At 60.5% G+C, this 57671-nt stretch carries 46 protein-coding genes and 2 riboswitches (2 of these 48 running past the window's edge); of the genes, 5 read left to right on the forward strand and 41 right to left on the reverse strand.

Annotated elements, in window-relative coordinates:
- The 3 genes in view from BVH01_RS11225 to BVH01_RS11235 are tightly spaced (each overlapping or abutting the next) and all read right to left on the reverse strand, a layout consistent with a single transcriptional unit that may run on beyond the window.
- Window positions 1-13, reverse strand: partial view of an ABC transporter ATP-binding protein gene (locus BVH01_RS11225; protein ID WP_075930386.1) — the 5' end (the start) only. The gene continues 755 nt to the left of window position 1, outside the view; 13 of the gene's 768 nt are visible here — the first part of the coding sequence; it begins with the start codon at window positions 11-13; the stop codon falls past the left edge of the window.
- The gene (locus tag BVH01_RS11230) at window positions 10-1044 is read right to left on the reverse strand and encodes an iron ABC transporter permease (protein ID WP_075930387.1); all 1035 of its coding nucleotides are present in this window, start codon (window positions 1042-1044) and stop codon (window positions 10-12) included. Before BVH01_RS11230 ends, BVH01_RS11225 begins: the two co-directional genes overlap by 4 nt.
- The gene (locus BVH01_RS11235; protein WP_075930388.1) at window positions 1041-2048 is read right to left on the reverse strand and encodes an ABC transporter substrate-binding protein; all 1008 of its coding nucleotides are present in this window, start codon (window positions 2046-2048) and stop codon (window positions 1041-1043) included. The genes BVH01_RS11230 and BVH01_RS11235 overlap by 4 nt, the downstream gene beginning before the upstream one ends.
- A 167-nt stretch (window positions 2049-2215) precedes the next feature.
- Window positions 2216-2412, reverse strand: a riboswitch (cobalamin riboswitch).
- Window positions 2413-2571: 159 nt separating this feature from the next.
- Here BVH01_RS11235 and BVH01_RS11240 point away from each other — a divergent pair.
- The 3 genes from BVH01_RS11240 to ykgO all read left to right on the forward strand — a co-directional run bounded on the left by BVH01_RS11240 (window position 2572) and on the right by ykgO (window position 5272).
- Window positions 2572-4698 (forward strand): TonB-dependent siderophore receptor, encoded by a 2127-nt coding sequence (locus tag BVH01_RS11240; RefSeq protein WP_075930389.1) that lies wholly within the window; start codon window positions 2572-2574, stop codon window positions 4696-4698.
- Window positions 4699-4859: 161 nt separating this feature from the next.
- Complete coding sequence (locus BVH01_RS11245; RefSeq protein WP_075930390.1) at window positions 4860-5120, forward strand: type B 50S ribosomal protein L31; 261 nt, start codon at window positions 4860-4862, stop codon at window positions 5118-5120.
- Window positions 5117-5272, forward strand: a complete 156-nt coding sequence (ykgO, locus tag BVH01_RS11250; protein ID WP_042552546.1) for a type B 50S ribosomal protein L36 — start codon at window positions 5117-5119, stop codon at window positions 5270-5272. Before BVH01_RS11245 ends, ykgO begins: the two co-directional genes overlap by 4 nt.
- A gap of 216 nt (window positions 5273-5488) precedes the next feature.
- On the opposite strand, the gene BVH01_RS11255 is transcribed toward ykgO, so the two are convergent.
- The 14 genes from BVH01_RS11255 to BVH01_RS11320 form a co-directional block, all read right to left on the reverse strand.
- Window positions 5489-5782, reverse strand: coding sequence for a gamma-butyrobetaine hydroxylase-like domain-containing protein (locus BVH01_RS11255; protein ID WP_075930391.1), 294 nt, complete (start codon window positions 5780-5782; stop codon window positions 5489-5491).
- Entirely contained in the window at window positions 5779-6759 is a 981-nt protein-coding gene (locus BVH01_RS11260; RefSeq protein WP_075930392.1) for a HEAT repeat domain-containing protein, read from the reverse strand. Before BVH01_RS11260 ends, BVH01_RS11255 begins: the two co-directional genes overlap by 4 nt.
- The gene (locus BVH01_RS11265) at window positions 6756-7610 is read right to left on the reverse strand and encodes an ABC transporter ATP-binding protein (protein WP_075930393.1); all 855 of its coding nucleotides are present in this window, start codon (window positions 7608-7610) and stop codon (window positions 6756-6758) included. Before BVH01_RS11265 ends, BVH01_RS11260 begins: the two co-directional genes overlap by 4 nt.
- On the reverse strand, window positions 7610-8392 hold the full coding sequence (locus BVH01_RS11270) for an ABC transporter permease (RefSeq protein WP_075930394.1): 783 nt from the start codon (window positions 8390-8392) through the stop codon (window positions 7610-7612). Before BVH01_RS11270 ends, BVH01_RS11265 begins: the two co-directional genes overlap by 1 nt.
- A gap of 50 nt (window positions 8393-8442) precedes the next feature.
- On the reverse strand, window positions 8443-9849 hold the full coding sequence (locus BVH01_RS11275; protein ID WP_075930395.1) for an ABC transporter substrate-binding protein: 1407 nt from the start codon (window positions 9847-9849) through the stop codon (window positions 8443-8445).
- 176 nt (window positions 9850-10025) lie between these two features.
- Window positions 10026-10271 carry a ferredoxin family protein gene (locus BVH01_RS11280; protein WP_075930396.1) on the reverse strand — a complete coding sequence of 82 codons (246 nt, stop codon included), beginning with the start codon at window positions 10269-10271 and terminating at the stop codon, window positions 10026-10028.
- Window positions 10272-10330: 59 nt separating this feature from the next.
- Complete coding sequence (locus BVH01_RS11285) at window positions 10331-12055, reverse strand: fumarate reductase/succinate dehydrogenase flavoprotein subunit (RefSeq protein WP_168177287.1); 1725 nt, start codon at window positions 12053-12055, stop codon at window positions 10331-10333.
- 2 nt (window positions 12056-12057) lie between these two features.
- Window positions 12058-12807, reverse strand: coding sequence for a GntR family transcriptional regulator (locus BVH01_RS11290; protein WP_075930398.1), 750 nt, complete (start codon window positions 12805-12807; stop codon window positions 12058-12060).
- A 426-nt stretch (window positions 12808-13233) separates the two neighbouring features.
- Window positions 13234-15669, reverse strand: a complete 2436-nt coding sequence (locus BVH01_RS11295; protein WP_075930399.1) for a membrane-bound PQQ-dependent dehydrogenase, glucose/quinate/shikimate family — start codon at window positions 15667-15669, stop codon at window positions 13234-13236.
- A 183-nt stretch (window positions 15670-15852) separates the two neighbouring features.
- Window positions 15853-16419: a manganese efflux pump MntP gene (gene mntP, locus BVH01_RS11300; protein WP_075930400.1), complete on the reverse strand. Its 567-nt coding sequence runs from the start codon at window positions 16417-16419 to the stop codon at window positions 15853-15855.
- Between the two features lie 4 nt (window positions 16420-16423).
- A riboswitch (yybP-ykoY riboswitch) is annotated at window positions 16424-16590 on the reverse strand.
- A 178-nt stretch (window positions 16591-16768) separates the two neighbouring features.
- On the reverse strand, window positions 16769-17725 hold the full coding sequence (locus tag BVH01_RS11305; protein WP_075930401.1) for a 2-hydroxyacid dehydrogenase: 957 nt from the start codon (window positions 17723-17725) through the stop codon (window positions 16769-16771).
- Between the two features lie 48 nt (window positions 17726-17773).
- Window positions 17774-18538, reverse strand: a complete 765-nt coding sequence (locus BVH01_RS11310; RefSeq protein WP_027910692.1) for an SDR family oxidoreductase — start codon at window positions 18536-18538, stop codon at window positions 17774-17776.
- 133 nt (window positions 18539-18671) lie between these two features.
- The gene (locus tag BVH01_RS11315; RefSeq protein ID WP_075930402.1) at window positions 18672-19367 is read right to left on the reverse strand and encodes a fumarylacetoacetate hydrolase family protein; all 696 of its coding nucleotides are present in this window, start codon (window positions 19365-19367) and stop codon (window positions 18672-18674) included.
- Window positions 19368-19468: 101 nt separating this feature from the next.
- Window positions 19469-20815: an MFS transporter gene (locus BVH01_RS11320; protein WP_075930403.1), complete on the reverse strand. Its 1347-nt coding sequence runs from the start codon at window positions 20813-20815 to the stop codon at window positions 19469-19471.
- Window positions 20816-21375: 560 nt separating this feature from the next.
- Between BVH01_RS11320 and BVH01_RS11325 the strand changes: the two genes are divergently transcribed.
- The gene (locus BVH01_RS11325; protein WP_075930404.1) at window positions 21376-22308 is read left to right on the forward strand and encodes an AraC family transcriptional regulator; all 933 of its coding nucleotides are present in this window, start codon (window positions 21376-21378) and stop codon (window positions 22306-22308) included.
- On the opposite strand, the gene nhaA is transcribed toward BVH01_RS11325, so the two are convergent.
- The 17 genes from nhaA to BVH01_RS25180 form a co-directional block, all read right to left on the reverse strand.
- Entirely contained in the window at window positions 22298-23671 is a 1374-nt protein-coding gene (nhaA, locus tag BVH01_RS11330; RefSeq protein WP_075930405.1) for a Na+/H+ antiporter NhaA, read from the reverse strand. The genes BVH01_RS11325 and nhaA overlap by 11 nt on opposite strands.
- A gap of 190 nt (window positions 23672-23861) precedes the next feature.
- Window positions 23862-24947, reverse strand: a complete 1086-nt coding sequence (locus BVH01_RS11335) for a polyamine ABC transporter substrate-binding protein (protein WP_075930406.1) — start codon at window positions 24945-24947, stop codon at window positions 23862-23864.
- Window positions 24948-25204: 257 nt separating this feature from the next.
- A complete protein-coding gene (locus BVH01_RS11340) occupies window positions 25205-25453 on the reverse strand; it encodes a hypothetical protein (protein WP_075930407.1) in 249 nt (82 codons plus the stop codon).
- Window positions 25454-26400: 947 nt separating this feature from the next.
- Complete coding sequence (locus BVH01_RS11345; RefSeq protein WP_075930408.1) at window positions 26401-26919, reverse strand: type II secretion system protein M; 519 nt, start codon at window positions 26917-26919, stop codon at window positions 26401-26403.
- Window positions 26916-28022: a type II secretion system protein GspL gene (gspL, locus tag BVH01_RS11350; protein ID WP_075930409.1), complete on the reverse strand. Its 1107-nt coding sequence runs from the start codon at window positions 28020-28022 to the stop codon at window positions 26916-26918. Before gspL ends, BVH01_RS11345 begins: the two co-directional genes overlap by 4 nt.
- A 2-nt stretch (window positions 28023-28024) precedes the next feature.
- Window positions 28025-28999 (reverse strand): type II secretion system minor pseudopilin GspK, encoded by a 975-nt coding sequence (gspK, locus tag BVH01_RS11355; RefSeq protein WP_075930410.1) that lies wholly within the window; start codon window positions 28997-28999, stop codon window positions 28025-28027.
- The gene (gene gspJ, locus BVH01_RS11360; protein ID WP_075930411.1) at window positions 28996-29754 is read right to left on the reverse strand and encodes a type II secretion system minor pseudopilin GspJ; all 759 of its coding nucleotides are present in this window, start codon (window positions 29752-29754) and stop codon (window positions 28996-28998) included. The genes gspK and gspJ overlap by 4 nt, the downstream gene beginning before the upstream one ends.
- On the reverse strand, window positions 29754-30143 hold the full coding sequence (gene gspI, locus BVH01_RS11365) for a type II secretion system minor pseudopilin GspI (RefSeq protein WP_075930412.1): 390 nt from the start codon (window positions 30141-30143) through the stop codon (window positions 29754-29756). Before gspI ends, gspJ begins: the two co-directional genes overlap by 1 nt.
- Window positions 30140-30691 carry a type II secretion system minor pseudopilin GspH gene (gene gspH / locus BVH01_RS11370; protein WP_075930413.1) on the reverse strand — a complete coding sequence of 184 codons (552 nt, stop codon included), beginning with the start codon at window positions 30689-30691 and terminating at the stop codon, window positions 30140-30142. Before gspH ends, gspI begins: the two co-directional genes overlap by 4 nt.
- Window positions 30692-30697: 6 nt before the next feature.
- Window positions 30698-31084, reverse strand: coding sequence for a type II secretion system major pseudopilin GspG (gene gspG / locus BVH01_RS11375; RefSeq protein WP_070884678.1), 387 nt, complete (start codon window positions 31082-31084; stop codon window positions 30698-30700).
- Between the two features lie 48 nt (window positions 31085-31132).
- Complete coding sequence (gspF, locus tag BVH01_RS11380; RefSeq protein WP_075930414.1) at window positions 31133-32350, reverse strand: type II secretion system inner membrane protein GspF; 1218 nt, start codon at window positions 32348-32350, stop codon at window positions 31133-31135.
- The gene (gene gspE, locus BVH01_RS11385) at window positions 32350-33867 is read right to left on the reverse strand and encodes a type II secretion system ATPase GspE (protein WP_075930415.1); all 1518 of its coding nucleotides are present in this window, start codon (window positions 33865-33867) and stop codon (window positions 32350-32352) included. Before gspE ends, gspF begins: the two co-directional genes overlap by 1 nt.
- A 193-nt stretch (window positions 33868-34060) precedes the next feature.
- A complete protein-coding gene (locus BVH01_RS11390; RefSeq protein ID WP_075930416.1) occupies window positions 34061-34447 on the reverse strand; it encodes an ankyrin repeat domain-containing protein in 387 nt (128 codons plus the stop codon).
- Entirely contained in the window at window positions 34431-37217 is a 2787-nt protein-coding gene (locus BVH01_RS11395) for an RHS repeat-associated core domain-containing protein (protein WP_075930417.1), read from the reverse strand. Before BVH01_RS11395 ends, BVH01_RS11390 begins: the two co-directional genes overlap by 17 nt.
- 18 nt (window positions 37218-37235) lie before the next feature.
- Window positions 37236-38726: a DUF6531 domain-containing protein gene (locus BVH01_RS11400; protein WP_083659460.1), complete on the reverse strand. Its 1491-nt coding sequence runs from the start codon at window positions 38724-38726 to the stop codon at window positions 37236-37238.
- Complete coding sequence (locus BVH01_RS25085) at window positions 38681-39235, reverse strand: hypothetical protein (protein WP_075930419.1); 555 nt, start codon at window positions 39233-39235, stop codon at window positions 38681-38683. The genes BVH01_RS11400 and BVH01_RS25085 overlap by 46 nt, the downstream gene beginning before the upstream one ends.
- A 104-nt stretch (window positions 39236-39339) precedes the next feature.
- Window positions 39340-39441 carry a hypothetical protein gene (locus BVH01_RS25180; RefSeq protein ID WP_371915592.1) on the reverse strand — a complete coding sequence of 34 codons (102 nt, stop codon included), beginning with the start codon at window positions 39439-39441 and terminating at the stop codon, window positions 39340-39342.
- A gap of 297 nt (window positions 39442-39738) precedes the next feature.
- On the opposite strand from BVH01_RS25180, the gene lepB reads away from it, so the two are divergent.
- Window positions 39739-40431 (forward strand): signal peptidase I, encoded by a 693-nt coding sequence (gene lepB / locus BVH01_RS11410; RefSeq protein ID WP_083329715.1) that lies wholly within the window; start codon window positions 39739-39741, stop codon window positions 40429-40431.
- On the opposite strand, the gene BVH01_RS11415 is transcribed toward lepB, so the two are convergent.
- The 7 genes from BVH01_RS11415 to BVH01_RS11445 all read right to left on the reverse strand — a co-directional run.
- A complete protein-coding gene (locus tag BVH01_RS11415) occupies window positions 40428-40862 on the reverse strand; it encodes a hypothetical protein (protein WP_070884415.1) in 435 nt (144 codons plus the stop codon). The genes lepB and BVH01_RS11415 overlap by 4 nt on opposite strands.
- A gap of 15 nt (window positions 40863-40877) precedes the next feature.
- Window positions 40878-41849, reverse strand: coding sequence for a hypothetical protein (locus tag BVH01_RS11420; protein ID WP_139317819.1), 972 nt, complete (start codon window positions 41847-41849; stop codon window positions 40878-40880).
- Window positions 41850-41881: 32 nt separating this feature from the next.
- Entirely contained in the window at window positions 41882-48169 is a 6288-nt protein-coding gene (locus tag BVH01_RS11425) for an Ig-like domain-containing protein (RefSeq protein WP_139317820.1), read from the reverse strand.
- A gap of 24 nt (window positions 48170-48193) precedes the next feature.
- The gene (locus tag BVH01_RS11430; RefSeq protein ID WP_168177267.1) at window positions 48194-55069 is read right to left on the reverse strand and encodes a thrombospondin type 3 repeat-containing protein; all 6876 of its coding nucleotides are present in this window, start codon (window positions 55067-55069) and stop codon (window positions 48194-48196) included.
- A 645-nt stretch (window positions 55070-55714) separates the two neighbouring features.
- Complete coding sequence (locus tag BVH01_RS11435; protein ID WP_139317822.1) at window positions 55715-56581, reverse strand: peptidyl-prolyl cis-trans isomerase; 867 nt, start codon at window positions 56579-56581, stop codon at window positions 55715-55717.
- Window positions 56568-57458: a peptidylprolyl isomerase gene (locus tag BVH01_RS11440; protein WP_075930424.1), complete on the reverse strand. Its 891-nt coding sequence runs from the start codon at window positions 57456-57458 to the stop codon at window positions 56568-56570. The genes BVH01_RS11435 and BVH01_RS11440 overlap by 14 nt, the downstream gene beginning before the upstream one ends.
- A gap of 91 nt (window positions 57459-57549) precedes the next feature.
- A protein-coding gene (locus BVH01_RS11445; protein WP_139317823.1) for an Ig-like domain-containing protein crosses the window boundary here: on the reverse strand, window positions 57550-57671 show its 3' end. The gene runs 40402 nt beyond the window's last position; only the last 122 of its 40524 coding nucleotides appear in the window; its start codon lies beyond the right edge, outside the window — the gene reads right to left on this strand; its stop codon occupies window positions 57550-57552.

The raw sequence follows: 57671 nt of genomic DNA on the forward strand, positions 1-57671 counted from the left end.
ACACGGTGCTCATCGTACCCGCCTCCCGCGCACCAGAATCACCGCGAATGCCGGTGCACCGACCAGCGCGGTGACCACCCCAATGGGCAGCACCTGGCCCTTGATCGCCGTGCGCGACAGCACATCGGCGGCGATCAGGAACACCGCGCCGATCAGCGCCGAAACCGGCACCAGCCGGCCATGCCGCGCGCCCACCAGCAACCGCGCAGCGTGGGGAATCACCAGGCCGACGAAGCCGATGGAGCCGACGATCGACACCATCACCGCGGTAACCAGTGCGGTACAGGCGATCAAGGTGGCCTGCACACGACGCACCGGCACGCCCAGCGAAGCCGCCGACTCGGCACCAAAGGTGAAGGCATCCAGCGCTCGCGTGTGCCAGGCGACCAGCAAGACCCCGGCCAGGGCCATCGGTACAGCCAGCAGCACATCTTGCCAGTCGACTCCGCTCAGGTTGCCGAGCAGCCAGAACATGATGCCGCGAGCCTGCTCGGCGCTGGCCGACTTGGTGATCAGAAACGAGGTCAGTGCGTTGAATAACTGGGAGCCGGCAATACCGGCAAGAATGATCTGCGCACTGCCGCTGATCGCACCACCGCCCGCCGCCCGGGCCAGCAGCGCGACCAGGGCGAACGCGGCGACCGCGCCGAGAAAGGCGCCCATGGACAACGACAGCATGCCGGCGCCCAAGCCGAGCAAAGCCACGGAGACCGCGCCGGTGGAAGCGCCCGCAGAGATTCCCAATAGATAGGGGTCGGCCAGCGGGTTGCGCAGCAGCGCTTGCAGCACCACGCCGGACACCGCCAACCCGGCCCCGCAGCTGGCAGCGACCAGGGCGCGGGTCAGGCGGTAATTCCAGACGATGCCTTCATCGATCGGGTCGAGCACGAAGCCCGCCGCGAACAGTTTGTTGGCCAGCACCTGAAACACCACCGAGGGCGCAATGCGGGTTTCGCCCAGGGCGACTCCGGCGATCACCGCCACACCCAGGAGCAGCAGGCAGGCGATGGTCAGCAGGAACAGGCGAGAACTGCGTGCAATCATTGGAATTCGTCAACGGCCTTGGCGAGGGTTTCGATGCCTGTGATCATACGCAGCGAGGCCTGCATGCCATCGGCGTCGATGATCACGATACGCCCGTTCTTGACGGCATCCATGTGCTTGGCGACCGGGTCGTTGCGCAGGAATTCGAGCTTCTTTTCCACATCGTCGGCGGGAAAGCGACGACGGTCCATACGCGCCAGCACCAGCACCGTGGGGTTGGCCTTGGCCAGGGTTTCCCAGCCGACGCTCGGCCACTCCTCGCTGGACTCGACCACGTTGCGCAGCCCCAAGGACTTCATCATGTAGTCGGCCACGCCCTTCTGGCCGGCCACGTACGGGTCCAGATCCATGTCCGGGCTGGAGAACCAGAACAGCGCGGAAATGTCCTTGGCCTGGCGCTGCTCGGCACCGGCCACCGCCGCGGCCAGGCGCTTCTGCAGGTCGGCGACCAGGGCGTCGCCCTTGTCCTGCACGTCGAAGATCTGCGCCAACTGGTTGATGCTCTTGTACAGGCTGTCGATCTGGAACGGCTGCAGGCGGGTACCGTCGGCGCCGACCAGGTTGTCCTTGCCTTCGCAGTCGGTCGGCATGATGTAGGTGGGGATGTTCAGGTCGTGAAACTGCTTGCGCGTACCCACCACGCCCTGCTCGCCCACCATCCACTCGAACTGCACCGCCACCAGGCCCGGGCGCTTGTTGATCACCGATTCGAAGCTTGGGTCGTTGTCGGCCAGGCGCGGCACCTTGGCATTCTGCGCCTCGAACTCGGGCAGCACGTGGCTGAACCACAGCGAGGTACCGGCCAGGCGTTCGCCCAGGCCCAGGGAATAAAGGATTTCGGTACCCGCCTGGCCGATGGTCACGGCGTTGCCGGGGCTTTTCGCGAACGTCAGCGACTGGCCGCAGTTTTCCAGGGTGAGCGGGTATTGGGTCGGGCCGGCGGCATGAGCCATGGAGGACAGCGTCAGAGCAGCGCCGATGACGGCGAGGCGTGATACGAACATGCGGGTGATCTCCTAATCAACAAATACGCATAACGGCAGTGCGTAGGCTGGAGAACACATCACGCTGCGCGGCCATGGCCGCACCTGTCCCTTGCGGGAAGTGATCACGGATGCCCCCTCCCGGACACCCCGCCGGCGGTTCGATTACTGGCGCCTGCCCGCCAGAAGCGGATCAGACCCATGCCGGCAGGTCTCCTGACTGGTACGTCGATGCAACGCGGCGGCCTTCCCGGAAGCGATTCCAGTGACACGAATGCAGCGCTGCTCGGTACCTACAGTTGCGGGGGCAGTTCCGTTTGGCCACCAGAAGCGGCGACGGATTCCCTATTAATTCCTCGCGGAAACCGGCGGCGGCATCTTAAACGATTAAGTGATGCGCCTGCAGTGCTTTGCCACAGTTTGTTCAGGCCATGGCGAGCACGCTCGGGCCTGAACTTGCTGGCGCACTCAAATATCTTGCCAATACAATTGTTACGTTATAACAATTCACAAGGCACGTCCATCATATTAGGATCCTCTCACAATGCGGTTCACCGACATATCCTGCCGCCCCACGCACTATGTTTTCACCGGTTTCATCGCCCTGCTGGCTCCCATGGCCGACGCACAGACACGCCGCACGGAACCGTTGGAGCTGGAACGGACCGAAATCCTCGGCACACGGGAACAAGCTTATCGATCGACCATCGCGCCCACGGCTAACAAGAGCGACACGTCAGTCAAGGAAACACCTTTTTCGATCCAGACGGTAACCCGCGAGCTGATCGAGGATCGTGGCGTCACCACCTTCGGCGAAGCCATCCGTACTGTGCCCGGCGTTACCAATCAGGTGGGCTGGGGTGGCATGAATGATCGTTTTCGACTGCGCGGCTTCGCCACTGAAAGCAACTTGAAGAACGGCATCCGTCGCAGTAGCTTCGCCGCCCTCGACGAGCTGGCCAATATCGAGCAGATAGAAGTACTCAAAGGTCCAGCCTCCGCGCTGTATGGCCGCTTCGAACCCGGCGGCGTCGTCAATCTGGTCACCCGCAAGCCCCAGGCCGAGCAGCGCACTCGAATCGATGTGAGTGCCGGGCGGTATGACTTCTATCGCAGCACCCTGGACAGCACCGGCGCGCTCACTGACGACCTCGACTATCGCCTGACCAGCGCCTGGCAGGACAACGGCAGCTTCCGCGATTTTGTCGACAACTCGAGCCAGTTCATTTCACCTGTGCTCGGTTGGAAACTGGCGCCGCTGACCACCCTGACCATCGAGTTCGAGTACGCCCGCAAGGTTGCCGACATGGATCGTGGCTTCGGCAACAACCCGCTCTACCTGCAGGCGCCGCGCTCACGCAATTTCGCAGAACCCGATACGCGGGTCAGTGCCATCAGCAAACTCGCCTCGGTCACTCTGGATCATGCACTGGATGACGACTGGGACCTGCACGCCGCCTTGCAGGCATCTGATGCCCGGCAGTCGAGCCACTGGTATGCCTATGGTTTCCTCAACGGTGGTATCGGTGGTACGCCGAGCGCCCCTACCGTCAGCCGTCGACCGCAGTGGAATCAGGACCGACAGATCGACGCGACCGCCCTGGCCGAGATCAGTCGCCGCCTGACGACCGGCTCAATAGGCCATCGCGTCCTGCTGGGCGCCGAGTACAGCCGAGACTGGTGGGACTACGATGCCGCTGCAGGTGCCAGCTCCTCCATCGACTTCAATGCCCCGATCTACGGTAGCCCGCCTGGGCCACTAAGCCCGGCAGGTTCGGGCCGCTTCATCAATGACTCCTGGGCCCTCTATGCCCAGGATGAACTGAGCTTCGGCGCCGAAGAGCGCTGGCGCCTGCTACTGGGTGGGCGTTTCGACCAAATGAGAGCCTCCACCTTCGATCAATGGTACGGCTTAGACGAGGCATCGCAGAAAAGCTTCAACGCGTTCTCGCCGCGCGTGGGCCTGACCTGGACGCCGGTCGATGCAGTTTCCCTCTATGCCAGCTGGTCGCGGTCGATGCGTACCGAGCTGAACAACGGCATTCTGCGCGATGGCCAGGTACCCAAACCGGTGTCGGGCGAACAGTTCGAGATCGGCAGCAAACTCAGCCTGCTGGAGGGTCGCTTCGCGCCGACGCTGGCCATTTTTGACATCCGCCGCCGCGATGGCCTCGTCTCGGACCCCAATGACCCGACCTTCACCTACAGCATTCAGGTTGGCGAGCAACGCAGCAAGGGTTGGGAAATCGACCTGCCCTTCATGATCACTCCGCGCTGGCGCCTGCTGGCGAGCTACACACGCCTCGACACGACCATCAGCAAGGACACCGACAGCGGCATGCAAGGTAATCGTCTGGCCAATGCACCGCGTAGCAATGCCAGCCTGTGGAGCACCTATGACCTGGCGACCCTTCCCGGCCTGAGCATCGGCATAGGCGCCAACCGGGTGGGTGAACGCGAGGCCAACAACGCCAACAGTTTCAGCCTGCCCGCTTACACGCGGTGGGACGCCAACCTCACGTACCGTTTCGGCCAGGCCCAACGCTACCGCACCCAACTCAACGTTCAGAACCTGTTCGACAAGCGCTACTACGACTCCGGCGGCAGCTTCGTACCCACGTACCCCGGCGCACCGCGCATGGCGATAGTGAGTATGGGCGTGACGTTCTGAGCAGCGGCTGACTCCGGTAGGCGCACCGCTCCTACCGAACAGATCTCACTGATTATGCAGCGTTACAGACGGCTCAAGAATTTCAAAGACAGGCTTGTAATGAGAATCAAAATCGATAAAATCAATTTAGATACATTATAACCTACCAATACGGAGTTCCCATGAAACCTGGTATCCACCCTGACTACCGCCTCGTGCTGTTCCACGACGTGGCCGCTGACGCCTACTGGCTGATCGGCTCGACGGTCGACACCGACAAGACTCGCCAGCACAGCGATGGCAACACCTATCCCTACGTCACCCTGGACGTGTCCAGCGCCTCGCATCCCATCTATACCGGCCAGCAGCGCCAGGTCACCAGCGAAGGCCGTGTGGCTGGCTTCAACAAGCGCTTTGCAGGCTTCGCAGGAGCCAAGGCATGAAAGTAGTCGCCTCGCTTAAACAGGCCAAGTTGCGTCATCGCGACTGCCAGATCGTCAAACGTCGCGGCCGCATCTACGTGATCTGCAAGACCGAACCGCGCTTCAAGTGCGTGCAGGGCCGGCCCAAGCCACAACGCAAGAACAAGGGATAAGTGGCTGCATCGCCATCGCGGCGCAATTGCAGCCATCTTTCCAAGGCCGCGTCGCGACAACCACTCGCCGCAGGGCACGGCTACAGTATCGAGGCGTGTGCAAAATCGACGTTTCGACACGATGCCAGTAGGAGCATCGCCCTCGGCGCGAAGCGATTTTCGGTCATCCCGCAGATGGCACCGCGACGACCAGGCCATGCGACAAGCATGGCCAACTCAACCTGCCACCTCCCCCAGCTCACGCAAATAACGCCAGGGATAGATGCCGCGGTCGTGACCATCGTCGAACACCAGTTGCACACCATAGCCCTGGGCATGGATCGCCGTGATGCGTATGCCATCCGGCACCACATCGATACGCTGCGCCAACCAGGCCGCCCGGCATTTCGAGCATGGGCACGCAGCACGCAGGCGGCCATGGCCGAGCACCTGAACCTGCCCTGCTCCCCAATCGACGCTTAGCGTCCCCTGCGCGGCGCTGTTGCGTACTGCGACGGGCGCCTGGTTCATGGGGTGAGCGAACGCAACTGGCCGATGGCGATCCGCACGGCCTTGCGCACTTCCGGGTCGGCATCGTTCTCGGCGGCTTGCAGGGCTGACAGCGCGGCGCCATCGCCCAGCTCGCCCAGTGCCAGCGCCGATTCCTTGCGCAGGTTGCTGATGGCGTGCCCGAGCAATTCCACAAGCCCGTCATGCGCCGCTGCGAAGCGCAAGCGACCGAGCGAGCGCACCGCGCGCAGGCGCACCTGCCAGTAGCTGTCGCTCAGCGCCTCCAGCAGCGCGGGGCCGGCCGCCGCCTGGCCGACCTTACCCAGCGTGGTGGCTGCTTCTTCGCGCACCTGCCATTCACGATCCTTGAGCGCCGCCTTTAGGGCCGGCAGCACGCTGTCGTCGCTGGCCAGGCCCAAAGCGCCGGTTGCCGCACGGCGTACTTCGGTATCGCTATCGTCACTGGCCAGGCGCGCCAACAAGGGCAAGGCATCGCTTTGCTTGAGCCAGCCAAGAATGCCCACCGCCTCGCGACGCACGAAGGCATCGCTATCCTGCAGCGCCGCAACAGCGGTGGGTACGCTGTCGATCAGGCGCAACTCACGCAAGGCACGCAACGCGCTGGCGCGTACGAAGGCGTCGGCATGAACGGCCCAGGGCAATACCACACGGCCCGCCTCGGCGCTCTTCAGTTCGCTGAGGCTCTGCGCCGCCGCGCCGCGTACCCGGGCGTCGGCATCGGTCAGCGCCGCACAGAGCGCGTCGACCACCTCGGGCTCCTCCCAGGCTTCCAGCAGCCGCGCCGCTTCGGCCCGCACATCGGCAGAGCTGTCCCGGGTCAGCGCCTGGGTCAACCAGGGCAACGCCTCTGGTTCTTCCAGGTCGGCCAGTTCGATCAGAGCGATGCACCGCACCCCGGCGTCGCCATCCTGCAGGCGCGGCAGCAGGTCGAGAATGTCGGGGTTGTCGGTGCTTATATCGTTGTTCGGGTTGGTCATAGCGCTACTCGCAATGGCGGGTGTTCGGTAGGCAGGCCGAGCGGCGTCAGGCGCGGCAGCTCGCGGCCTTCTTCATGGCGCAGCAGTTCCAGGCAGTGGCGCTTGAGCTGCACGAAGTCGGGACTGGTCAACAGGCCGGCGTGGCGTGGGCGACGGAAGTCCAGGCGCAAGTCTTCGATAAAGCGGCCCGGTCGCGGGCTCATCACCAGAATGCGATCGGCCAGGAACAGGGCTTCGTCGATGTCATGGGTGACGAACACCACCGTGGTGCGAACCCGGCCCCAGATATCCAACAACAACTCCTGCATCTTGCTGCGCGTCTGGGCGTCCAGGGCACCGAAGGGCTCGTCCATCAACAGCAGGCGTGGCCGGTTGATTAGCACCCGGGCGATCTCGGCGCGCTGCTGCATGCCGCCGGAGAGCTGATTGGGCCAGCGCGAGGCGAAATCCTGCAGGCCAACCAGGCCAAGGAATTCCCGCGCCCGCTGGCGCCGTTCCACTTTGCCGATGCCCTGCATCTTCAGGCCGAAGGCAACGTTGTCGAGCACGCTGCGCCAGGGCAACAGGGTGTGGTGCTGGAACACCATACCGCGCTGCGGCGACGGGCCACCCACCGCCTGGCCATCGACCCGCAAGGTGCCAGCGCTGGGCGTCAGGTGCCCGGCCAGGGCGCCAAGCAAGGTTGATTTGCCACAACCGGACGGGCCGAGGATGCACACGAACTCGCCCGCGGCGATGGAGAAATCCAGCGCCTGCACGGCTTCGAATGCCTGGGCGCCTTCGCCGAGGCGGATGGTCAGTTTTTCGATGTCGATCCGTCCGGCCGACAGCGCCGTTTCATGGATGCTCATCAGTGACGCCCTCCCGCGCGGTACCAGGGCGTCAGCAGACTGCCGAGGCGCTTGACCAACAGGCTGCTGCCCATGCCGAGCAGGCCGATCAGCAGCATGCCGACGATGATGTCCGGGTAGTTCTGGATGGTGTAGGACTCCCAGGTGTAATAGCCGATACCGAACTGCCCGGAGATCATTTCCGCAGTGACCAGGCAGAACCACGAAGTACCCATGCCGATCGCCAGGCCGGTGACGATGCTCGGCGCAGCGCCCGGCAGGATCACCTCACGGAGGACCGCCAGGCGCCCTGCCCCGAGGCTGCGCGCCGAGGCGACCAGGCGGGCATCGACGCCTTCCACGCCATGGATGGTGTTGAGCAGCACCGGGAACAGCGCGCCGGTGAAGGTGATGAAGATCATCGACAATTCAGAGGAAGGAAACATCAGGATCGCCAGAGGAATCCAGGCCACCGCGGGAATCGGCCGCAGCACTTCAAGCGGCGGTAGCAGGCTGTCTTCGGCCCAGCGAGAACGGCCAATGGCGATGCCCAAAGCGACGCCCAGCACGGCGGCGATCAGGTAACCGGAAAACACCCGGCCCAGGCTGGCGCCAACGTGATCCCAGAGCCTGCTGGACTCGACCAGCGCGACAGCAGCGTCTACCACCGAGCGTGGTGTGGGCACATAGGTAAAGGTCAGCAAACCGAAATCCAGGCGCGATTGCGTCGCCACCTGCCAGAAAAGCAGGCACAGGGCGAGCGAAGCCAGACGCAAGGGCCAGCGGTGTAGAGAAGTCATCATCAGGCTCCAGTGAAATGCTGCGCCACATGGTGCATGGCGCAGCAGGCCGATCAGCGGGCGGCTATCTGGCGCTGGTTGGCGCTGCCGAAGTCCAGCGCTTCACCGCCGTGAGCCTTGGCATAGGCCTGGGCCTGATCCTTGAGCAGGAAGGCGCTGAGTTCACCTTTGCCGTTACGCACGAACCAGGCCTGGTTGGCCAGCAGCTTGATGCCGCTATCAGCGGCCTGGGCGTAGATGGCGCGGATGTCCTTGCCCTCTTCCTCAAGTTGCGCCAGGGCTTTGAAGGCAGCCTCCGGCGAGGCGTAGTGGCGCACTTTGCTCTCGCCACGCACCCAGATCTGCGCCACACGCTTGAAGTCGGTGATCGGCTGGCCGGTCACTGCATCGTTGGCCTCTAACGGCAGTTGCGCGTAGTTGGCCAGCGCCTGGCCATAATCCCGCCCCTCGGCCTCGAAGGCGGCCTTGATGTACTGGTCATCGATGAATTGCTCGACGTTCAGGCCGCGGTCGGTCTTCTTTAGCAACTTGAGGGTGTCGATGGAGGTGGCCACCGCCTGACGGTATTCAGGCTTCCAGGTGAAATCGCGGGTCTGCAAACCCAGCGGACCGTGAAACAGGTAGTTCACCTCTGCCTCGATGCCGGTGACCTTTTCGATCAGCTCACTGTACTTCTCCGGCTCGGCAGCGAACAGGCGATCGGCCTCCAGGCCGGCGCGCAGATAGGCCGTGACGATCTCCGGGTACTTCTTGGCATAGTCGGCGTCCACCAGCGCGCCGTGCAGGGTCGGCGCGTCGGCCTGGGAGCCGTCGTAGATCTTGCGAGCGAAGCCACGGTTGGGGAACAGTTCGGCGAACGGCACGAAGTCCGCATGGGCCTCGATACGGTTGCTGCGCAGCGCCGAGCCTGCGATTTCCGGAGCCTGGGCGATGATGCGCACGTCCTTCTGCGGGTCCCAGCCCTGGGCAGCGACAGCGCGCAGCAGCATGCCGTGGGCAGTAGACGCGAACGGCACGGAAATGGTCTTGCCCTTCAGCTCGGCCAGCGATTGCACGCTGGAGGATGCCGGCACCACGATGCCGTTGCCACTGCCCTTGGTGCTGCCCGACAACACGGTGATGAACAGGCTCTGCTTGCCGGCATCGCGGTGGGCCACGCCATTGAACGAACCGGGGAAGTCAGCCATGGCGCCAAAGTCGAGCTTGCCGGCGACCATTTCGTTGGTCAGCGGCGCGCCGCTGGTGAAGTTCTTCCATTCGATCTCGTACTTGGCATCCTTGTACTTGCCATCGCGCGGCAGGTACTTGTCGAGCAGGCCGAGCTCGCGGATCAGCAAACCGCCGGTGGCGCAGTTGATGGTGGTGTCCTGGGTGCCGATGGCGATACGGATGGTCTCGGCCTGAGCAGTGATGCTGCCGATGGCCAGCGCAAGGCCGACCAGAGTGGTACGCAAGTGCATGGGTGTCTCCCCTCGAATCAATGGTATTCGTCTCCGCCAGCCGGTCGGTGGTGGGAAACGAGGGGTGTGTCGATCAGGCGTCCGGTGGTTTGCCGGATGGCGTGTTGCTTTTTCTTATGTTTGGTTGTGCATCCGTAGCCTGGGTTGAACGCAGCGATACCCAGGTGAATGGCAACTCAGCGCAACAAATACGGAATCTCGACGCGCACCGCGTCGGTCGGGCAATCCTTCTCGCACGGCATGCAGTACCAACACTCGTCGAACACCATGTAGGCCTTCTGGGTCGCCGGATTGATCGCCAGCAGGTCCATCGGGCAGACGTCGACGCACACGGTGCAGCCCTTGTGGGCGATGCACTTGTCTTCGTCGATGGTCACGGGGGCATTGCTGCGGAACAGGATTTCCTGGGGCTGGAAGCTCATATCACGGTGTCCTCGGAGCCTGCGGCTCTCGTATTTTTCTGCGTCTGATCAGCGACTCATCATGCCGCTTCGATCTTCACCCGCAGGCGGTTGTAGGCCTGCTGTTCTTCGTTATCCAGCGGGATCAGGTAAGGCTCGACCGGCTTCTTGAAGCTGACCATCTGGCCGTGCTCGTCCTTTTTCAGGTGGCAGTGCACGAACCACTCGGCGTCGTTGCGCTGCGGGTGATCGACCCGGTGGTGGTACAAACCCCAGCGGCTTTCCTTGCGAAACAGCGAAGCACGGGCGGCCATCTCGGCGCAGTCGCGGATCACGCTGACTTCCATGGCGCGCATCAGCTCGTGGGCGTTGTTGGCCTTCAGCTCGCTCAGATCCGCTTCGATGGCGGCAAAGCGCTGCAGACCGATCTCCATCTTCCTGGTCACCTTGGGCGGCTGCAGGTAGTCATTCACGAAACGGCGCAGCTTGTACTCCACCTGGGCCGGCGGCAGGCCGTACTCGCGGTTCAGCGGCGCGTAGACCCGCGCCCGCTCGGCGTCGATCTGCGCCTGATCCAGTGCGCTATAGTCGCGCTCGGCGACGAAGTCGGCAGCGTTGTTGCCGGCGAACCAGCCGTAGGTGAAGGCGCCGAGCATGTAGTTGTGCGGCACCGCCGCCATGTCTCCGGCCGAATACAGGCCCTTGACCGAGGTTTCCGCCCGCTCGTTGACCCATACGCCGGAAGCGCTGTGGCCACTGCAAAAGCCGATCTCGGAGATGTGCATCTCGACCATGCTGGAGCGGTAGTCGGTGCCCCGCCCGGCATGGAACTGGCCGCGGCTGGGGCGCTCGTTGCTGTGTAGAATTTCCTCGATGTTCTGGATGGTTTCCTCGGCCAGGTGATCGAGTTTGAGGAACACCGGACCGTTACCACCTTCGAGTTCCTGATGGAACTCCCACATCATCTGGCCGCTCCAGTAATCGCACTCGATGAAGCGCTCGCCCTTGTTGTTGGCGGTATAGCCCCCCAGCGGACCGGTCACGTAGGCGCAGGCCGGGCCGTTGTAATCTTTGATCAGCGGGTTGATCTGGAAGCACTCCAGATTGGCCAGCTCGGCACCGGCGTGATACGCCATGGCATAGCCGTCGCCGGCATTGGTCGGGTTCTCGTAGGTGCCCATCAGGTACCCAGAAGACGGCAGCCCGAGACGTCCGGCCGCGCCGCAGCAGAGAATCACCGCCTTGGCCTTGATCACGTGGAAATCGGCGGTGCGGCAGTCGAAACCAATCAGGCCGTTGACCGAGCCGTCGGCAGCGGTCAGCAGGCGTGTGGCCACCAGGCGATTGGTGATGTCCACCCGGGCGCGCTTGAGCTGGCGATACAGCACCTTCTTGATGTCGTGCCCTTCAGGCATCGGCAGCACGTAGGCGCCCATGTGGTGAACCTTCTTCACCGCATAGTCGCCGGTTTCATCTTTCTCGAACTTCACGCCCCAGCGGTCGAGTTGCTCGATGGTTTCGAAGCTATGAGTGGCATAGGCGTACACGGCGGCCTGGTTGACGATGCCGTCGTTGGCTACGGTGATTTCCTTGGTGTACTGCTCCGGCGTGGCGTGGCCGGGGATCACCGCGTTATTGAGGCCGTCCATGCCCATACTGATGGCACCACTGCGCTTGACGTTGGCCTTGTCGACCAGCAGCACGCGCAGGTTCTTGTTGCGCTCTTTGGCTTTGATCGCCGCCATCGGGCCAGCCGTGCCGCCGCCGATGACGACGATGTCGTATTCCTGCTCCCGGGTCTCGATGCTCATGATTGGGCGCTCTTCTGTCGGTCGATGCGCAGGCGATACTGGAAGGCATCGCCGCGGTAATAGAGGTGTTCGAAGTCCAGCGGTGTGCCGTCAGCAGTGTGAGTCAGGCGCTCGATACGCATGATCGGCGAGCCTTCTTCCACGTTCAGCGCCTGGGTCAGGTCGCTGTCGGAGAGCACGGCGTCGATGGCCAGGTCGGCATGGCCGAGGGCGATGCCGCAATCGTTTTCCAGGATGAGGAAAATGTCGCGGGTCACCAGATCGGTCTTTTCCAGCTTCTCGCCAATGGCATGGGGTAACCAGGTGATCTCCAGGGAGATAGGTTCGCGGTTGATCAACCGCACCCGGCGGATTTCCGTGACAGTGCTGCCCTCTGCCACCTGCAGGCGCTCGGCAACCAATGCCGGCGCCGGAACGTGGCGCAGGCTGCGCAGTTTGTTGAGCACTTCGTAGCCCATCTGCTTCATCGATTCGCCCAGGCCCTGCAGGGTGCTGACGTTTTGGAACGCCTTGGGCTTGGCCACGAAGGTGCCCTTGCCGTGGATCTTGAAGATCAGCCCTTCCTTCTGCAGGTCACCCAATGCCTGGCGTACGGTGATGCGGCTGACGCCGTAGGTCTGGCCCAATTCGTTCTCCGAGGGCATGCGGCTGTGCGGCGCATAGGTGCCATCGAGAATGCGCGAGCGCAGCAGCTCCTTGAGCTGGCTGTACAGGGGAACGGGCGACAAGGGAATGAGCTGAGGCATCTGTATCCTTTTCGATCAGCTTGTCATAACAAGTAGTGACGAGAAAATAACGAAGAAGATCAGACGCGGGAAATATTGATATCGAATAAGCATATGACGACCACGATGGCCCTCAGAGCCTTTTCACGATCTTTCTGCGCATGGAGCGGCAACGAGGCAGAAGCGGCCGTTCGCTGACCCACTGTGGGAGCGCGCCATGCGCGCGAAAAATCGCGGGCATGACCCGCTCCCACAGGTACTGCGCCGATGACCGCTCCCGCCACCTAGCTGCCAAAATCGACGAACCTGTACTTAAAGATTATGAACGGGTTCTCAGAGGCGGATACAGGACCGCGCTACTTCGGAGCGCGTCTGCAGATCAGGCCGTCGCGCGACGCCTGGAAAGAAAAAGCCCCTGCAGCACGGTCGCGGCAGGGGCTTGCGGACTCAGTCCGGCAATGCGTAAGCGATGACGTAATCGCCACGATCTGGAGAGTTACGGGCTCCACCAGCCGAGATCACGATGTACTGCTTGCCAGTGGCCGGATCCTTGTAGCTGATCGGCGTACCCTGGCTGCCGACCGGCAAGCGGCCCTTCCAGACTTCCTGCCCGGTGCTGCTGTCGTAAGCGCGCAGGTAGTAATCCTGTGTAGCGGCAATGAACAGCAGGCCGCTCTGGGTGGACAACGTGCCACCGATGGTCGGCATGCCGACCGGAATCGGCAGATGCATCTTGATACCCATCGGGCCGGTGTCCTGCACAGTGCCGACCGGCACTTGCCAGGCGATCTGCCGGGTGTTCAGGTCGACGGCGGTCAGGGTGCCGAACGGCGGCTTCTGGCATGGGATATCCAGCGGCGAGGTGAAGCGCAGCTTGGCGTTGATCGCGTACGGCGTGCCTTCCAGCGGCACCGCGGCGTTGGCGATATTGGCTGCCTCGCCGCCGTCGTTCTTCGGCGCACTGCCCTCGGCAGGCTGGGGAATCAGCTGTACTTCCAGGCCCACGCGCATGTCGTTGACGAACAGGTAGTTGCGCGTCGGGTCGACCGACAGGCCACCCCAGTTCATGCCGCCCAGCGAGCCTGGCAGGTTCAGCGACGGGTCGGTGCCGGGCGCGGTGAACAGGCCGTCATAACGCATCGATTTGAACTTGATGCGGCACATCAGCTGGTCGAATGGTGTCGCGCCCCACATGTCGGACTCGGTCAGCGTATCGGCCCCGATCTGCGGCATGCCGACGGAAACCGGCTGGGTTGGCGAGTAGCTCTCGCCCTTGATCTGCCCCGGCTGCACCGGACGCTCCTGCACCTCGGTCAGCGGCTTGCCAGTCAGGCGGTCGAGCACGAACAGCTGGCCGGCCTTGGTACCGAATACCAGCGCTGGTACCTTGCTGCCATCGGCCTGGGTAAAGTCGATCAGGCTGGGCTGCATCGGCACGTCGAAGTCCCAGAGGTCGTTGTGCACGACTTGGTAGACCCATTTCTCGTTGCCGGTGGTGGCGTCCAGCGCCAGCATCGAAGCGCCGTACTTGCGATCCAGCGCGGTGTGCTTGACGCCCCACAGGTCGATGGCAGCGCTGCCGACCGGCATGAACACCGTGTTGGAGTCCGGGTCGTAGGACATCGGCGCCCACACGTTCGGCGTGGAACGAGTGTAGGTGTCACCCGCCGCAGGCGCTTCGCGCTCGTCCGGGTTGCCCGGGTCGAAGGCCCAGCGCAGTTCGCCGGTGATCACGTCAAAGCCGCGCATCACCCCGCCCGGCATGTCGGTGCTGACGTTATCGGCCACCCGCCCACCCACTACTACTGTGGTGCCGGCCAGGGTCGGCGCAGAAGTCAACGAGTACTGCCCCGCGTCGGCGCCCTTGCCGATACCGGCCTTGAGGTCGACACGACCCTGCACGCCGAAATCCGCGCAGAATTCACCGGTATTGGCGTCCAGAGCGATCAGTTCGGACTCGATGCTGTTCATCAGGATGCGCTGCTGGCAAGCAGCACCCGCTGGCACGCTGGGCACCTTGATAGGCGTGGAGTTCGGCTGAGTGGGCTGGGCGATGGGCCGCGTGGCATCGAAATACGCCAGGCCGCGGCAACGCATCCACTTCTTCTGCTGAGCGTTGATCTGCCGGTTCCAGATTTCCTTGCCGGTGGCCGCTTCCAGGGCGATCACGTTGTTGTGCGGGGTGCACAGGAATACCCGGTCGCCGACCTGCAGCGGTGTCTGCTGGTCTTCGGCGCCATTGCCGGTCGGGCTCTCCGGCACGTCACCGGTGCGATAGGTCCAGGCGACCTGCAACTCCTTGACGTTCTTGGGCGTGATCTGGTCCAGCGCGACGAACCGCGAGCCGCCAGGCGTGTTGCCGTAGTGCTCCCAGTTCTGCTGCGCCTCGCTCGCCGGTGTTGCCACCGGCGCCTTACCAGTGGCGGCCACTACCGGATGGGGCTGGAACATGCCCCACACCGCGGCACCGAAGCCCAGCGTCAATACACCAGCTGCGATGAAGGCCGGTGCCGGCGTTGCGGCACGGCGATTACCGCGTTGCAACAGCGGAAAGGACAGCGCCACGCAGATCATGAAGCCGGTAGGCACCATCAGACGCGAGATCAGTGGCCAGAAATCCAGCCCAGCGTCCCATAATGACCAGGCCAGCGAGCCGACGAACACCAGTGCGAACAGCACACCACCGGAAATCCGCGCGCGCATGATCTGCACGGCAGCCGCCAGCATCATCACCCCAGCGATCAGGAAATACACGCTGCCGCCGAGCGCGACCAGGCGGTAACCATGGACGCCGAAGAACAGCCCAGTCGCCAGGATGACCAAGCCGAGCGCAGCGAGCCAGAGCCGCGCGACAGCCGAAGGTGGTGATGAATCGTTTGCCATCGAAGAATCCACGAAGTCGTTGCAAAAGAGCCCAACGGGCGGTTAACCAGAAATTATACAAGCGCAGCGGCTGCAGAAACATTCGGAAACACGAAGTGATTCATCTATATGTATCGTGTTTGCCGATATAGATCGGGTTTGATTTTCAACGCTGGAATGGCGTCTTGAACTCAGCAGCCTTCCTTACAGGGTGTGCTCGTAGAGAATTGCAGCGCCCACGCCGATCAATACCAGGCCGCCGAGAATCTCCGCCTTGCGGCCGATGGCGGTGCCAATCAGGCGGCCGAGCATCACGCCGATGGTGACCATGGTCATGGTCGCCAGGCCGATGGCCAGTGCGGCAAACCAGATATTCACGTCGACGAACGCCAGGCCGACGCCAACGGCCAGTGCGTCGATGCTGGTGGCGAACGCCGTGGCGGCCAGCAGCCAGAAGGAATGGGACTTGGGTTTGTCTTCTTCGCCATCGTCGCTTTCAGGCTGCAGACCGGCGTAGATCATGTGGCCGCCGAGCAGCAGTAACAGCGTAAAGGCGATCCAGTGATCCCACTCCTCCACGTACCCCGCCGCCGCCTGGCCAATGAACCAGCCGACCACCGGGGTGATGGCTTCGATCACGCCAAAGATCAGGCCGGTGCGCAGTGCATCGAGAAACCTGGGTTTATGCAGCGAGGCACCCTTGCCGACAGCGGCAGCAAAGGCATCGGTGGACATGGCGAAGGCCAGGAAGACAAGAGAAAGGAGGCTCACGGTTACGTCTCGGTCGGGCTATGAGTCAATGACGGATACACGCGCCCGACCTTAGGCACGTATCTGTCATTGGTCTCACCAACCGAAAGGTGTTCGTACCACGGCTGCTGCCGAGAATGTTGATACGAACGCTGCCGAGCGAACCCGGAAGCAGGCTACTCCCCAAAGAGGCCCGCACTTTACTCAAAAGCGCCGCGCGAAAAAACCATTTTTTCTGCCGGGAAATCGCTTGCCAGGACGGACAAGGCTTGGCCGGGACAGGCGTGCACGCTGTCGACGGGCCAGCGCAGGATAAAACAGGGGCCGCACGGCCCCAAAGGGCGGCTCGGCGAGCCGCCATCCGCAAGAGTCAGCCGGTGACGCTGCCGTTCGGCTTGCGCCCGGCGAACACGTCGACCAGGCTGGCGACGACCATCTGCCCCATGCGCGTGCGGGTCTGCACCGTGGCGCTGGCGCGGTGCGGCTGCAGCACCACTTGCTCGAGCTCGAACAGCTCGCCTGGCACCCGAGGCTCGTCGGCGAACACGTCCAACCCGGCACCGGCGATCTGCCCGCTCTGCAACGCGGCGACCAGGGCGGGCTCGTCGACCAGCTTGCCGCGGGCGATATTGATCAGGTAGCTGTCGCGCCCCAGGGCATGCAGCACCTCGGCATTGACGATGGCCTCGCCCTTGTCCGCGGCCGCCGCCAGGATCAGCGCATCGCTGCCATCGGCCAGGCTCAGCAGATCGGCCACGAAGGTGTGCGGCACGTCGTTCATCGGCTGCAGATCGGTGTAGCTGATCGGGCAACCGAAGGCCGCGGCACGGGCGGCTACCGCACGCCCTACCCGGCCCATGCCGACGATGCCGATGCGCATGCCGGAGAACTGCCGGGCCAGCGGTAACGGCACCAGTGGCGTGGCGCTTTTCGCCCATTGGCCGCTGCGCACGTAACGATCACCGGTGCTGATGCCTCGGCACAGGTCGATCAGCAGGCCAATGGCCAGGTCGGCGACGTCTTCGGTCAGCGCGCCGATGGTGGCGGTGACCTGGATGCCGCGGTCACGCGCATAGGCCAGATCGATCGCATCGGTACCCACGCCGTTGACCGCCACCACTTCGAGATTCGGCAACTGCGCCATCACCGCCTGGCTGATGCCGGTGTGCCCGCCGGTGATGACACCGCGGATGTTGGCGCCGTGCTGCGCCAGATAGGCGGCCTTGTCGGCCTGCTCGTAGTAACGGCGAATGGTGAACAGCTCGCCGAGCTGGTCGCGGATCTCTGGAATCAGGATGGGGCTGAGCTGCAGGACTTCTGGTTTCATGGGTACCTCGATTGTTGTCTTGGGCAGGTCGCGTCGACGAACTGCCGATCAGCCACGCCCGACGAAGGGCATGTTGGTGGCCATCACGGTCATGTTCAGCACGTTGGCCGACAACGGCAGCGCGGCGATGTAGCGCACTGCGTCGGCAACGTGGCTGACGTCGACCATCGGCTCGACGGCGATCTCGCCATTGGCCTGGCGCACGCCCTTGGTCATGCGCACCGACAGCTCGGTCAGGGCGTTGCCGATGTCGATCTGGCTGCAGGCGATGCCGAACTCGCGGCCGTCGAGCGCCAGGGACTTGGTCAGCCCCAGCACCGCGTGCTTGCTGGTGGTGTAGGCGCTGCTGTAGGGCCGCGGCGTGTGCGCCGAGATCGAGCCGTTGTTGATGATCCGCCCGCCCTGGGGCGACTGCTTGCGCATCAGCCGGAACGCGCCACGCGCGCAGAGGAAAACGCCGTTGAGGTTGGTGTCGATGACGTTGCGCCACTGCTCGACATCCAGCTCGTCCAGCGTCACGGCTGGCGTGTTGACGCCGGCGTTGTTGAAGATCACGTCGAGCCGCCCATAGACCTCCTCGACGCTGGCGAACAGGGCATCGACGCTGGCCGGATCGCGGACATCGGTCGGTACCGCGATGGCGTCCTGACCACGGCTGCGGGCAGCCTCGACCATCGCCAGCAGCGGCTCGGGCCGGCGCCCGGCCAGCACCAGAGAAAAGCCGTCGGCCATCAGCGCTTCAGCCACGGCCTTGCCGATGCCGCTGCCGGCGCCAGTGACCAGGGCCACCTTGTTCAGGGATTGTTGGGACATACGTGGGTCTCCTCAGTGAGCGGTTCACGGCCTGTCGTCATGCCGATACGAAATGATGAGAACTCATGTGGGACCGGGCCACGCCGGTGATTTCGCGCATGGCGCGCTCCCACAGGTAACGGTTGAGCGAACTCTAGGGGCGGCTGCCGACGCGCATTTCCAGCTCGGCCACGCCGTCGATGCCGGCGTTGATCACATCGCCCGGGTTCAAGGCGGCGACGCCGTGGGGCGTGCCGGTCATGATCAGGTCGCCGGGGCGCAGCGGCACCAGGTGCGACAGCAGGCTGACCACCTCGCTGACCGCGAAGATCTGCTCGTCGAGCGCGCTGCGCTGGCGTTCCTGGCCATTCACCCTCAGCCACACCGCGCCCCGCTCCGGGTGCCCGGCCTCTGCGACCGGCACCACCGCCGTGATCGGTGCGGCGCCGTCGAACACCTTGGCCATTTCCCAGGCCATGCCGGCGCTCTTTACGCGCATCTGAATATCGCGGCGGGTCAGGTCGAGGCCGGCGGCGTAGCCCCACACGTGCTGCAAGGCATCGGCCTGGTCGATAGCGGCACCGACCTTGCCGATCGCCACCACGAATTCGATCTCATGGCAGAACTCGTCCGTCATCGGTGGGTAGATCACTTCGCCCACCGCCTCGACCACGGCGCTGGCCGGCTTCATGAAGAACACCGGTGCATCGGGCTTTACGTCGCTGGCGCCCGGCCACGGGTAGTTGCGCCCCACGCAGAACACGCGGCCCACCGGAAAGCGCTCGTCGCTGCCGGCGACCGGCAGGCTCACCTGGGGTTCGGGGGTAAACACATAGGAAGTGGAAGTCATTGTTGTTGGACTCCTGTCTGGAGCGCTCAGCCTAAAGCCGGCTGAGCGCAAAAAGTTGGACGAAAGACGCTTGCTCTTGGAGAAAACCGGCCAATTACCGCTCAGCGCGCCTGCAACTGGATGCGATACAGCCGCCCCAGCAGCAGCGAGTACGACAGGGTGCCCATCAGCGCCACGCCGCCGATGAACCAGAAGGCCATGGCGAACGAGCCGGTAGCCTGCACGATGGCGCCGATCACGATGGGCGTGACGATGCCGCCGATGTTGGCCGCCAGGCTGGTGACGCCGCCGGTCAGGCCGATCAGCTCCTTGGGTGCGACTTCCGAGACCGCCGCCCAGGACGACGACGCGATGCCCTGGGCAAAGAACGCCAGGGTGAGGATGGCGATGCACAGCACGTTGGAGTCGGTGAAGTTGACCAGCACGATCGACATGCCGAGCATCGAGCCCACCACCAACGGCAGCTTGCGTGCAAAGGACAGCGAGTAGCCGCGGCGGATCAGCAGGTCGGAGACGATCCCCGCCAGCAGGATGCCCACCGTGGCGCCTATGAATGGCATCACCGCGAAGATGCCGACCTTGATGATGGTCAGGTTGCGCTCTTCGATCAGGTAGGTCGGGAACCATGTCAGGAAGAAATACAGCGCCGAGGTGCTGGCGAACTTGCCGATGCAGATCGCCCACACCTGGCGGTAGCGGAACAGCTCGGCGACCTGGCGCCAGTTGAACCTGGTGCGCTGCTGGCTGCTCTTGGCCAGTGCCCCGCCCTCCTCGATGTACTGCAATTCTTCCTTGCTGACCTTCTTGCAATTCATCGGGTCGCGGTACAGGTACAGCCAGATCACCCCGAACACGATCCCCGCCGCACCCGTGGTATAGAAGATGTGCCGCCAGTCGTAAGTCGTCGCCAACCACAGCAGCGCGCCGGTGAACAGTGCCGTCCCCAGGTACTGGCCGCACACGTAGATGCTGCTGGCCATGCCGCGCTCGCGGGCCGGAAACCACACCGTTACCGCCCGGCTGTTGGCGGGAAAGGCCGGCGCTTCCATGGCGCCGACTGCCAGGCGCAAGCCGAACAACGCACCGAAGCTGCTGACCAGGCCCTGGCATACGGTGACCGCCGACCAGCTGATCAGTGATACGCCATAGGTGAGTCGCGAGCCGAAGCGGTCGGCCACGAACCCCGCCGGCACCAGGGCCAGGGCGTAGGTCCAGGCGAACGCCGAGAAGATCAGGCCCATCTGGATCTTGTCCAGGCCGAGATCCTCGGCCATGAACGGCGCGGCGATGGAGATGTTCACCCGATCGACGTAGTTGATGATGGTCGCGATCAGCAGCAGCGACAGCATGAACCAGCGCCGACGGGTCGGCAGGCTGCGCGGTACGGCGGCCTCGGTGGCACCGGGGTGCTCGGCAGCAGCGGCCTGGGAAGTGGGAATGCTCGACATGGGTGACCTCTTATAATTGGAATATCGAGTTTTTTCGGGCGAACGCGCCCTGCACCCGCGGTAATCGGGGTGAGCGTGTTCATGGGCGTTGGGGCTAGAAAATGGCGGCGCGCAACATCAGCTCGCGCGGCCGGGGCACGACGTTGGATGTGGGGGCGAATGGGCGGAGGGCCGTGAAACGGGGCGAAAAACCATCGAGCTGCACCTGTGATTGTTTTTGGATGAGATGTCGCTGTGCATGGCCCTTAAGGTGATCGTACAACCTTTGTAAATCAATATTTCCGTTAGATCGTTTTCTCCGGTGCCTTTCAGGTCGATTGAACCAGTCCAAAAAATCCTGCTGCACCGGGCTCCCCAGAGAATCTGTAAAAATCGGCTGAAAGTACTGCCCTAGAGCAGCCGAAGGCAAAAATACGCCCCGCCCATATTTTGGACAGACCCTCATGAGCAGCACGAAGAATTATCGTCGTGGCCAAGGCAGATCATCGTACAACCCGCTTGCCAGAGCGCTTCGTGAGCAGCCAATATGTTGCGAAACATTCTTGATAGAGAGCGGGTGGATGTCGTCACTGAGTCAGATTCCTACCTATTTCATGCAACAGCGTAGCGAGCTGACGGACTTCTATATCCGCGACAAGAGAGGCCGTCGCGCCGAAACCGCGCCCCACCGCCATGAATACTTCCAGGTGCAGATCAACCTGGGCGGCGACACCGTGCAGCATATCGGCAACGTCGAGCGCCCCTTCCCGCGCAATACCCTGGCGTTCATCCTGCCCCACCGGGTGCACGTGATTCCCCATCCGCCGGAAAGCAATTTCATCGTCATCAATTTCTCCCAGACCTTTCTGTTGCCGCACCTGCAGTGCGACCCGATGGATCTCGAAGACGTGTCCATTCTGCTGGCCCCGGAGCTGTCGCCCTTCCGCTTCCAGCAGTACCTGGACTTCACCCTGGACGATACCCATTTCGCCCAGGTGTGCGCATTGATCGAGCAGATGCGCGAGCTGGATGTCAGCCGTCAGTTCGGCGTACGGGAAATCCTCAAGGGCCTGATGCTGCAGCTGATCGGCCTGGTGTGCATGCTCTACGCCGAGCCGCTCAAGCAACTGGCGGAAAGCAACGCCGCCCAGGCGAGCCGGCGCGATGCGCTGGGGCGGATGTCCGAGTATCTGCGGCGCAATATCGCCGACCCGGACCTGAACCTGAAGAAGGTAGCGGCGGCCACTTACCTGTCGCCGAGCTACCTGACCCACTGGCTGCGTAAGGAGGTCGGCAAGACCTTCAGTGACATGGTGCTGGAACGGCGCATGCACGCCGCCCGCAACCATCTGCTCAACGGCAGCAAGCCGGTGGGCGAAGTGGCGCGGTTATGCGGCTTCGCCGACGAAGCTTACTTTTCCCGGCGCTTCCGGCAAATCCACGGCCTGCCGCCTGGTCAGTTTCGCCGCCAGCAGTTGAACCCGGACACACCGCAAATTCCCTTTACCGATTAGCTGCGCTGGCAACTTGAGCCGCACGCAGGCGACGTACGTAAAGCACGCCCCAGGTCAGCCCCACCAACGCCGAAGCCAGCGAGCCCAGCAGCACGCCGAGCTTGGCAGCAGCCAGCAGGTTGGCATCGGTGAAGGCCAGATTGGCGATGAAGATCGACATGGTGAAGCCGATACCGGCCAGCAGACCGATCAAGGCGACGCCGCGCCAGGACACGTCGGCCGGCAGGCGGCACAGGCCGAGCCTGACCATCAGCCAACTGACGCTGATCACACCGACCGGCTTGCCGACCAGCAGCGCGACGGCCACGCCGATCATCACCCAGTGCGAGGTGGCCGACGACAGATCGGTACCACCCAGGCTCACGCCGGCGTTGGCCAGGGCGAACAGCGGCATCAGGCCAAAGGTCACCCAGGGGTGCAGCGCCAGCTGTACGCGCACCACCGGCGGCAGCAGCTCGCGCTGGGCCAGGCGCAACTGACGCAACGTCTGGGCGGCCTCGTTGGACGCCACGGCAGTGCCGCTGTCGTCCTCCAGCTCACGGGCGATACGGCCCACGGCGTCACGCGGCACCTCACGGGTCGGCAGGCACATCACCGGCGTCATCAGGCCGAGGATCACCCCGGCCAGGGTCGGGTGCGCGCCGGTCATCAGCAAACCACCCCACATCAGCGCGCCCGGCAGTACATAGGCGAAAGCCGAGCCAATGCCGATACGCTGCAAACCGAGTACCGCCAGCGCACCGACTCCGGCCAGGGCAAAGCCGCTGTAGTTGAGCCCGTCCGAATAGAACAGCGCGATGAGGATCACCGCGATCACGTCGTCGATCACCGCCAGGGTCAGCACAAAGATGCGCACGCCCGAGGGAATGCCCTTGCCCAGCAGCGCCAGCAGGCCGACGGCGAAGGCGATGTCGGTCGCCGCGGGGATCGCCCAACCGTGCAAACCGGCCCCCTGTAGATTGAGGCTGGCGTAGATCAGCGCCGGCATGATCACGCCACCGCAAGCGGCCGCGATCGGCAACGACGCCTGGCGCAGGTCGGCCAGGGCGCCATCGTGCATTTCCCGGCGGATCTCCATGCCGACCACCAGGAAGAACAGAGTCATCAGGCCATCGTTGATCCAGAAATGCAGGGACTGGGAAAAGCCGAAGCTGCCGAAACCGAACGACACGGGCGCATGCCAGAGCGCGTGGTAGCTGTCGGCGTAAGGCGAATTGGCCCAGATCAGCGCCGCGGCGGTGGCCAGGAGCAGCACCACGCCACTGAAGGCTTCGCGATGCAAAAGGCTGCGGATGAAGTCGAAAGTGCGCTCGGCAAGATGCTGGGCACGGGGAAGATTCTGATGGGACGGGCGCGTTTTCATGGACGAACGGACTCCGCGCGGCGGCCCGACCAACGCAACAGACCTGTCTCACCGCACCATGCGGCTAACACCCGGCCGCCATCCTACACAGATGGTCGGCCCAGGCACCAGCCCTGCTGGCCACGGAACGGTGGGTCAGCAAGCGCTATGGCAGCGCCTGGCGATAAGCACCAGGCACCGTGAGCCTCAATCAGCGCCCGGTTTTGATCCGCGTCCACTCACGGGTGATGATCCGCTGGATCGGCGCGGGAAGGTCAGCGGACACGTAGAGCTTGGCGATCACCTCGTCTGCCGGGTAGATGCCCGGGTTGTCGCGCACGCTCGGCTCCAGCAACGCCGTGGCGTCCTTGTTGGGGTTGGCATAGCCCACATAATCGCTGACCGGGGCGATGACCTCCGGGCGCAGCAGGTAATCGATCAGCGCATGAGCGCCATCGGCATTACGTGCATCGCGTGGAATGGCGAGCATATCGAACCAGAGGTTGGCGCCCTCCTTGGGGATCACGTAGCGAATGTCCATCGATTTGCCGGCATCCTTGGCGCGACTCTGGGCCTGCATCACGTCACCGGAATAGCCGACCGCCACGCAGATGTCGCCGTTGGCCAGGTCGGCGATATAGCGCGACGAGTGAAAATAGGTCACCGATGGCGCCAGCTTCTGCAGCAGTGCCGAGGCCTTGGCATAGTCATCCGGCTCGTGGCTGTTGGGGTCCAGACCCAGGTAATGCAGCGCCTGGGGGATGATTTTCACCGGCGCATCGAGAAAGGCCACACCGCAGCCCTTGAGCTTGGCGAGGTTGGCTGGGCTGAACACCAGTTCCCAGGAATCCACCGGCGCGCCATCGCCCAGCACCGCCTTGACCTTCTCGGCGTTGTAGCCAATGCCCACGGTGCCCCACATGTACGGCACCGCGTACTTGTTGCCGGGGTCGGCTGCCTCCAGGCGCTGCATCAGGCGGGGATCGAGGTGCGACCAGTTGGGCAGCTTGCTGCGCTCGAGGGGCTGATAGACCTGGGCGCGAATCTGCTTGGACAGAAACTGGCTGGACGGCACCACCAGGTCATAACCCGAGTGCCCGGACAGCAGCTTGGCTTCGAGCATCTCGTTGGTCTCAAAGACGTCGTAGGCCACGGCGATCCCCGTTTCCTTCTCGAAGTTCTTCAAGGTGTCCGGCCCCATGTAGTCGGACCAGTTGTAGAAGTGCACCTGTTTGTCGTTGGCTTGGGCGTAGGAGCAGGCGACGAGGCTGAGACTGACGAACAGCAGCTTGTTCATGGTCGATCCTTGTTCAATGGGAGACGCTGACGTGCAACACGCCAGGCGTTTACGCGTTCTGCACGGCGACAGAGCGCGGCCCACCTGGCCAAGCAGAAGCTGTGCCAGGAGACTCAAGGTATGGGTCTAGCTAAAGAAATGAAAAATACAACGCGTGCCAAGCGGATCAGCTGCACCCAATCGTGAACGAACCACCCAGCGCTGCTGCGCGATGAGTCATCCGTAACACCGCAGTGTTGGCGACAAACCGGAAGCGCTCAGTCGCCGCCCCCGCCTCCTCCATCACCACCACCGTCCCCGCCGCCGACACCGTAATCGTCGGAGTAGCGGTTGTTATCGACGATGGTGCTGGTCGAGCCGCCGGAGTCGGAAGCCTGGCTTTTTCTGACTCGCTTGCGCCGCTTGGCGGTGAAGAACTGGTAGAGCACGCGCAGCGCGAGCGCTCCCAACACGAGCGCGTAGATCCACACGGTTATACCGTCATTCCAGTAGCTCTGAATGATCATCGTCGCCTCCTGCCAAGCATGCCGCCCGATCCTACGCCATGTCCCGCTCCCACGCGCAACGGTAACGTCGCTAGCTACGACCCGGCGTCACGGCGGTCGTTCCACGCCGCTCGCCAGGCTGGCTTGCTGATAAACTGCGAGGCCTACACGCAGGACTCCAACTGCGTACTCCAACCCGTACTGCCACACCTGGCGGCCACGCTCCGACACCTCTGCCCTGAGCCCGGCATCACAGATACCATGAGCCGACTGGAGCCGCTATGACGAGCGCAATCAGAAAGCCCGAAATACCCCTGAAAACTGCCGCGCCCCTAGCATCACGCCTTTTGCCCTATCCCGCCGCTTCTCCGTAACGCCGATGATGGATTGGACCGCTTTTTATTAGAAGGCCCGCAAGAATAAGGCTAGAGACAAAGCCCGAACATCTGTACCACTTTTGTACCGCCGAAGACCCTAGAATCAAGTTGAAGGATACCTGTGGTCACTAGGCTTGGCTGGTCAACCATCCATGGGGACCAAAGGTGCCGCCTACGGAACTAACGAAAGATACGCACCAACTGCGGATCGTCGCTAATTGGCCCGCCTGATCTGTGTGAAGAAACTGCGCTCGCGAACCGCCGGCGGGCCCCAGGTGTTAAGGGCCCAGCCGACATTAGCCTCACAACTAGCTCATTCGGCGGCGAAGGTCACCGAAGGATATTCAGTAGGTCTCGGATCAAGAAACCATGCTGTTGCATAAACAGTAACCAATGCAGCTAGTAAACAGGTAAAAACGATCTTGCCAGATCTCATGATGAATCCTTTCAAAGCAGGGCCGTCCTGGCCGTTTGATATCAGTTGCAATCGATACTTCAGCTAATACCGCCTCTCGCTCTAACTGGAGACACGCTGTTAACACCTCGGTATGTGCGCATCCCGACTTGCTGAAAGACTTGCTGCCCTAGAGCTTACTGTGCTGCCTGCAAAGTGACCCTGGCATCCACCCTGCCAGTATCTGCACGATCCAGATTAACGTCGCTCAGACGTACTCCCTTGCTTTGCAATTCGCTAAGCCATAGCAAAAGCGGCTCGAACGGCACCTTGGCCATGGATATCAATAGCCCGCTGCCGTCATTGTCCAGGCGCTCCAGGGGCAATCCCCGCTGTTGCGCAGTGGCGGTCACCAGTCCCTGCAACTGCTCCGGTTCGAGCGTCACTTTGGCACTGCCACGCTCTTGAACACGGGAGGCGTTTTCTTGGATGTAGGTGTATAGCACCTGCTGACTCTGGTAATACTCGCGGGCGCGGTCCAGACGTTTGATGACCGGTTGCCACACCATCACGTAGAGCAGCACCACAGCCAGAAACCCAGCCAGAACCGTCAGTGCCAGTCTTTCGCGCCTGGGCAAATGCAGCCACCGCTGAGCAAGGGGCGATTGCCGCAGTTGTGCCAAAGCTTGCTCTTTCCAGAGAGCTAATCCCTTCATGCACCACCTCCCAGCACTACACGCGCAGTGATGCCCTGCTCTTCACGGCTGGCCGAACCCAACTGGACCTTCAGCCCTCCTTCCACCAGGCGCTGGCGCAATTGCTCCAGCGCGGCGAAATCCTTGGCGCGCACCTGCAAGGCCAGATCACCACGCACCTGGCTGTAATCCACCTGCACCACCGACAATGGCGACTTGGCCTCGGCAATGGCACCGGAAGCCTGCTCCAGCATGTTGATGAACCCACCTTCGCTGCGCTGGCCCTGATTCAGGTGCTCGGCGAACTGAGCCCGGAGGTTGACGATGCGTTGATCCTCAGGAAATAGCTCCTTGTACAGCGCCACACTGGCGGCATTGTAAGCATCGCCCTGGCGTTCCAGCTGCCAGGCCTGAACCACGCAGAAGCCAACGTAGCAGACCGCCCACAACCCCAGCACACCAACGAACGGCCGCCAGATTCCCCAACCTTTGCTATCGCTACGCGGTGCGAATTCCCCCTGCGCGAGATCGACTGCGTGTACGCGCCCCTGAGCAAGCAACTGATAGGGCGCATCGCTAACGCGGGGCTGCAACAGAGTGCCGCAGAAATTGCGAAACTGTGGCCAGCGCTCTGCTGCGACGGCCAGTCGCGGCTCCAACTCACCACCGAGCAATATGCGCTCACCGAGTTGCAGAGCCTGTTCACCGTCGCGGGGTAACAGATCCGCGTCCAGATAGATGGCGGCAATATTCAGTTGCAGTGCCTGCAGCTCGTCCACCCAACTACCGAGCAAGGCACGGCGTATCGCAAATACCCGGTAGCGGCCATCGCCCGTCATTTCGCCAAGGGCCAGGTGAAACAGCTCGACCTCTTCGGCCAACAACTCTTCCACCGCGTATGGCAGTGCCTGGCGCATCCAGCGCGCCTTTTGCGTAGGCAAGCCGATCAGAAACGAGCTGGCCACTTCCATCGGCAGTACCAGCGCTACAGGTCGCCCTTCCAGACTCTGCGCGCACTCCACTACGGACAGCCATTGGCCGTCGCCATCTTCGCGCTGCCAATACATCAGGCTCTGCTCGCCCACTTCGTGGCCAACGGCTGTGGGCAAGAAAAGGCAGTCCATGGTCACTCTCCAGAAGGCTCGGCCGCCGGGCTCAAGTAGCCCGGCTGACCCATGTCTCGGCGCAGCACCCGCACCACGCCCTTGGGGTCGCGTTGCAAGGTACTGAGCAATACCAGGCGGCGGTCGCCCAGACGTACTTCGCTGCGCACCTGGTAATAGGCGCTGCCCAATCCCAGGCCGGCAGCCGTCACCCCGGTGCCGGCAAGGGCCGGCTGATCGAGGAAACTGCGTAAATCTTTGTAGCCCTCACGACCACGCCCGGCGAGAAGGCTCTGGGCCGAAGCAGGGTCCAGGCTGTCGCCGAGGCTGGATAGCACCACGGCACTGGCGGTGTTGACGTTGAGCGGCACCTTGCCTGGCAGCACCGCGACGTAGGGCAGCAAGCGGCGGTAATTCTGCTCGGTCATGCCCAGCAGCAGGCGTAGTTCGGAGATGTCCTGCATCTCATGGCCGGCGGTGCGATAGGGTGGCTGCATGAGCAGGTACTGATTGTCTTCCGCACCATATTCACCCGTGGGTTCCTGATCTTTGTCGAGCCAGTCCAACAGCCGCTCGGCATAGGGCTCGTCGATCTTCAAGCGCAGCAGCAGACGCTGGAAGCGTTTTACCGCCAGCTCATTGCGGCGCTCGTCCTGCACCAGGCTGTTGAGGTTGAAGCGCCCGGCAAGATCCTCGATGGAGACACCTATTTCACCACCGTCGATGGGGAAAACCGGGAGTGGTTTGGCCCAACTTTCCAGAGGGTGATCGATAGTGGCGCGAGGATCGACGCCCGGCGCCTTCAGGTCGCGCAGCAGCACCGCCTGCCCAAGCGCCTCGCCGCCCAGAGCGTACTGCCAGGCCTGGCTGATCGCCAACTGATTGCCGGCATTGCGGATCGACAATTGCTGACGGGCAATCAAGCCGGCGCACACCAGGGTGACGATGGTCACCACCAGCAATACGGTGATCAGGGCTACACCTCGCTGCCGTTTCACTGCGTGGCTCCGTTGCCGCCGATGGCACTATCGCCATCGCTCGGCTTCTCGGCCGGCACGGTACCGCCCTGCTCCTTCTCGCCCGGCTGTTCGCCAATGGGCGGCTGCACATTACTCTCTTCTTCCGCCATGGCCGGCTCCGGCAGGCGATACAGGCGGCTTAGCTCACCGTAATGGCGGTGCTCGATCTTCACTTCCAGGGCCAGGGGCATGCGCTTTTTCGCATCTTGTGCGTTGAGATTGCTCTGACTCGGCGGCCACTGCTCCTGCCACTGGCCCTGATCATCGAGAAACCGCAGGTTCATCGACTGCACACCGGTGAGCACCTTCTGCACCCGTGGCTGGCTATCGACCGCCTGGTCGAGCACGTTCCAATACAGGCGTTCCAGGGTTTCCCCAGCCAGGCGCCAGCGCACTCGCTGTACCTGGGCTCGCGCACCACCCAGCGGGTTGCGCCAGCCGTTGCGGCTGAACTCCAGCGCGGCATTGCCATCGCTGGCACCCAACTCGCCCAGCAGCGTGGCGCGCTCGTCACCATAGGCATCGCGCACGTTGCGGTTGAGAGTCTGGTTGATGTCGCGGTCCAGCGAGGCGAAGGCACGGCTCAGTTCACGCAGGTCGCGCTCGTGCTGACGGGTCGCCTCATCGGTCTTCAGCACGGTGGAAAGCATGCGGTAAGTACCCATGGCCAGCAGGGAAAAGATCGCCACGGCGATCATCATCTCCAGCAGGGTGAAGCCGCGCTGACGGCGCATCAGCTACGCACCACGAGAAAACCGACCAGGCTGTGCACCGAGCGCTCTTTCACCGGACCGCTGCTGCCGCGCTCGGCTTTGGGTGCCACCCATACAGTGACACGGCGCATGCCCTTGTCACTGGTGTTCTCCACTTCACTGTGGGTTTCCCATTCGCGGCCGCCGTACTCCAGGCTCTTGTCTTCACGGCCCTCGCCGGGCGTGGGGAACTTCAACTGCAGCTCGGTCACGCGGTTCTCGGCGATCCAGCCAGCCAGGGTCTTGGCCTCCAGTTGCTGGGCCACGATCAGGCTACGGCTGCTGGCGGTCAGCACCGAGGCGGCGACGGTAGCGAAAATCGCCAGGGCAACCAACACCTCGAGCAGGGTAAAACCGCGCTGACGGCTCATGGCCGATCATCCATATCGGCACTGGGCAACTGGTAGCCGTCACTCGCCAAGGCATAGGCATTGCCGCCAGCGCGACGCTCCTCGAGGCGCAGGCGGAACGGCGATAGCTCGCCGCTGGAGAGAATCAGCAGTTGCGGCACAAGGGGTTCTTTCTTTTCCTCGCGGTTGCTGGCCAAGCCGGACTGATCGTCCTGCACGTCAGGCTCGGGCAACTTGAGTGCCTCGCCGTCCAGCTCCAGAGTCAGGCGCAGGCTGGCCGGAGCACGGTGTTCCTTCTGGTTGTCGGCCTCACTCCAGGTACCGGAAAGGCTGTCATAGATCAGCACCTGATAACTTTCGGGCGTGACCCGCAGGCCGTATTCCTGACCATCGAGCACGGCCTCGTCGGCCAGCACACCGATCAGGGCGGCCAGACGTTCGGCTTCGTTACGCAACTCGCGGCTACCACTGCTGCTGCCGATGGACAGCACCGCCATGCTGACCATGGTGCCGATGATGACCAGCACCACCAGCAACTCGATCAGGGTAAAGCCGCGGACCTGGCGCATTTATGCTCAGTTTTCCCAGTTACCGATATCGGCGTCGCTGTCGGTGCCACCCTCTTTACCGTCAGCGCCCAGCGAATACAGGTCGAACGGACCTTTGGTGCCTGGGGCCAGGTACTGGTAGGGGTTACCCCACGGATCGACCGGCAGGCGTGCGAGGTAGCCGTCCTTGTTCCAGTTCTTCGGTGCCGGATTGCCGCTGGGCTTTTTCACCAATGCTTCGAGCCCCTGCTGGGTGCTGGGGTAGGCGAAGTTGTCGAGCTTGTACATGTTCAACGCGGCTGAAATCGCTTTGACATCACCGCTGGCGACGGTGATCTTGGCCTGATCCGGGCGGCTCATCACCTGCGGGACGATCAGCGCGGCAAGGATGCCGAGGATGACCACCACCACCATGATCTCGATCAGCGTAAAGCCCGCTTGCTTGAATCCTTTGTTCACGTGTCACCCCACGAGTTGGTTAAGAGAAAGAATCGGCAGGAGGATGGCCAGCACGATCACCAGCACCACCGCGCCCATGAATACCAGCATCAACGGCTCGAACAGCCCGACCAACATGGCGATGCGCGCGGCCAGGTCATTTTCCTGGTTACGCGCGGTGCGCGAGAGCATCTGGTCGAGCTCGCCGGACTTCTCGCCGCTGGCGATCATGTGACGCATCATCGGCGGGAATTCGTTGGTCTGCTCCAGGCTACGGGTCAAGCTGCCGCCCTCGCGTACCTTCTGCGCCGCCACCTGCACCTTGGCGCGAATGGAACGGTTGCTGATCACTTGGGAGGAAATACCCAGTGCATCCACCAGCGGCACACCGCTACGGGTGAGAATCGCCAGGGTCGAGGCGAACCGCGCGGTATCGGTGGCACGAGCCAGGCGACCAACCACCGGCAGGCGCAGCAACACGATGTGCCAGCGCAGGCGCGTAGCGTCCCGCCGCAACGCAGCGCGGGCCATCGCAGTGCCGGCCACGGCGCCGACCAGAAACAGCCAGCCCCAGTTCTTCACCAGGTCGCTGGCAGCGATCAAGCCACGGGTCAATGCCGGCAGCCGCTGGCCGGAGTCAAGGAACACCTTGACCACGTCCGGCACCACATAACCGAGCAGAAAGCCCACGATGATCAGCGAGGTGGCCATCAAGATCAGCGGATACAACAGCGCCAGCTGTACCCGTTGCCGCGACTGCTGACGCTGCTCGGTGTAATCGGCCAACTGCTCCAGAACCAGTGACAGATGCCCGGCATGTTCGCCCGCAGCCACCGTTGCTCGATACAGCTCGGGAAATGCGGATGGGTATTCCTTGAGGCTGTTGGCCAGGCTGTTGCCCTCCAGCACCCGGGAGCGTACAGCCAGCATCATCGCCTTAACCCGAGGCGTTTCACTCTGCTCGGCGACAGCCAACAGTGCTTCCTCGATGGGCATGGCCGCTTGTACCAGGGTCGCCAACTGCCGTGTCAGCAAGGCCAGATCGGACGCCGACAGGCTGCGCTGAAAGCTCCAGCCGGCGCCGCTGTTGCGCTCCTTGTGGCTGCGGGTAGGCTTCACATCCAGCGGCGCCAGTTGTTTATCGCGCAGCAGCTGACGCACCTGGCGGGCGCTGTCTCCTTCCATCACACCCTTGCGCTGCTGGCCCCGGCTGTCGAGGGCGATGTACTCGAAGGCGGCCATTACTCGTCGCGGCTCACACGCAGTACTTCTTCCACCGTGGTCACCCCGGCCAACACGTTGCGCCGGCCATCATCGCGGATGCTGGGGCCGCTGATGCGGGCATGACGGGTCATTTCCTGCTCGGAAGCGGCGTTATGGACCAGGGTGCGCATATGGTCATCGAAGACCACCAGCTCATAGATGCCGGTACGACCGCGGTAGCCGATCTGATTGCAGTGGCTACAGCCCTTGGCGTGGTAGAGGGTGGGCGTGGTAGCCGGGTCGATACCGAGCAATGCGCACTCTGCGGCGTCGGCTTGGTACGGCACCTTGCACACCGGGCACAGCGTGCGCACCAAGCGTTGAGCCAGCACGCCGAGCAGCGAGGATGACAGTAGGAACGGCTCGATGCCCATATCCACCAAGCGGGTAATGGCGCCGATGGCCGAGTTGGTATGCAGGGTAGAAAGCACCAAGTGGCCAGTAAGCGAAGCCTGTACCGCGATCTCGGCAGTTTCCCGGTCGCGGATCTCCCCCACCATCACCACGTCCGGATCCTGACGCAGGATCGCCCGCAGGCCACGGGCGAAGGTCATGTCCACCTTTGAATTCACCTGGGTTTGGCCGATGCCTTCCAGGTGGTATTCGATAGGGTCTTCCACGGTGAGGATGTTACGTGTGCCGTTGTTGAGGCTCACCAGGCTGGCATACAGGGTGGTGGTCTTACCGGAACCAGTGGGGCCAGTCACTAGAATGATGCCGTGGGGCTTGCGCACCACCTCTTCCATCAAATGCTGATCGCGCGGGCTCATGCCCAGATGAGTAAGGGTCAAACGCCCTGCCTGTTTATCCAGCAGGCGCAACACCACCCGTTCGCCATTGGCCGACGGCAGGGTCGACACCCGCACATCCACCTCACGCCCGCCAACCCGCAGTGAAATACGGCCATCCTGCGGCACGCGCTTCTCGGCGATATCCAGCTTGGCCATCACTTTGATCCGCGATACCAGCAAGCCGGCCAACTCGCGACGCGGCTGCACCATCTCGCGCAGAATGCCGTCGATCCGGAAGCGCACCACCAAGCGTTTCTCGAAGGTCTCTACATGGATGTCCGAGGCGTTTTCCTTCACCGCTTCGGAGAGGATGGCGTTGATCAGACGGATGATCGGCGCGTCGTCTTCCTGCTCCATCAGGTCTTCGGTTTCCGGCAAACGCTCCGCTAGGCTGGCCAGATCCATATCATCGCCCAGGCCCTCCACCATCTGCATGGCAGCGGACGAGTCCTGCTGATAGGCCTCACTCAACGCCTGGTCGAAGGTAGCGATATCCACTTCCGCTACATCCAACGGCAATCCTGCAAAACGTAACGCCTCCCCCACTGCAGGCAGCGACGCCCCCGGGCGATAAACCATGCGCGCCCCATCTGCCCCGAGATGCAACAACACCCCGTGACGCTTGGCAAAGGCGAACGGCAGGCGACGCAGCGCGACCGGTTCAACGGAAGCATCAGGCGCATCGAAGGAAGGAGAAACCGACATCGCACAATCCATGTGTAAACAGCGACGGGATCGCAGGCCCAAAAGCCCGGCAGGCAGCGCCAGTGGGGTACTGGCTATAGGATGGCAATTAAATCACAGGTTGGGGGGAGAATAGGTCGATCAATGCACATTGCCAATCGTCGCTAACGAGCCACTACGACCTAAAGACAGCTCGTAGCGGCTCGCATAGCCCTTAGCTAGCTCTTTGCTCAAGCAAATGAAGGATTTCCCTTTCGTCGAGCAGCTTGGCAAGTTGAGCAGCCGATACGCCATCATCGTTTACTGAATCAGGATCCGCCCCGTTAGTTAAAAGGTATTCGACAGCCGCTCTATGCCCCTGCTCGACAGCATTATGTAGGGCTGTATATCCATGCTCCCCTCTGCAATTGATGTCAGCTCCAGCACCCAGTATCAGGCGAATTTCGTTAATGTCACCCCGGCTTGCAGCAATGTGGACCGGTCTATCCCCGAACAAACTAAGGCTGTCGGCACTTGCACACTCCAGTCCACTAAACTCGGGAAGGCTCGAATACTCTTCCAGCAATCTAGAAACTTCCTCTTGATTAGCTACATTGCTCACCGCAAACCCTCCTAAGGAAATCCTTTAGATTTTCAATTGCCTGTCTAGTGTTATTGATCTCTATCACGTGGCCGACATCGTTATCGTTAAACCATTTCCTACTGAAGTTCTCACGTAAGGCCAAACACTGTTGAAGCCTTTGTAAATTAGCCTTAGCGTCTTCACATTGGTCCCCTGTTGGCGGTATCGGAGTCTTGCAAATTCGGCTGTATTCCTTACGTTCCCTAGCCTTTTCAGCAGCACTCCCTGGGCTCGCACTAGCTGACGGACTGCCATCCTCACCGGCCTCGTTTTGATAAGCGTTCCAAGCAGCATTTGCCCCCCAGGCCCCGACCCCAAGACCAATCAGTCCCCCGACCAGTGCGCCTGGAGGTCCGCCCACAGCCAAGCCAGCCCCCGCGCCTGCTGCAGCTGTAGGGCTTAGCCCTTTGGGATCAGTCAACCCCAATGGATTTGATGCAACATAGGCGTAAGTGTTTATGCCACCACCCAATCCAATTGGATCACTTTCGACGTAGCGCCCCGTCTCGGGGTCGTAATCGCGGAAGTAGTTGTAGTGCAGCCCGCTTTCACCGTCGTAATACTGCCCCGCGAAGCGCAGGTTGATGGCCTGCAGGCCGCTGTTCGGCGCGCTAACCGCATCGCCCTCACCAAAAGCATCCGAGGCCCAACGCCAGATTTCTTCACCCGCCTGGTTGGTGGCCAGACGCGGGGTGTTGAGATGGTCCGCGTGCAGGTAGAAGCGCGTGCTGCTCGCCACTGCCCCACTGGCGTTATACGTCAGCGCCAGGCCGCCGATCGGTAGGCTGTCGAGCCACAGATAGTACTGGCTACTGAGCTTGACGCCAGTCGAGCCGTAGCGGGTCTCGCCCAGCAACTGACCATCCGGGCCATAGAGGAAGGTGGTCACGCCGTCGCTGGTGAGCTTGTGGGTCCGTTGCCCGAGGGCGTTATAGCGGTACTCCGCTACTTGGCTGCCATTGACCTTGACCTTGGCCAGGCGGCCTTGAGGATCGTATTCCAGCTCGCGGGTTGCGCGATCCTTGGTCAGATTTCCCGCTGCATCGCTGCTGACAGCCTGGCCGTCGATCAGGGTCAGGCGGTTGCTGTTAGTGGCGTAGCTCAAGGTGGTGGACGTACTGTTCTGAGCCTGGCCATTGGTCAGCGGGGTTACGGTCTTGCTGACTCGGTTTCCGACGGCATCGTAGGCGTATGCCTGGCGACGCGTGGCCTGCTCTTCCTGGGTCAGGCGATCGAGCTCGTCGTAACCATAGAGCAGGTCACCAAAGATGCCGCCCTGCAGGCTTTCGATATTGCTGTTGGCATCGTAGCCATAGCTGGCTTGCCAGGGGCCGACGCTTTGTTGAGTGAGACGGTAGTCCTGATCATGGCTGCGCAGGAGTGTCAGGCCATTGGCCCAGCTCAGGCTCTTGAGCGGGCCGAACGGCAGGTAGCTGATATCGCTGGCGAATGGGCTGGGCGGCTGCGGGTTCTGCGCCGTGGTGACACCTGTAACTTGGCCTGCGCTATTGCGCGAATACGCGACGCTGATACCGCCGGGGTAATCGATACGGACCAACTGATTGGCCGTGTCGTAGGCATAGGTCAGGTTGTCGTAAACGTCATTGCCGGCCACGTCGACGGAGCGAACCTGTTCGATCAGGTTGCCGCGGGCGTCGTAGACATAACCGGTAATGCCGCTGGCATCCTGGATGGCTGTCAGCCTGCCGATACCGTAATTGCCTTCGGCGGTGATGTCGTAGTGGTACTGGACATTCAGTGCAGGACTGGCCGGATACTGGCGGCCGGTCAGTCGATTGAGCGCATCGTAGGTGTAGGTGGTCTTTACACCCCGGGCATCGGTCTTGCTGATGACGTTACCAGCCGCATCATGGGTGTAGGTGGTGGTTCCACTGTCCGGGCTGATCAGTTTGGTCAGGTTGCCGAGGCCGTCATATTCATAACGGGTGGTTACGCCACGCGGATCAACAACCTGAGTCAGGTTGTCCTGCGCATCGTAGGTCATGCCGGTGACACCCTCGAGCGGATCCGTGCTGGATACCAGGCGATTCAAGGCATCGTAGGCGCTGTTGGTGTCGTGCTGTTTGGGTGTACGGCTCAGCGTCGGATTATCGTTGAGGTCGTAGCCATAGCGGTGTGTCTGCCCTTCCGCACCGACCGCACGCAGCAAACGCCCCAGTTCGTCATAGGCCCAGGTCTGTTGTTGCGCCAAGGTGCCAGAGGCATCCTTAATACGCTGCGAGGTGCGGTTACCCATGGCGTCATAGCTGTAGTCGACAACCTCACCGAGGTTGTTGCTTATCTGGGTCAACCGGCGGGCGGCACTCCAGGTGTAGGCCAACCAACTGCCGTCCCCTCGGGTTACCTTGGTGATCTGGCCAATCGCATCGTGCTCGAAACGGGTACTGGCGCCGGAAACACTGGTCGATGTCAGCCAGCCCTGAGGGGCGTAGGTCAGGATGGTGGTCACACCATTGGCATCCACCAGTGTTTGAGGATTGCCGTAATTGTCGAAGTTCGACAGCTGGGTGGTGTGGCCAAGCGCGTTGCTGACTTGGGTTAGCCGACCCTGGCTGTCGTAGCTGTAGGTGGTGATGTCATTGACATCGGTCCGCGGCCCATTGGCCGTTTCGATCAGACCAAGGTCGTTGTAGGTGTAACTCCAACTGCGCTCAGCAGCATGCCCAGCTGTAGCCAAGCAGGAAGCCAACGCAACAGCCAGCAGGCTTGCGCGATGCAAGGTTTTCATTGATCAGGTCCTTCTGAATTAACGGTTTTCGAAGGTTCGACTGAGCTGTCTTCCCTGGTCGTCATATTGGTAACGCGTAATGCGGTCTGAGTCGGTAACTGCCAGCGGCAAATACAGTGATGGATGCCACTCGGTTGTCACTGTGCGCGCTTGCGCCGTGCCACTCGCCTCGGTTCGAGTGACCTCTAGGCCGCGCTCGTTGTAGTCGTAGGTGGTGACGACACCCTTGTTATCGGTCTTGGTTTTTAGTAGACCGCGATCATCGTAGGTAAAGGTGGAATTGCTACTCGGGCAATTCGGCGAAGGTTCTCCCTCGATCGCCACTACTTTTTTAATCCCATTGACTATCTGATACTGATAGTTTGTGACTTTACCTAAGGAATTAGTAACGCTGGTGGAACCATCAGCGTTATACGCAACACTTGTGTGATCAGCTCCATCCGCATGACCACTGGAAATTGCCCGCCCTGAAGCGTCATAAGTCCAGGTTGCATACCGCTCACCGTCCTCGTCAATGATGCCGGTTAAAAATCTAGAGTACATTTCATTTTCGTACAAAAAACTCCGTTTAGTAATTGAGCCAGCCTGATTCTTTTGAACACCTAGAAGCCGCCAATCACCGTCGTAAGAATACTCAACCTCCAGACCTTGAGCACTTAGAGTAAGCGGCTGGTATTTTATATCTTGTGTAAATGTTAACTGCTCCCCAACATCACTCGTCACCGTCACATTATTGGCTGAATAAACGAGCGAAACTGAACGCGCATTAGGAGAGCGCATCTCTACCAACCTGCCTTGCGAGTCGAACTGATAAATTTCCTGTAGCTCATTCGAGTAGATCCAACGGTCGCCGATCAACTCAAGCTTCCCACGTTCATCTGCCTCCGGCGTTGTGGTGGTACCCGACAACGAGAACAACCTCTCCCGACCATCGGCTTGTATCAGGCGTATGGAATTAGCCGTCAGAACCAATCGATGAGAATAAGTATGCCGCCAGTAGCCGTTGAAACTGTTATAGAAGCGGGCAAAACTCAGATTAGGAGATACGGCACTGACATAATCAACTTCAGCCTGGTACTTATTGCCAACAGCCACATTGATCGGATTACCCTGGCAGGATTCTGGGGGAGGTGCACCATTATTTTTTGACTGAATGAGCTCTGGTTCATAGGAGATAGTCACGGTATCGCTTGCCGAGCAGCCGCCCACGCTTCCTCTAACAAAAAGAAAGTTCAGTCCCGGCCGCAGAGTAACCCCAACACCTCGGCCCTCTAAGAACGAAACAGCCGCGGTAAATGAACCTGAATAATTGAAAAAGCTGGAGCCATTAAGGGTCGCCGTTACAGTGCCAAAGTCGCCCTCGGTTGCGCTTGCGCCGCCCTGACCATAGACAGTAATGCCCGGGCTGCGGACAGTCGCCCCATCACCAGGCGAGGTGAAACTTAATGTGCAAGCTTCAGAGGCTATTGGGGTGAAGCCAATGGCCAGTGCCAGTGGTAGATAACGCATGCATCCATTCTCCTTGCGTAGAGGTCTCTCACTCCCATGAGAGACGGCAAGGCACTCAATAGCAAAGCTGGAAGAGAATCCCTACTCACCCGAAACAATAAGAAAAGAAACGGTCTACTCTTCCGAATAAATTTGAAATAGCTCACGTTTTCTGATGTCGCCGACAACCCCTGCCACATAGCTGTAACGACAGCCTGACAACGCTTCTCGGCAGATTCTAGCTTGGCAACGACCTTGATCCACGACGCCAGCAAGCGGGCCAACTCGCACCGCGGCTGGACCATCTCGCGCAGCATGCCGTCGATGCAGAAGCGCGCCACCAAACGTTTTATCGAAAGTCGCCACATGGATGTCCGAGGCGTTTTCCCTCCCGCTTCGGAGAGGAGCGCCTTGATCAGGCAAATGATCGGCGCATCGTCCTCCTGCTCCAGCAGGTCTTCGGTTTCCGGCAAACGCTCCGCGAGGCTGGCAAGACCCATGTCATCACCCAGGCCCTCCACCATCTGCATGGCAGCGGAAGAGTCCTGTTGCTAGGCCTCGCTCAACGCCTGAGCGAAGGTAGCGATATCCACTTCTGCTACATCCAGCGGCAACCCTGCAAAACGTAGCGCCTCTACACCGCAGGCAATGACGTCCCCGGGCGATAAACCACACGCGCCCCATCTGCCCCTAGGTGCAACAAGACCCCGCGGCGCTTGGCAAAGGCGAACAGCACGCAACCGGCTCAACGGAGGCATCAGGCGCATCGAAAGAAGGGGAAACCGACATCGCACAATCCATGTGTAAACAGCGACGGGATCGAGGGCCAAGAGCCCAGCAGGCAGCGCCAGACGGGTGCTGGCTATTGGATAGCAATTAAATAGCAGGTTGGGGGGGGAGAATTCGTGCGGGGGTGCGCAGAGAGGAACGCAGTTTGGCGGGAGTACCAGTGCTAAGATGGATCGCACACGCAGCGGGATAGAAATCCAGTAGATTGCTCCAGCCCCCAAGACTCAGATGTTCTGTCACAACCATGCTGCAGCGATCACTCACCTTTGTGCTCAACGTATTTCTTCCCGGTGCAGGTTTTGCCTACTGCGGCCGTCCTGCGCTGGCGCTGATGTTTCAACTGGCGTTTTACCTTGGACTGACTGGGCTCGTGCTGAGCCGCCTGCTACTGTGCCCCATCGGCTGGCACCTGCTCGCAGGCTTGGTTGCAGTGCTGGTCACTATCGGTGCCGCTTGCAGCCTTGGATATCTAACAACCCTGGGATCGCTGAAAAAGCGTCTGCTGACATTGTTCACTTTTGTCCTACTCAGTGCCGCTGGCCTAACCTTAACTTTTTTCTACAAAGTAACTTTACTGGGCATCCAGGTGTACTTTGTGCCCTCACCCTCCATGACTCCCACCCTGGAGCCTGGCGATTTCATTCTGGTAGACACTTGGGCCTACCACACCAAGCCGCCTCTGACCGGCGACATAGTGGTGTTTCAGTATGGAGAAGACTTCGCCGTGGTCAAACGCAGCGCCGATTGGCCGGGTAGCGAAAATGCGGTGAAAGACGGGCAGCTATACGTGCTGGGGGACAATCCAGCTCTCAGCACGGACAGTCGCAAGCTGGGAGGTATCGACCTCAACAAAGTCAATGGGCGGGTCTGTTTGAAGCTAGTGAGTTGGTCAGCTAGCGATGAAAGCTGGCATTGGCGCCTGAAGACGGTTAACTAAATTAGCTGAGGATCTATTTCTTCGATCAACTGCCGGATGCTGAAACCGTCGGCACCTTTGACCAAGGCGTAAAGACGGCAATGTAAAACCCCACCCTCGACACTGGCGCGCATTACCCCGGGCCTGCTATTGCCTTGAAGGTCCAGCACATAATCACCAGGACGTTGCTCGAAATAACTACCTTCTTGAACGAAAGGCACCAGTTGCACGAAACTATCCCAATTCATTGGCTCGTCGGGATCGTGCGTAAAAGCCAAAAAATCGGCTGATTGCCCAACGCACCCCCAATTGTTCAACAGCATGCATTCGATCAGATTCTCTGCAGGCCCAAGATCATCATCGCCTGAATAATCGAGGGCAACTAGTAGGGCTGAAATTTGGGAACAGTCGATGGTGATCATCGAATTACCGTTACGCACGTCATCGCCCATCAGGCAGCCCTCTATTCACTCAGATAAACGAACCTTGCTCAGAAATGACGAGCCGTTCAGTACATAATCATTTGACCACGGATTCTGGATATCCAGGCCTCCCGCTTTGATATGAGCCCATGCCTCTTTAAAGGCCGGAGTGAAATCTCGGGAGTCAAACATATAGATCATTTCCTGTACAAAATGAGTACGTGGTGTTTCACCTTCAGCGGCCTGATCGAAATGGTATATCCGGTAGAGCGCCACCAGAAATAGACTGGTAAACCGCTCGGATGGAATCGACGCAGTAGCGGCTTGAGCGTACCAGCTTTCGCGCGGCTGCGGGTACTGAAACAGCATATCCATAGAACCAGCATTTAGAGGAAGCGGTAAGGTGAGCCAACGACTCAGTGTCCACAGTAGATCATGGTCAAGCACGGGCAACATCATTTCCTTGCGCTCGCCAGGCAGCTTAAGCGTGCGCTGAGAAGCCTCAGGCCAAAGTAGCGAAAAAAACTTTTCGTTATTGCCTTCGGTTTGTAGCACCAACTTTTTATATATGATGAAAGGAGGCTTATTGCCCACCGGTGGCAACGACTCCAACTTATCAACAAGGTGCGGTAGCTCTTTGGCGATGACTTCCTCTCGAGCGACCACAAAGCCACCCGTCGAACTGATCAAGGAGCCAATCGTCAACAAATCACCCATACCTTGAAGTACGTCGCGGGCTCGGATACAGGGCGCATTCAGATACAACTCACGCTGCGCACGCAAAACCTGCTCATCACGGCTTGGGTGCAAATAGAGAAACAACAGCAGATTGAGCGGACTGTCCTCATCGTCCAGGTGCTTTTGCCAATCCGGCAGCATGCCTTTCATGAAATAGCGCTTGCTGATCGCTTTGCACTTTTTCGGTTGAGACAGGCCCTGCAGCAATATTTCAACCTGTTGCCAGGCCTGCTCGCGCTCTGCCACCCAGGTTTTGTCCTTGGTTTTCCAGTAGCTCAAGTCAAATCCAGCGAACGAATTCCCGCTCATCGTTACTCCCCGATGTTTTTAACAATATTGATGAAGTCTTTGATGTCCAACTGGTCTGCGTAGGTAACCAGGTACTCTTCAAAATAACTTTTGGTATCACGCAAAGATACCGAGAGTTTCACTATTGCCTGACATTCCCTCGCCGTAACCTTGGCCGACTGCGCGAAGTTCTGTTTGTAAAAGCCTGTTGCATCTCCCAAGCCTCTGGGCAAGGCACAGAACGCCTTCTGCGCAATAGCCTCATCGGCTTTGGTCGGGGATTTAGAAGACGTAGGCGTCTGCTTAAAGTCCTGGAAATACCAGAAAAACGCACTATTACCCTGGTGTTTCAGAACCTGACCATCCTGGCCGACGATGAGGCCGAGATTATTAGTATTAACCAATTTCTGGTTCAAGCGCAGGTCATGGAAAAACTGCCGGTAATAGCCACGCGCCTCATCATTGGTATCGTCAGCATTACCGGACTTGTTGACGTCACTATCGAACCAGCTCGCGCTGAACGGCCCTGCCAGAGACTTAAGCTCCACCCACTGCTCCTTGGTTTTATCCCCATCGGGGGCCAGCACAATATCAATCCGACGCTTATAGGATTGGTCCGAATCCCTTGCCGGCCCCACCCCCGGAAGATCTGCCAATCGGTATGCCTGACGCACCTCATCAATACCCACGATCTGCATTTTTGGAGCTGGACCATAGTTAGCCTTAATCTGGTAGCCCATCATCTGCACCAGCTGGAATATCGCACCGTGCTGCTTATACGCGAACCCAGAAATAAGATCGGCCAGCAAGCTCGCGAACTTGGATTTATCGATATTTAGTCTGCCTGCCGCTTGCTCCTCGGACAGATAGAGCACGGCAAACAACACCACCTCCCGGCGAACCCGCCAGTTCTTACTGCTGGTAAAGAAGTGGCGAATCTTCGCCGCGCCCAATGCCATCGCACCATTGAGGAAGGTGCCATCGGTCATCAGTTTTTTGACCGCGGCGCCTTCATTCTTCATTTCCTTCAGCACTTCCTTGAGAGCGGGGGTGAACTCTTTTGGATTTTTGATCGACTTGCTCAGGCGCCGCAGCGCCTTAGTCAGGTCAGCCGCCACTTTCTGCCGAGGCGTCAGCGCATAGGCATAAGGCACCAGACCGCTGTTATTGACCAGCCAGGAAGCATTCTTCGGCACCATGATCGAGGCGGTCTCTTCGCCAAAACCACCGGCATCCTGCGCCAGCTGAGAGAGGTAATCCACCCACACCCAGAGGTCGTCCTCACTCTGGATGGCGTTCATCATGAAACTGAATGACTCTTCGTCCTGATACAGCTCGACCCCTAACAGAATAAATGGCAATAGCTGTTCTAGGCGCTTGGTATTGCCGGACAGCCCGCCCTTTACCGAACTGCCGATAGCGCCGGCGAAATGCTTGATACCGGGAAATTTCTTCAGCGCTGCAACCATTTTTTTCGCTGGAGCAAGGAATGGTTTGATCGGTTTTGCTACGGGAATGACAGTAGCTGCACCGATTGCGGCAAAGGCCAGGGTTCCAGCGTCAAAACGGGGATCGTCATTGCTCCAATAGATCAGTTGCTCACCAATAGTGATGAAGTCCTCATACGGAATAAGCAGCCCGACGCCTTCCTTGGCCGTCTCCCACACCGTGTCCCATGTCCAGGCATAGGCACTCGGAATTAGACGGGAAACGGGGTTACTCAGTTGATACTGACTGATTGGCATATCAGCTGGTGGCGAAGCATCCATCATCTGCCCCGCCAGTTCAGCAAAACCGTTGCGGGTTAGCAGGCTGATGAAGTTGCGCTCCTGGCCACTGACTACAGCAACACGCAGTTGCTTGAGCTGACTACCCACCACTCGTTTGCCCAGATTACCCAGGCTGCTGACCTCCAGCTTGTTAGCACCTGCCTGCAAGCTGGCGGTGCTACTGCCATTGGCGAAGCTGATCAGCGGTGCACTGTTCCAGTCGAACATCTTTACGCTACGAATATGGGCAGCCAGGCCGCCGACGACAAGACCGGAGCCTACGCTGTCAGGAGCGCCGGTATAAGCCGTTCGGGCCGTACGGCCGTCTACATATAGCTCGATCTGCCCCTGCCACATACGCACCGCCACACGGTGCCAGGCATCAACCGCGACACCATCGAGCGCCACCGAGAACTCGCCCTCGGTGGTTCGAGCTGTGTACACCATCCGGTCGCCTTGATAGGCCAAATGGTGTGTACCATTCACGTCAAGGACATCGCCGGAAGCACTGGGTTTGATGTCCAAACGCACGCCTAAACCATCGCCCAGCTCCAGCAGTGCCGAATTGGCCACGGTGGCTCGACCGCCGGCGGTGAACGCTGAACTGCGGCCCCCGCCTAGCGGATGGTCCCGCACGATTTCGGCACTACTGACTACCGCGCTAGCGCCTCCGACTTCGTCGGTAAAGATATTTTTGCCATCAGTGCCCATATCAAGGCTGCTCATCTGCAATGACAGCAGCGGTTCCAGGTTAGGGTCGGACATATCGCCGATCTGCACGCGGCCGCCATCTTGCGAAGCAACCTGCAGGCTGCCACTGACCTCATAGGCCGCCTGCACCGACACGCCGTAATTGTCATAGGTCACCACGCCAGGCTCCGCGACATCCGCTACCAGCATGGCGTCCTGCGCCTCGATGGAGCGATTACTGCCGGAAACCACCTTGAAATTGAGCTCCGCACTGGCGATGTAGCCAACTTGGGCGCGCCAAATATCATCACTGGCGTTCAGACCCGCTACGAAAGTGGATTTGGCTACCCCGGCCGAGTCGGTAAGTTGATAAGGCGTCTGCATTACCCCGTGACCGGCATCGAACACCACCGGGACACCCACCGCCGGCTGACCGTTGGCACGCTTGACCTTGGCAGTCAGCGTAACGCTCTCACCTTTCTCCGGCTGAGACTTGCTGGCGATCAGCTCAATGGTGGCGCCTTTGATCGACATATCCATTTCGGTGCTAGCGACCCCGGATGTAATCACGGCCTTGGTGCTTGAGGTATCCAGTTCGCCGCCGGTCACCACAATAAAGGCTTTACCATCCACGGTTTCCAACTGGCGCTCGACGATTCGCGTGCTATCGGCCATTTCGAAAGCAACAGGAGTGCCGTCCTCCACCAAGTTGTTGTACTTGTCGTAAACCTTGACATCAATGCGCGCTTGCCCCTGTTCCAGCGCTTCAACCTGCCCAGTCAGCGAAGCGACAATACGATTGGGTTCGCCCGCAGTGACCTGGACGGTTTTCCAACTGGTTTTGCTACCGGGATTGTCGAGCATCTCGACGAATATCTTGGTTGAGGCGCCCTTCTGGGTCGGCATGCTCAGGGTGTTATCAAACACCCCGAAATCTGTGCTGGTTTGCGACGCGTTGGCAAGTGTCCCCGCCCCTTGCAGTGACCACCTGATGGTTACCGGTTTTTTCCTGTCCGGATCGCGACTTGAATACCCCAGCAAGGTGGCCTTTAAGTTCAGTTGGGGATCGTCGGCGCTGAGCAGATATGAGCTGGCGGTCTCTTCCTTGAAACCGATATTGGTCGACTCCAGCGCCAAGGTTTCAAAAGCGAACTCCCACAACACATTGCCCACATCGTTGTTGGTATACAGCCGCAGCGATAGGAAATCATCGGCGTCAAGCTTGCCCAGTTGACCAATGTCTTCGAACTTAATGGTTTGGCCTTTACCAATCGTAGCCTTTACCTCCTCCTGCCCAAACGCCAGCACTATCTCACGCTCACCCCTATCGCTCCAGGTTTCCAGAGTTTCGAAGGACGACTTGATAAAGTCGTAGATGAAACTGACATAGCGATCACTACTAACGATCGTCGGAGTTTTGTTGCTGTAGATATCCGTATTAACGCCCTCGGCATCCTCGCGGCGGATTTCCTTGACGTTGAGGTCGTAGAGGCTGAACTGCATCTCCGGCCGGTACTGCCAGCTATACCTTGGTTCCGGTTTCTTCAGGTTCAGTTCGGGGTGTTCCTTGTCTGCCTTGCGGTAGGCCTGGCGGGAGATCTCACTGGTCTCTTCATCATGCAAAGGCACCAGCACTGGCACATAGTGTGTAGGACGGTACTTAAGGATTCCTTTGCCCGCCCCTTCAGATGAGAAATCTGGGTTTCGATTTTCCGGCTGCCCCGCTACCTGCAGGTACAAATGCTGCTTGGCCAGTACCTTCTCTGGCAGTTGGATAACCTGCACCTGCTGGCCCGGCTTGATCTTGAACTGTGAGAGGCTGTTGGCTCCTACAGGGGCCAGCTGATTGGCTGCAACGATCTTTGCAAGGCGCCCGGTATAGCCGTAGTCCGCCAGCTCTTCCGGCAGAGGGCTACCATCGGCGTCGCGCCAATCGCTGTAGATGGCGATGCTGATATCGCTGCCGAGCCCTGCCCCTTCATTACCGATGAGCTGTTTCTTCTCATCGCCCTTGGTCATGCCGGATTCGATCTTGCTTTTCCGCTCGGCCCAGATTTTCAGATTCGGTGGCCCCATCTGAATCTGTTGGCTGTTGAGGTTGATCAGGTTGCCGCTGAGGCTGGATTGCAGCTGAAAGGTTTTGCTGCCGATGTAACCGGTCGGCCGGTTGATGGCGATGATGCGAACTTGCTCGCCGGCTTTCAGGTGGTTGGCGGTACGCTTCTGGAATTCTTCCTTGAAGCCGCCGGCGCTCTGCCATTTGGTGAAGTTGGCTTCGCCAGTGCGGCCTGCAACGGAATAGAAGTTTTCCGCGGAGCCACGTAGCTGAATGGTGAAGCGAAACGCGCCCTGCCCGTCATCGACGCCCGAATAGGTCTTGTACAATTCGTTCTCGTGCAGCCCTCGGCGCTCTGCTACCAGTTGGCCGTTGGACTCGCGAAACACGTAGATATCGGTGTCAGTGAGATCTTTAGTGGTCATGCTTTCCAGGAGGCCGCGATCCTTGAAGTCCGCAGCGGTATCGATCAGCCGCGTGAAGTCCGGCGCCGTTTCTTCGCTGTTGGTGGGCGCGCTGTCATAGCGGCTGGACAGGTAGATGCCTTGTAGCTCTGCCTCTTCCACGCTGGTGATGACGAAAACCTCTTTGGGCTTGCCTTCGACCTGCTTGGTGACTTTCTTGCCCGGCACCACGAATTCCGGCTTCTCATCCCCGTCGAAGTCATACTTCTCTTGCAGGGTGCGCGCCCTGTCGGATGTCTCGGCGCTGTAGGCGGTTGAGTCGCCAACCTTGGCACCTTTTACAGTCGCTGCGCCGTCGATCACCATCAGGTCAACCGGAAAGTCCATGGGCCGCTTGATCGGCGTGGCTGCAGTTGCGATGACCATCGCCGCACTCAGGCTGTAGACGCCAAGGCCGTTACAGACGTCGTAGTCCTGGCGGATCATGTAATACGGCATGTACGAGCCGCCACGCGGATTGAAACGCTTGTATTGCAGCTCCAGAAAAGCCGGCGTGGTGTATTCGAAGACAAAGCCTGGGCACGATGGCAGGAAGTAATTCATGCTGTACTTGCCGTTGCTGTCGGTAACCCCGTAGCCTCCGGGGATGTAACCACCCAGCGTGACCCCCACTCCTGCCATTGGCCCATATATCTGGGCATCTCGGTCGCGGGACATGGTGTCGGAAACCTGACCATCCTTGCCAAAGAAGCCGACACGAAAGCCGATGGCGTTGGCGGTCTGCGCGAGGATGTCGCCTTCCTTCGAAAGCAGCAGGGACTTGCTCGCGGAATCGGGGGTAACGCCGTCTTTCACCGGTAACTGCAGCAGGACGAGGTCCTTGCCGTCGATAGTAAACAGCTCCTTTTCCGCACGCACGATTACGGTGAGCATGCCTTCATCGAGGCTGGGCTTGATGATTGTTTCGCCAGTGACGGTCTTGAAGGTTTTGCCTCGGTAGGCCGCAGCAGTCAGCACTTCACCGTTCGGGTAGCGCTCGAGGGTGTCGCTCTTGCGCTTGAGTAATGCGCGATAGGTGTCGCCAGACATGACCTGGGCACGTTCGTACGCCCCCACCGCTTCGCCAATTTCGCGAGCTTCTTTGCCGCTACTGTCGTACTCCACATACACCGGGCGTCCCGACGGTCCAGGCACGAGGGTTCGGGTATAAACAGCTCCGTGCTTGTAATACGTCTGCGGCACATATAGCCCAGGAATCATGCCCAGGCTAAAAAACGCCTGTGCCGTAACTGCCCACCCGCCGAGCACCACCCCGAATAACAGGCCCAGCAACGATACCTTGCGCACTGCGCAACGCGAACGCGGGGAAGTCGACATACGCAACATATCCATCTGTCAGTGATTCCTTGAGCCGCCTCAGCGGCTCTTACTCAAACGGTAGAGCTCAGCTTGCAGCTGACGCAGGTTCATCTTTCCTTCGGCGTAAGCCTGGAGCACGGGCTGGGCCTCGATACCGGCCAGCGCGAAGCCGAACAGATCGAGGTTGCCGGGCTCCAGCAGCCCTTTACTGCGGATGCGCAGGTTGTCGATCTGTCCGGCGCCCACCGGCACTACGCGCCCAGCAGTCCGGTCGAGACCGACCATGACAACGTAGGCGCCGTTCTCCGGCAGGTAGTCATGACTGTCGGCCAGTTTCAGGGCGGCAATGTCGACGTTGATCGGGCCTCGCACGTTGACGCCTGCCGGTTGCAGGGCGTACATCCAGAACGGCATCGCCATGGGGTCAACTGGGTATGGCAGCTCACTGAACTGCAGCATCTGCGCATGCAGGTCGCCGTCCTGGCGGCCGTCAGCGAACTCCAGCGTGGCGCTGCCGAGATCAAGCTTCAGCTCACCGCCGAGCAAGCTCAACTGGCTCCCGCCCTTCACGGGAACGTAGGGCAAGGTGGTGTTGAGTTGAGCCAGCGGCAATTGGCCAATCTCGTTAAGCACGCCGCCTTGAACGGTGATATTACGGCTGTCGCTGCCGTAACCTCTTGTCCCCTGGCCCGGATTCAGCGACAGGCGATAGCGGCCGGTAGGAATGTTCTGCTCAGCGCTGTCACCGAAGCCGAAGTTGAAAGCACCGTCCTGGTTTGTCTGCGTACTGCGACTGAGTTCATCGATACGTACCTGGACGCCCGCGACCGGCTGCTGCAGCTGATCCATCACTACACCGCTGATGAACGTCGGCAGCGGCCGGACGCGGTAGCGGATGCGTGCCAGATCCTGACCATCGTATGTCACGTCTACCGACACTTCGGCGTTGTAGGCCAGGTCTTTCTCTGGGTAGAAGGCCACGACCTGACTGCCGGGCAGCTCAGCCAGATTGCCAACTACTGGCTGGTGATCGAAGTTGACGTCAACCAGCTGGTAACCCTGCGCCTGCAGCTCGCTGGTGCCGAGACCGTCGCGGTCCTCGTAGGTTTTGCCATGGGCGCTCTGGTGGACTTCGAGCTTCAGCTTGCTGATATCGATGGCCTGGTTGAAGTACAGGCTGATGAAGTCGTTGGGGTTGGCCGCACGCTCGCCACTGGCCGGTTCGATACGCTCGATGGCCACCGGCACCTGCTCGGGAGTGACCACAGTGATGCTGCGGCTGCTCTGCGCCACTACTTGCCCACTGCTGTTTTGCAGCACGGCCAGCAGGCGGTATTGGCCGGCTTGCGCGGGCACCAGCAGGTTGGTGCTCTTGAGTGTGGTGTCGCCAGTCAAAGCGGCATCGGCCAGGGTGTCGCCGTTGGTGGAGAGCAGCAACGCACGCGGGTAGAGCTGGCCGCTAAGGTCTTCGATACGGGCGGCCACTTGCAGGCTGATGAGCTCACCGAGATTCAGCAACTCAGTGCCTTCCGTGGGAATTACCCAATTGATGGCCGCCTGGCTGCTCAACTCCAGGCTGTAGGCTTGGCGGGTCTGGTTGCCAGCCTGGTCACGGGCTTCGAGACTCAGCTCGACGCTTTTGCCCAGCGGTAGACTGAGGCTCGTGGCGAAGCGGAATTCGCCAGCCGTAGCGCCCGGTTGCAGGGTTACATCGCTGCCGTTGATCTGGAAGCTGCCTGGGTTGGCTTCACGGAGCGTACCTCTGACCGGATATGGCTGCTCGCTCACCCGGTTCTCAGCTGGCAGTTCGACCAGCGGTGCATCCAGCTGAATCACAGGTGCGGTCTGATCGAGATTCCAACTCAAACGCTGGCGGGTTTCCTGGCCGCTGCGATCGCGGGCCAACAGCTCAACGCTGTATGCAGATTGGCCGACTGGAACGCCAAGCGTCTCCTTGAGATCCAGTAGCTGGGTGCCGGATTCACGCAGTACCAGGTTGCGGCCATTGAGGCTGACGCTTTCCAGCCCGGCCTCGGCGTACACCTGGCCACGCAGGACGAAGCCATTGCCAGGCAGCAGGCTGCCATTGGCCGGCGTGAGGCTGTCGAAACGTGGCGGCTTGAAGGTGGTTTGTTCCGGCTGATAGATGACCTGTACGGTGCGCTGCGTGCTGCGCTGGTCGATCCAGCCCTGGACAGTGAGGGCGTTGGGGCCAACCTGCAGGTTTACCGGTGCCGATTGAAAGGCAAACTCGGTCACCTGGCTAGTCGCGCTCAATGTCGTCGTCTGCCCGTTGACCAGTACCTCCATGCGTTGCGCGGGCTTGTCACTGCGCAGCATGCCGCGTACGACCACGGCAGCGTCTTTGACGGTGGCGCCGGCCACTGGGTAGGCGATGGTCAGACCGATATCGCTGGCTGCGGTAACGCGCTCGACATTGCGCATCAGGCTGGCCTGATTGCCTACCTTGTCGTAGGCGGTCAGGGTCAGTTTGTTGAGGCCTTCGAGTAGCGGCACGCTGGCACTCCAGCTGGTGCCTTGCAGGGTGACGGCAAAGCGGCTGCTGGCGAAGCGGTCGGAGGCTACCTCCAGACGAGCCACTCCCACGCCGGCATCGCTGACGCTACCGCGAAGGGTAATGCTGTCTTCGCTAACGCTGACGTTGTCGGCGCCTTCGATGGTCAGCTCCGGCGGTACACGATCCGGGAAACTGGTCGCGTCGTCGGGGTTGGTGCCAGCAGCGATTTCATCATCGTTACTAACACCATCGCCATCGCGGTCAGTGTCTTTGTTATCGCCGATGCCATCACCGTCCAGATCCTTCCACTCAGTCGGGTCGAGTGGGAAGGCATCCTGCTCGTTGGCAACGCCGTCGCCATCGATATCGTTATCCAGACTGTCCGGGATGCCGTCCTTGTCCAAGTCCGGCGGTACGCTGTTCTTGTCGTCCGGATTGGTACCGACCTGGGTTTCGTAGTCGTTGGAAATACCATCACCGTCGCGGTCCGGATCGGCGTTATCGCCGATGCCATCACCGTCGAGGTCTTTCCATTCTTTTGGGTCGCGCGGAAAGGCGTCGACATCGTTGGCTACGCCATCACCGTCGATATCGTTATCCAGGCTGTCCGGGATGCCGTCGTTGTCCAAATCCGGCGGCACGCTACTGGCGTCATCCGGGTTAGTGCCGACCTGCACTTCGTAGTCGTTGGAAATGCCGTCGCCATCCCGATCAGCGTCCTTGTTGTCACCGATGCCGTCTCCATCCAGATCCTTCCATTCAGTAGAATCATCAGGGAACGCATCTGCGTCGTTGGCAATACCATCGCCATCACGGTCGCTATCCAGGCTATCGGGGATGCCGTCCTTGTCGAGGTCTGCCGGCACACTGTCTTTGTCGTCTGGATCGGTGCCGACCTGAATCTCGTAATCGTTGGAGATGCCATCGCCGTCGCGGTCGGTGTCCTTGTTGTCACCGACCCCGTCGCCATCGAGGTCTTTCCACTCGGTCGCGTCATCCGGGAACGCATCGACGTCATTGGCTACGCCGTCCCCATCACGATCGTCATCAAGGCTATCGGGAATACCGTCCTTATCGAGGTCTGCCGGCACGCTGCTCTTGTCGTCCGGGTCGGTGCCGACCTGAATCTCGTAGTCGTTGGAGATTCCATCACCGTCTCGGTCGGTGTCCTTGTTATCACCAATGCCGTCGCCATCAAGATCCTTCCATTCGGTCGGGTCATCCGGCAACGCGTCCTGGGCGTTAGGCACTCCGTCGCCATCTCGGTCATCGTCCAGGGCATCAGGAATACCGTCTTTATCCAAGTCCGCGGGCACGCTGTTCTTGTCGTCCGGGTTGGTCCCCAACTGGACTTCGTAGTCGTTGGAAATGCCGTCGCCGTCACGATCGGTGTCCTTGTTGTCACCAATGCCGTCGCCATCGAGGTCGCGCCATTCGCTCGGGTCATCCGGAAACGCGTCGTCGACATTGAGCACGCCATCGCCATCACGATCGTTATCCAGGCTGTCTGGAATACCATCGTGATCCATATCCGGCGGCACACTTGCTTTGTCATTCGGGTCGGTGCCGACCTGAATCTCATAATCGTTGGAAATGCCGTCGCCATCGCGATCTGGGTCGGCGTTGTCTCCGATACCGTCGCCGTCGAGGTCCTTCGATTCGCTCGGGTCATTCGGGAAGGCATCGATCTCGTTAGGCACGCCGTCGCCATCGATATCACTATCGAGGCTGTCGGGGATACCGTCCTTGTCGAGGTCTGCCGGTACGCTGTTCTTGTCATCCGGATCAGTACCGACCTGGATTTCATAATCGTTAGAGATGCCATCGCCATCGCGATCGGTATCGGCGTTGTCGCCAATACCGTCACCGTCTAGGTCCTTGCTTTCAGCCGGATCATCCGGGAAGGCATCCTGCTCATTAAGCACACCATCGCCGTCGCGATCATCGTCCAGGGTGTCGGGAATGCCGTCCTTGTCCAGATCCGCAGGCACACTGTTCTTGTCGTCCGGGTCGGTGCCGACCTGAATTTCGTACTCATTCGAGATGCCGTCGCCATCGCGATCGGTATCGGCGTTGTCGCCTATACCGTCACCGTCCAGATCCTTGCTCTCGGCTGGATCATCCGGGAAGGCATCCTGCTCGTTAGGTACACCGTCGCCGTCGCGGTCATCGTCCAAGGTGTCGGGAATGCCGTCCTTGTCCAGATCCGCAGGCACGCTGTTCTTGTCGTCAGGATCGGTGCCAACCTGAATCTCGTAGTCGTTGGAGATACCGTCGCCATCGCGGTCAGCATCTTTATTGTCACCGATGCCATCTCCATCGAGATCACGACTCTCACTTGGGTCATCAGGGAAGGCATCCTGATCATTGGGTACACCGTCGCCGTCGCGATCATCGTCCAGGGCGTCAGGAATGCCGTCCCTGTCCAGGTCAGCGGGCACGCTGTTCCTGTCGTCAGGATTGGTACCGACCTGGATTTCGTACTCATTGGAAATTCCATCGCCGTCGCGATCCGGGTCGGCGTTATCACCGACTCCGTCGCCATCCAGGTCGCGCCACTCGGCAGGGTCATCGGGAAACGCATCCTTGTCGTTGTCCACCCCGTCACCATCACGGTCGAAGTCCAAGGCATCTGGAATGCCGTCGCGATCCATATCAGGCGGCACGCTGTTCTTGTCGTTGGGGTCGGTACCTAACTGTTCTTCATAGGCGTTGGAGATGCCGTCCCCATCGCGATCCAGATCAGCGTTATCGCCGATGCCGTCGCCATCCATATCGCGGCTTTCGCTTGGGTCACGGGGGAAGGCATCCTGTTCGTTGGGCACGCCGTCGCCGTCGATGTCATCGTCCAATGCATCTGGAACACCGTCTTTGTCCAGGTCGGCAGGCACACTGTTCTTGTCGTCCGGGTTAGTGCCCAGTTGAACTTCGATGTCATTGGAAATGCCGTCGCCGTCGCGGTCCGGGTCCGCGTTATCACCGACACCGTCACCGTCAAGGTCTTTCCATTCGTTTGGATCGTCCGGGAAAGCGTCCTGGTCGTTGGCTACACCATCACCATCGCGATCGCTGTCCAGTGCATCTGGTATGCCGTCCTTGTCCATATCCGGCGGTACGCTATTGGGATCGTCCGGATTGGTACCAACCTGCTCCTCGTACTCGTTGGAAATACCGTCGCCGTCGCGATCCGGGTCAGTGTTGTCACCGATGCCATCACCGTCCAAATCGCAAAGCAGGCCGAAGTCGACCTTACTCAACTGCGATGCGTTGTGAGTCGCACGCGCAAGCGTATCGAGGGTAACGTTGCTCCCCACGGCAGCACCGTAAAGACGCGAGGCATACTGCTGAGTGATATTGCCTTTGGCGTAGACAAAACCAGCCAGGGTGGAGTTGGAGCCTAGGACTACATTGCCTTCAGCCAATACCAGAAGCCGCGAGGCATCACCCGGCTTCTCGTAGGCTGTGGCGTTCATCATCGCCTGCCATGGCAACTCAAGATTGCCACGTACGTGCAAACGCACGGTACCGGTGCCGATCGGAACGATCTTCGCTTCACTGCCCAGTGTGAGACGGTCAATCCAGTAATCGCCAGAACTCAACTCGAGAGTAGCCCGGTACCCCAACTCCAATTCCTTGAGCAGGTACTCGCCAGCAACGCTGAAGCGTGCCTTGGCAGTGCCGCCGAGGACGAGCCGTTGCCACTCTTTGCGGCTCCCATCCAGATTGAGGTTGCCTGCAAAGCCGACCTCCTGCTTGAACGAGCTGCTGGTGTTGCGAAAGGCCTGCAACGAAGGAACAGGCGCGGGAGTAAAGCTCGCCTGGCAGTCCCGGGTACCACAACTGCGCAAACTGGACGCAAAGCCATTGTCTACCCGTCTGGTAGCTAGATAGGCTGAAGGGGCATCACGTAACTGTGCATTCAAGGCAAAGCTGATGCGGCCCGAAGTGCCGTGGGTTTGCAGGCCCCCAGCAAAAGCGGCAACACAGAGGTTTGGCTGCTGGGCCGGCGGCGCCACTGCTGGGATGCTCTTGGCATCCAGCGGATTGCTGCCAGCAATGCGCTCGCGCTCGTCGTCGTAGCCGTCGCCATCGGTGTCGTCGTCGAACAGATCGAGGATCCCGTCGCCGTCCAGATCACCGCGTTCCCGGCACTGGTTGTTCCAGCTGGCGCTATTGATCGCGGCCATACGGGTTTCTACCCGGGCAGCACTGCCAATCTCAGCACTCCGGGCATTGACGGCCCCGGTCAGGCGAGCGGCAAAAGCCGAACTGTACGCACCCTCGGCATACACCAAACCATTGATGACGCTAGCCGACTCCTGGGAAAGGTTGCCGCGTACGAACAGCTGTAGTCCTTCAGGACGACCGTTGCCGTTGTCCCCTGCATTGATTGCAGCCTGATACGGCAAACTCAAGGCACTGCCCACCATAACTTGGGCAGTACCGCTGGCTACGCGGAGTTGAGAGTTGCTTGCCATATCAAGCCGGCCGATCCAGTAGCGACCTGGCGCTAGGGTTACTCTTGCGCCATAACCTAGGGTCAGGCGCTCAATGTAATAAGCCTGGTGGCGAGGGTTGAAACTGAGAGTGGATGCGCTTTCCAACTCGATGGCACGGTATCGGTTGACCTCATTACCACCGACTTCGCCATTACCCAGATAGCCCAGACGCAGATCGTGCTGGCCATTGATAGCGGGGAATTTCAAGCTGCCTAGATCCGCCGCGGCTACGCCGCTTGCGGTGCAATTCTGGCCGCCACAACTGGGCGAGCCGAACGCATTCTGTACCCGCAGGGTAACGAGTGCCGGACTTGGGCTGTCCGTCAGTTGGCTTGCCCACTGAAAGGTAATACCACCATTGCCGTGGGTTTGCAGGCCAGAGCTGAACACTGCCTGGCAGGACTCGGCCGCCTGTGCCACACCCGCAATCAGGCACAGCAGCCCTATAAGCAGCCGCTCGCCCGCGTGCTTGCCCACCCGCATCCCCATAATGTTCGCCCCAGCCCTGCCGTCGTCCCTGATTGTTGCCGGCTAAATGCGCGGCCCTGGTCTTGCACCCGTCTAACGCGAGCTGTACTGCACTTCCACTGCCTTCAACGCTTCGCCGCTCAGGTTTTTAACCACCTGTTTGAGCGCTTGGGGGGCCAGTTTTTCACGAATAGTCCCGCTCACTTCCGACAGCGGTTTGGCTGGTAGCTGATGTTCGCCGGTGACACGTACCAGCATCAGTTGGCCGTCTACGTACAGCGGAGCAATGTTGCCAGCGGAGGTCGGCTCTACCAGGCTGCGCAGCGGCTGTTCCAGCATTTCCAGCTTCAGGCGACTCTGCCGGTACTGCAAAGGCTTGCCTGCTTGGCGCCAGTCGGCCACCAGCTTTTGCCAGTCCTTACCTTGGACCTGCGAGCTGCTAAGCAAGGTGATCAGCTCAGCGCGTTGCGCCGGCTCGAGCTCCTGATCGCTGGCAATGATCTCGAAGCTTTTCTCTACACCACCGCCGAACTCGTCCTGATGTCGGCTGTAGTAATCAGCAACCTGCTCCGCGGTAACCGGCTCAGGGTCGGCATGCGCCTCCAGGTAGTGCCGCACCAGCAACTCCTCCCGATAGGCCTGGGCTTTCAGGTCCAGCTGTTGAAGCTCACTGGCATCAAGTTCACGTTCAGCCAGTAGCGCCATAGCCCGGCTGCTCACCAAGCTTTCAAGAATCTTGCGCTCAACCTCGTCGTTGGCGAACAACGGCGCTGACTCACCGAGCGTTCGCTCGATGGCCAACTCCAACTGCGCCCGAGTAATTGGTGTCTCGTCGACCGTCACCAGCGTGGCCGAAGGCTCCACTGGCACGTCGTTCAGCGCTTGCTTGCTGTCGTCCTTGCAACCTACCAGTAGCACCGCAAGCGCCAAGGCAGCCCCGGCAAACTTAACTGGCTGCACGGTTATCACCTGGCTTCTCAGCGTTGTCGGCGTCGACCTTGGCTGCAGCCTCAGGCTGATCTTTCTTCTCGATCTTCGCTGCCGCCTTGAGGCGTTCCAGTTCGGCCGCTTTGGCTTCCTGGCGCAAGCGGTAGCGAATATCGCCAGCCACGCTTTCGAACGGCTGCTTGATCACCTGCGGGCCTTCGAGCACCTTGACGATATGGAAGCCGAATGGCGTGACGATAGGCTCGGACAACTCCCCTGCTTTCATGGCGAAAATGCGGGTACTGAAGGCTGGATCGATCGCGCCTTCCTGCAGCCAACCGAGGTCGCCGCCATGCTGGGCGGAGAGCTGATCTTCCGAGTACTCCTTGGCAAGAGCCGTGAAGTCTTCCTGGGAATTGGCCTTGGTATAGATAGCGCTGGCCTTGGTCAGCAACGCCTGACGCTCGGTTTCACTCAGGCCAGGGTTGGTGCGTACCAGGATGTGAGCGACATGAATCTTCTTGGCCTGGAATTGGTCAGGGTTGGTCGCGTAGTAGTTACGTACTGCCTCGTCGGTTACCCGTTCCTTGAGGAATTCTTCGAAATAGCGACCGATCAGCATCTGCTTACGGAACTCGGCGACCTCGGCCTCCACTTGTTCCGCAGGAAGCAGCTTCTGCTCCTCAATCTGCCCGGCTAGGCCTTCGCGCTCCAGATAATCATCCAGTTCGCGATTCACCAACTGCGTATTCTGGGTGGGCACGCGCTTGAACTTGAGGTAGGCGTCGAACTGAGCCTGGGTGACGGGCTGGCCGTTCACTTCGGCGATGGAATCGGAATTCGAGTCGCAGCCGGTCAAGATCACGGTCAGTACGGAAGTCGCAAGGACTAGACGCTGGAGCTGCTTCATTCATTCACCCTGGTTGGTAGATTTAATTCCGTTTATTGCGGTGTGCGATATACAGGTACGCCGAGCTCACCGGAGTGAACTATTTCACAAATCAAGACTGAGGCATATCAAATAGCCATCCTGGCTCATTCTGGAAGTCTCGGAACTTCACCGACAAGCCTTTTGCGTCAGTTGGCATAGCGCCGACACGGGTGACTTTTCCGGTTTTCATAT

Source organism: Pseudomonas sp. PA1(2017) (assembly GCF_001945375.1).
In the GTDB taxonomy this organism is placed as follows: Bacteria; Pseudomonadota; Gammaproteobacteria; order Pseudomonadales; family Pseudomonadaceae; genus Aquipseudomonas.

Excerpts from the sequence above, each read along its gene's own strand:
- BVH01_RS25085 (WP_075930419.1), bottom strand. The coding sequence starts at position 39,235 with ATGCAGATGGTGGAGGGCCTGGGTGATGACATGGGTCTTGCCAGCCTC.
- gspG (WP_070884678.1), bottom strand. The coding sequence starts at position 31,084 with ATGGTGGTGGTGGTCATCCTCGGCATCCTTGCCGCGCTGATCGTCCCG.
- BVH01_RS11270 (WP_075930394.1), bottom strand. The coding sequence starts at position 8,392 with ATGATGACTTCTCTACACCGCTGGCCCTTGCGTCTGGCTTCGCTCGCC.
- BVH01_RS11235 (WP_075930388.1), bottom strand. The coding sequence starts at position 2,048 with ATGTTCGTATCACGCCTCGCCGTCATCGGCGCTGCTCTGACGCTGTCC.
- BVH01_RS11415 (WP_070884415.1), bottom strand. The coding sequence starts at position 40,862 with ATGGGCGATGACGTGCGTAACGGTAATTCGATGATCACCATCGACTGT.
- BVH01_RS11240 (WP_075930389.1), top strand. The coding sequence starts at position 2,572 with ATGCGGTTCACCGACATATCCTGCCGCCCCACGCACTATGTTTTCACC.
- BVH01_RS11280 (WP_075930396.1), bottom strand. The coding sequence starts at position 10,271 with ATGAGCTTCCAGCCCCAGGAAATCCTGTTCCGCAGCAATGCCCCCGTG.
- gspL (WP_075930409.1), bottom strand. The coding sequence starts at position 28,022 with ATGGACTGCCTTTTCTTGCCCACAGCCGTTGGCCACGAAGTGGGCGAG.
- gspF (WP_075930414.1), bottom strand. The coding sequence starts at position 32,350 with ATGGCCGCCTTCGAGTACATCGCCCTCGACAGCCGGGGCCAGCAGCGC.
- BVH01_RS11440 (WP_075930424.1), bottom strand. The coding sequence starts at position 57,458 with ATGAAGCAGCTCCAGCGTCTAGTCCTTGCGACTTCCGTACTGACCGTG.
- gspH (WP_075930413.1), bottom strand. The coding sequence starts at position 30,691 with ATGCGCCAGGTCCGCGGCTTTACCCTGATCGAGTTGCTGGTGGTGCTG.
- BVH01_RS11315 (WP_075930402.1), bottom strand. The coding sequence starts at position 19,367 with ATGACTTCCACTTCCTATGTGTTTACCCCCGAACCCCAGGTGAGCCTG.
- BVH01_RS11425 (WP_139317820.1), bottom strand. The coding sequence starts at position 48,169 with ATGGATATGTTGCGTATGTCGACTTCCCCGCGTTCGCGTTGCGCAGTG.
- BVH01_RS11340 (WP_075930407.1), bottom strand. The coding sequence starts at position 25,453 with ATGATCATTCAGAGCTACTGGAATGACGGTATAACCGTGTGGATCTAC.
- BVH01_RS11310 (WP_027910692.1), bottom strand. The coding sequence starts at position 18,538 with ATGTCCCAACAATCCCTGAACAAGGTGGCCCTGGTCACTGGCGCCGGC.
- BVH01_RS11260 (WP_075930392.1), bottom strand. The coding sequence starts at position 6,759 with ATGACCAACCCGAACAACGATATAAGCACCGACAACCCCGACATTCTC.
- nhaA (WP_075930405.1), bottom strand. The coding sequence starts at position 23,671 with ATGAAAACGCGCCCGTCCCATCAGAATCTTCCCCGTGCCCAGCATCTT.
- BVH01_RS11320 (WP_075930403.1), bottom strand. The coding sequence starts at position 20,815 with ATGTCGAGCATTCCCACTTCCCAGGCCGCTGCTGCCGAGCACCCCGGT.
- BVH01_RS11395 (WP_075930417.1), bottom strand. The coding sequence starts at position 37,217 with ATGAAAACCTTGCATCGCGCAAGCCTGCTGGCTGTTGCGTTGGCTTCC.
- lepB (WP_083329715.1), top strand. The coding sequence starts at position 39,739 with ATGCTGCAGCGATCACTCACCTTTGTGCTCAACGTATTTCTTCCCGGT.
- BVH01_RS11325 (WP_075930404.1), top strand. The coding sequence starts at position 21,376 with ATGTCGTCACTGAGTCAGATTCCTACCTATTTCATGCAACAGCGTAGC.
- BVH01_RS11265 (WP_075930393.1), bottom strand. The coding sequence starts at position 7,610 with ATGAGCATCCATGAAACGGCGCTGTCGGCCGGACGGATCGACATCGAA.
- BVH01_RS11275 (WP_075930395.1), bottom strand. The coding sequence starts at position 9,849 with ATGCACTTGCGTACCACTCTGGTCGGCCTTGCGCTGGCCATCGGCAGC.
- gspE (WP_075930415.1), bottom strand. The coding sequence starts at position 33,867 with ATGTCGGTTTCTCCTTCCTTCGATGCGCCTGATGCTTCCGTTGAACCG.
- BVH01_RS11305 (WP_075930401.1), bottom strand. The coding sequence starts at position 17,725 with ATGAAACCAGAAGTCCTGCAGCTCAGCCCCATCCTGATTCCAGAGATC.
- BVH01_RS11255 (WP_075930391.1), bottom strand. The coding sequence starts at position 5,782 with ATGAACCAGGCGCCCGTCGCAGTACGCAACAGCGCCGCGCAGGGGACG.
- BVH01_RS11400 (WP_083659460.1), bottom strand. The coding sequence starts at position 38,726 with ATGCGTTATCTACCACTGGCACTGGCCATTGGCTTCACCCCAATAGCC.
- BVH01_RS11230 (WP_075930387.1), bottom strand. The coding sequence starts at position 1,044 with ATGATTGCACGCAGTTCTCGCCTGTTCCTGCTGACCATCGCCTGCCTG.
- gspI (WP_075930412.1), bottom strand. The coding sequence starts at position 30,143 with ATGAGCCGTCAGCGCGGTTTTACCCTGCTCGAGGTGTTGGTTGCCCTG.
- BVH01_RS11295 (WP_075930399.1), bottom strand. The coding sequence starts at position 15,669 with ATGGCAAACGATTCATCACCACCTTCGGCTGTCGCGCGGCTCTGGCTC.
- BVH01_RS11335 (WP_075930406.1), bottom strand. The coding sequence starts at position 24,947 with ATGAACAAGCTGCTGTTCGTCAGTCTCAGCCTCGTCGCCTGCTCCTAC.
- BVH01_RS11245 (WP_075930390.1), top strand. The coding sequence starts at position 4,860 with ATGAAACCTGGTATCCACCCTGACTACCGCCTCGTGCTGTTCCACGAC.
- ykgO (WP_042552546.1), top strand. The coding sequence starts at position 5,117 with ATGAAAGTAGTCGCCTCGCTTAAACAGGCCAAGTTGCGTCATCGCGAC.
- BVH01_RS11290 (WP_075930398.1), bottom strand. The coding sequence starts at position 12,807 with ATGCCTCAGCTCATTCCCTTGTCGCCCGTTCCCCTGTACAGCCAGCTC.
- gspJ (WP_075930411.1), bottom strand. The coding sequence starts at position 29,754 with ATGCGCCGTCAGCGCGGCTTCACCCTGCTGGAGATGATGATCGCCGTG.
- BVH01_RS11345 (WP_075930408.1), bottom strand. The coding sequence starts at position 26,919 with ATGAAGGGATTAGCTCTCTGGAAAGAGCAAGCTTTGGCACAACTGCGG.